The following is a 44,228-nucleotide window of genomic DNA, read 5'->3' as shown; positions in this document are numbered from 1 at the left end:
TCGAAGTTGGCAGTCTCCGAGGCCGCCGGGTTGCCTCCGGAAAATGAACGTACGCCGACATGTCGGGCCTTCAGGCTCCGGGAACGGCGACCCGGACGGCGATGAGCCTGGCCTCGCGCGCCGCCTTGCGCGCGGTCTCGTGGAAGTCGGGTGCCACGCAGGCGAAGAGGGTCCTGCCGTCCGAGCCGCCGAGCGCGCAGGCGAAGGGCTGGGTCCCGGGCCTGACCTCGTCGACGATCTCGCCGCCCTCGATCACCCGGACGAGCCGCCCGCCGGTGGCGTCGGCGATCCACAGCGCGCCCTCCGCGTCGAGGCAGCAGCCGTCGGGCGCGACGGAGATCTGCGCCAGGGCCTTCTCGATCTCCCTGTCGGCGGGCAGGGGGCCGAACTCCGCCCATGTCCGGCGGTCGGCGAGCCGCCCGTCCTTGGTCAGGTCGAAGGCCGTGACGCGGTTGCCGAAGGTCTCGTTGACCAGCAGCACTCCGTCCGCTGTGATCACGCTTCCGTTGGGGAACCACACCTCGGTGGCGACCTCGGTCACCGTGCCGTCGGGGTCGGCCCGGTGCAGGCTCGCCGGTTCCAGCGGCGCGCCCCCCATGAGGTCGAAGCCGAAGTTGCCCGCGTACGCCCTGCCGTCCGCGTCGACCACCATGTCGTTGAGATGGCCCGTGGCGTGCCCGCTCAGATCGGCGTGCGTGACGAGCGTTCCATCGGGCTCCCGCCGCAGGATCCTCCGGTCGCGCATGGACACGACCAGCAGCCGGCCGTCCGGCAGCCAGCCCAGCCCGGAGGGCTGCTGCGGCACGGTGGCCTCGACGCGCAGGTCGGAGCCGTCCTCGCGGGCGGAGACCACCTGGTGGGTGTAGAAGTCGGACAGCCAGATCCGTTCGTCGTGCCAGCGCGGCCCCTCCAGGAAGGAGAAGCCGTCGATCAACGTGGCCGCCGTGTCCGCCATGGTCGTCCTCCTCTGGACGTGCGGGTCGTCGGGTACGCGGGTCAGGCCATCAGGTCGGCCAGCTCGGACATCTCCGTCTCCGGATCCACCACCGGCTGGATGACGATCTCGTCGACGCCGGACTTCTCCATGGCGGCGATGCGTTCGCGCAGCTGCGGGCGGGTGTCGACCAGCGCGAGCCTGTCCACCAGCGACGGGACGATCAGGTCACGGTCCTCGGGCTCGATACGGCCCAGATAGTTGCGGTACAGCGTCGCGTGCCGGCCGGGATCGCCCGCCGTGGTGCCGCGCCGTTCCAGCAGCCGCCGCATGGCGTCCGCCTCCTCCGGCTCCAGCGACTCCGCGAACGAGGGGTTGTCGGCGGCGAAGGTCAGCAGCGCCATCGCGACATGGCCCATCTTGTCCTTGGCCAGGTCGCCGTAGCGGTCCTCGCCTTCGCGGAGCACGTGCAGCGAGGTCATGACGTACGAGTCGGCGTCCTCGGGATGCCCCGCCTCGCGTGCGGCCTGCCGGCGCGCGGCCTCGAACGCCTCCCAGGCGTCCTTGGCCAGCACGCCGAAGGAGATGATCCCGGCGCCCCTGCGCCCGGCGATCGCGGCGGCCTTCACCCCGAACGCCGCCACCACGAACTCCACCGGGTCGTCCGTGTTCACGTACGGGCCGACGTGCAGGAATGTGATCGTCCGTGAGCGCTCGCCCTCGGCGTACACGGTCTCGCGCCCGGCCGTGAGGTCCTGGAGCGAGGCGGTGAACGACTCCAGCTCCGCCATCCTCGTCGGCAGCATGCCCAGCGTCCGCCGTGCCGTGTTCCCTGTGCCGATCCCGCAGATCAGGCGGCCCGGGGCGATCGCGTTCAGGCTCGCCACGGCCGCCGCGGCGGCGGGTGCCGAGCGCAGCGCGGGCGAGGTGACCCCGATCCCCAGCTTGATGCGGCGGGTCGCCTTCGCGCACAGCGCCAGCGAGACGAACGGATCCCCGTTGACCATCGGCGTGTCATAGACCCAGAAGCTGCTGAAGCCGAGGTCCTCGGCCCGTACGGCGAGATCCTCGACTCCCGGCCTGGCGGTCACCACGATTCCGGCGCGCATGGCCCCTCCTCGGGGACGGATCAGCGCTGATTAAGCGCATAGTCACACCACCCCGAAGCTTCGTCAAGGCATACGAACACGACATGTCACCGCCCGGCTCGTCCCTCGACATCCGCGTCGGGGGCCGGTTTGCGTTCGCTGTCTAGATGGATGTCAAATTAGGGCATGCCCAAGCCACCGCTCGCGGATCCGGCCGCCACGGAGTGCTGCGCCCCGATCGGCGGCCCGAGACTCGGCGAGGACGAGGCCGCCGAACTGGCCACGGTGTTCAAGGCGCTGGCCGACCCCGTCCGGCTCAGGCTGCTGAACCTGATCGCCTCGGCGGACGGCGGCGAGGTGTGCGTGTGCGACCTGACCGGCCCGTTCGACCTGACCGCTCCCACGATCTCCCATCACCTCAAGGTCCTGCGCCGGGCCGGACTGATCGAGGGAGAGCGGCGCGGCACCTGGGTCTACTACCGTCCCGTCCCCGAGCGGCTGACCCGCCTCGCGGGCCTGTTCGCGCTGCCCGCCCTCACCCCCGCGCGGACCTGACGGCCCACTATTGAGATGAACGTCTAATTTGACATCCGTCCAGGCGTGGAGGGACACTCGGGGCAAGCTGATTAGATAGATGTCTAATCAAGGCAGGGAGGCCCCGATGTCCCGCGTCCAGCTCGCGCTCCGCGTGTCCGACCTGGAAGGCTCGATCGCCTTCTACTCCGCGCTGTTCGCCACCGAGCCCGCCAAGCTGCGGCCGGGCTACGCCAACTTCGCCATCGCCGAGCCGCCGCTGAAGCTCGTCCTGATCGAGGGCGAGGGGGACGAACCGACCCGCCTGGATCACCTGGGCGTCGAGGTCGAGACCTCCGGCCAGGTACGCGACGCCGCCGAGCGGCTCACCGGCGCCGGCCTGGACACCCTGAGCGAGAACGACACCGCATGCTGCTACGCCCTGCAGGACAAGGTCTGGGTCCGCGGCCCCGGCGACGAGCCGTGGGAGGTCTACACCGTCAAAGCCGACGCCGACACCCTCTCCAAGGAGGGTCCGGGCTGCTGCTGAGCGACCGCCACCAGGACCTTGCCCGCGGCGGTTCAATCGTTTATCGTCGATGAACGATGAAGCGAACGGAGACCGCCCGGCCGCTCGACCGGCCCACCGCCGCGGAGTACGCGTCCTGGTTCAAGGCCCTGGCAGACCCCACCCGCATCCAGATCGTGTCGCTGCTGGCCCGGCACGGGGCACCCATGACCGTGGGGCGGATCGTCGAGGCCGTGGAGGTGGGCCAGTCCACCGTGTCGGCCCATCTCAAACACCTGGCGGCGGTGCGGTTCGTGCTCGCCGAGCGGCAGGGCACCGCCACCCTCTACCGGATCAACGACGCCTGCGTCGACTGCTTCCCCAGTGCCGCCGACGTCGTCATGGGACGTCCCGTCCCGGCGGTCCCCGGCCCCTGCCAGGAGTGATGAGCCATGCCACAGCAGCCATCCCGCGAACAGATCATCGCCCGCTACTCCGACCTCGCCCGTACGGCGGCCACCGGCGGCCGGCCCAGCGACGGCGGCCCCGGCGCCGAGCCCGACGCCTGCTGCGGCGCCGCCGCCTACCCCGCGGGCGAACCGGTCCCCGAAGCGGCCCGGCGGGCCAGCCTCGGGTGCGGCAACCCGCTGGCCGTCGCCGAGATCGCGCCGGGCGAGACCGTGCTGGACCTCGGCTCGGGCGGCGGCCTGGACGTGATCCTGTCCGCCCGCCGGACCGGGCCCGCCGGACGCGTCTACGGCCTGGACGCCAGCACCGACATGATCGCCCTGGCCACCGCCAACGCCCGCCAGGCCGGCGCGGGCAACGTCGAGTTCCTGCACGGTCACCTGGAGGAGATCCCGCTGCCCGACAGGCACATCGACGTGGTCATCTCCAACTGCGTCATCAACCTGTCCACCGACAAGCCCGCCGCCCTCGCCGAGGCGTTCCGCGTGCTCCGTCCCGGCGGCCGCCTCGGGATCACCGATGTCATCGCCGCGGACGGCCTCAGCCCCGAGCGCCGCCGGGCCGCCGAGGAGGCCACCGGCTGCGCCGCCGGAACCGTCACGGCCGACGACTACCGCGACCAGCTCCTGGACGCCGGGTTCACCACCGCCACCGTCCAGGTCACGCACCCGCTCACCGGCGGCGCCCTGCACTCGGCGATCGTCAAGGCCACCAAGCCCGCCGCGCCGGACGGGGTGGAGATCCGCCCGATGCGCGCCACCGACGCCGCCCAGGTCCTGGCCATCTACCAGGAAGGACTCGACACCGGCCACGCCGGCTTCGAGGTCACCGCGCCCTCCTGGGAGGACTTCGACGCGGGCAAGCTCCCCCGCCACCGCCACGTCGCCGTCGACACCGCCACCGGAGACCTGCTCGGCTGGGTCGCCGTCTCGCCCGTCTCGTCCCGCCGCGTGTACCGAGGCGTGGTCGAGAACTCGGTCTACGTCGGTACCGCCGCACGCGGCCGAGGCGTCGGCGCCGCGCTGCTCACCGCCCTCATCGACTCCACCGAGACCGCCGGGATCTGGACGATCCAGAGCGGCGTCTTCCCGGAGAACACCGTCAGCCTCGCCCTCCACGAACGCGCGGGCTTCCGAGTCGTGGGCACACGCGAACGCATCGGCCGCCACCACGGCCGCTGGCGCGACGTCCTCTTCATCGAACGCCGCAGCCCCACCGCCGGAACCGACCACTGACGGAACGGGTCGTCCGCCGACACGGCTCCTCAGCCGATCTTGGTGTCGCGGGATGCCCAGTAGGGGTCGCGCAGTCGCCGCTTGAGCGTCTTGCCGGACGGGTTGCGAGGGATCTCCTCGATTCGGTCGAACCCTCGGGGGGTCTTGTAGTTGGCCAGGTGTTCCCGGCAGAAGTCGCGCAGTTGCTCGTCGGTGACGGTGCCGCCGGGAGACAGGACGATCGCGGCGTGCACGGCTTCGCCCCACTCGTCGGAAGGGATGCCGAACACGGCGGCGTCCGCCACCGCCGGGTGGGCGGTCAGGACGGCCTCGATCTCGGCCGGATAGATGTTCATCCCACCCGAGATGATCATGTCGGTGCGGCGGTCGCAGATGTAGTAGAAGCCCTCTTCGTCGCGGTAGGCGATGTCGCCGACCGTCAGCCAGTCGCCGTGGCTCGCGTCGCGGAACTTGCCCTCCGCCTTGTAGTACGCGTTGAACGTGGCGGCGCCGCGCACGTAGAGGTCGCCGGGCACGTGCGGTTCCTCGATGGGCCGCCCGTCGGTGTCGAACAGCGCGATCTCGACGCCGGGCGCCGCCCGTCCGCAACTGCCGGGCTTGCGCAGCTGGTCCTCGGGACGCAGGATCGTGTCGACGCCGAGCTCGGTGGAGCCGTACACCTCGAACAGCGAGCCCTCCCCGATCTTGTCGATATACCGGCGCTTGAGCTCGAAGGGCCAGGGCGCCGCGTTGGCGATCATGCGGCGCAGCGAGGACAGGTCCCTGGCCCGGATCGTCTCGTCGGGCAGGTCCAGCACCCGGCGGATCGGCGTCGGGGCGGAGAACGTGGTGGTCACCCGGTGCTCCTCGACCAGGTCCAGCCAGCGCTCGGGGGAGAAGTCGCGCATGACCACCACGGTCCCGCCCATGAGCTGGACGAGCCCCATGAAGCTCATCGGGCCGGAATGGTAAAGGGGACCGGTCGTAAGGTAGACGTCCCCGGGTTCGAAGCCGATCTCCGCGACCAGCCCGGCCACCAGCGCCGGGTCGGCCTCGCCCCGTACGACGCCCTTCGGCTTGCCGGTCGTTCCGGAGGTGTAGAACATCGAGGTCCCGGCGGCCGGATCGGCTCCGCGGACGACCGGCTCGGTCTCCGGGCTCGTGGCGGCCAGCGCGTCGAGCGAGGACGCCCACCCCGGGACGTCGCGGTCCGCGCCGCCCCAGGACAGCCAGGCACGCACGTTCTCGGCCTGGCGTGACGCCGCCTCCAACTGGGGCGCCTGCTCGGCGTCGAACACCACGAGGGCGGCGTCGGCGTTCTCGACGACATAGGCCGCCTCCTCCGGGCTGAGGCGGTAGTTCAGCGGCACCCCGACGGCGCCGCACTTGCGCAGGGCCGAGATCAACGCGACGACCTCGCCGCTGTTGCGGCCGCACCACACGACCTTGGTGCCCGCCCGGACGTCGTGGTCGGTCAGCACGTTGGCATACCGGTTGACCAGCGCGTTGAACGCGGCGTAGGTCAGCCGCCGCGCGCCCTCGATCAGCGCGGTCCTCGACGGAGCGGCGGCCGCCATCGCCGCCAGCGGGTCGTGCGCGGGTGCGGTCAAGGTGATCGACCTCCTGGTCGCGGGCGTCCCACGGTGCCCGCCGGCGGTGCGCCGTCCGACGAGCGCCTCGCGATCAAATAAACGACAACAAGCAAGCACTTACAAGCCGTCGTCCGGGAAAAACCCGCGCCGCACCGGTCACGCGGTCATCCGGTCACCGGCCGCCTACGCCTGGTGTTTCGGCATCCCGTACGGGTCGTGGGGGGTGTCGGCGTAGAACCACTGGTGGTCCCGGGCGTGGCGGCAGGCGGCTTCGATGTCGCCCGCCGCCATGACGTCGAGCAGTTCGCGATGCTCCTCGGCGACCCGTTCGAGTTTGGGTCGGATGACCATCAGGGCGATGGCCGTGCGCGCCTCTATCTGCAGCGCCTCCCATGAGCGGGTCAGCAGCGCGTTGCCGCCCGCCTGCACGACGTGCCGGTGGAAACGCGCGCTGGCCAGGCCGATGCCGTGGACGTCGTCGGCCTGGGCGCAGCGGTCCATCTCCTCGACCGCCTCCTCCAGGCGGTCGAAGGGCAGGGTCCCGGCCAGCATGGCGAGCCGCGTCGCGGTCTCCTCCAGCGCGGCCCGCACGATGTACGCCTCGCGGATCGTCTGCTCGGCGAACGGGAGGACCCGGCTGCCATGGCGGGGCCGGCTCTCGATGAGGCCGAGGCCCTCAAGCTGGCGCAGCGCCTCCCGCACCGGGGCCTGGCTCGTCCCGAACTCACGGGCGATCCTCGTCTCGATCAGCCGGTCGCCCGCGCCGAGCTCGCCGGAGACGATCCGCTGGAGCAGGCCGTCGCGGATCTGCCGGCTCAGCGTCGGCCGCGTCGAGCGCGGGGCGGCGGACGGGTTCGCCGTGGGGTCTGACAACACAACTCCTCGCGTAGGTCCACGGTGCGGGTCCACGGTCCTGAAGCGCCCTTGACGCTCTCGGATCATGCTATCTACGCTCAATTATCGATATCGATAATAGGAGCGGCCATGCTGACCTCCGTTCAGGTACCCGAGAGCGCCGAGGAGGCACGCGCGGCGCTCCAGGACGGGGCCGTACCGCTCGGCGGCGGCACCCATCTCATGGCGCGGGCGGCCGACCGGGCGGACGGCGACCTCCGGCTGGTGAGCCTGCGCAAGGCGGGACTGGGCGGCATCGACGTCGAGGGCGACACGGTGACGCTGGGCGCGGCCACCACGCTCGCCGAGATCGAGGACGACGATCGGCTGGGCCACCTGGCCGGTTGTGTCCGGTCGATCGCCTCGCCACCGGTCCGCGGCCTCGCCACGGTGGCCGGCAACCTGTTCGTACCGCAGCCGTACGGCGACCTGGCGGTGGCCCTCCTGGCGCTGGACGCGGAGCTGGACGTGCTCGGCGCCGACGGCGCGCGCAGCGAGTCGCTTGAGCGGGTCATCGAGGACGGTCTCCGGCCCGGTGACCTGGTGACCCGCGTACGGTTCACGGCCACGGACGCGTTCCGCTTCTACAAGGCGAGCCGGCGGCGCCTCAACTCGGCCTCGATCGTCACCGTGGCGGCCCGGATCGTGGTGAGGGACGGGCTGGTCGAGGACGTCCGTCTCGCGCTCGGTGGGGTGGCGCGCCGCGTGGTCCGGGCGGCCGGCGCCGAGCGCGTCCTGCGGGGCGCCCCGTTGAACGCCGAGGTCGTCGCGCGGGCGGCGGAGGCGGCCGCTATCGACCCGTTCGACGACGCCTATGCCTCCGCCTGGTACCGCGCCCGGGTCTTCCCCGTCCACCTGCGTCGTGCCCTGCTCGGGGCCTGAAAGGGGATCGCATGCCGTCCAGGATCGTCACGCTCAGGGTGAACGACGCCGAGCGGGAGCTGATCGCCAAGCCGTCGACGACGCTGCTGAGCGCGCTGCGCGAGTCGTTCGGGCTGATGGGGGCCAAGCGCGGGTGCGCGCAAGGGGGCTGCGGGGCCTGCACGGTGCTGCTGGACGGCAGGCCGGTGGTCTCGTGCCTGATCCCCGTGGTGACGGTCGAGGGCTCGACGGTGCGGACGGTCGAGGGCCTGGCCGACGGCGACCGGCTCACCGACGTGCAGGAGGCGTTCGTCGACCATTTCGCGACGCAGTGCGGGTTCTGCACCCCCGGAATGATCATGTCGGCGACCGCCCTGCTCGACCGGAACCCGAACCCGGCCCGTGAGGACGTCACCGAGGCGATCTGCGGCAACGTCTGCCGCTGCACCGGCTACGAGCCGATCGTGACCGCCGTCCTGGCGGCGGCCGAACGCCGCCGCGCCGCCGAAGGCGCCACCGAGCTCACGGAGGCCGAGGTCTGATGGCACGCTTCACGCCGATCGACACCGAGTACTTCAAGGGCGAGCGCACCGGTGGCGACTTCACCGTCATCGGCTCGCCCGTCCAGCGTTCGGACGCCCGCGCGCACGTCACCGGCCGTACGGCCTTCTTCGAGGACCTGACGGTGCCGGGGATGACCCATGTGAAGATCCACCGCTCCACGCGGCACCACGCCCTGATCGACCGCGTCGACGTCTCGGGCGCCCTTGAGGTCCCCGGGGTGCTCCGCGTGATCACCCATGAGGACGTGCCGGCCAACTGGTACACCGTGCTGCGGCTGATCGGCGTCGGGCCCGACGACGAGCCGGTGCTGGCCGAGGACCGGGTCCTCTACCGCGGGGAGCCGATCGTCGCGGTGGTCGCCGAGACCGAGGAGGCCGCCCGCGAGGGCGCCGCCCGGGTCGCGGTGGACTACACCGACCTGCCCGCCGTCCTGGACGTGGAGGAGGCGCTGGCCGACGGCGCCCCCATCATCAAGCAGTCCGGCACGAACCATTTCGTGTACGAGGGCCACCGCTGCCGCCGGATCCGCTTCGGCGACGTCGAGCGGGGCTTCGCGGAGGCGGACCGGATCATCGAGGGGCGCTACGCCTCGTCTCCGATCGAGCACGCGCCGGTCGAGCCGACCGGCTGTGTCGTGGTCCCGCAGGGCGACGGCCGGCTGCGGATCCACACCAACACCCAGGCCGCGTTCTTCACCCTCGACAACACCGCGCTCATCCTCGACGTCCCGCCCACCGACCTGCGCGTCGTCGGCGGGACGGTGGGGGGCGGGTTCGGCGGCAAGGTCGACGTCATCGTGGAGCCGCTGGCCTGCCTCGCCGCCATGCTGACCGGCCGGCCGGCCAAGTACGTCTACAGCCGCGCCGAGGAGATGCAGGTGTCGTCCACGCGCGCGGCCGAGCGCATCTACATCAAGGACGGCGTCATGGACGACGGCCGGATCGTGGCCCGCAAGATCACCCTGTATGTGGACGCGGGCGCGTACTCCCGGCACAGCCCGTACGGCACCACCAAGGCAGCGGCGCACATGCCCGGCCCGTACACGATCCCGAACGTCCACGTCGACGCCCACTGCGTGTACACGAACCGGACGCCGTCCAGCGCCATGCGCGGGTTCGGCGTCACGATCGGCGACTTCGCGCTGGAGTCGCACATGGACAAGGTCGCGCGGGAGCTGGGCATGGACCCGCTGCGGCTCCGGCTCAAGAACGCCTACCGCGACGGCGACATGAAGGCGCACCGCAAGGTCGCGTCCGGCGCGGCCCTGGTCGAGGTGATGCAGCGCGCGGCCGAGCTGGTGGGGCACGACCTGCCACCGGAGTACCGGGCGATGTCGTCGGCCGGGCGATCGGAGGTCTGAGCGATGGCACTGCGACGCGGACGCGGGTACGCGGCGGTGAACTACCCGACGGGGATGAACCTCGGCGGTGACCCGTCGCAGGCGCTCGTCCACGCGACCACGATGGGCGGGTTCGTCGTCACGCTGTCGTCGGTCGACCTCGGTCAGGGGCTGCGGACGGTCATCGCCCAATGCGCGGCCGAGACCCTCGGCATACCGATCGAGAACGTGATCATCGACACCGCCGACACCGACACGGGCCCGCACTGCATGGGGACGTTCGCCAGCCGCGGCACCCACCGGATCGGCAACGCCGTGATCATGGCGGCGCGCGAGGCCAGGGACGTCATGCTCCAGGTCGCCGGCGAGGAGCTGGAGGTCGACGCGGAGGACCTGGAGACCGACGGCACCGGGTTCATCCGTCTCAAGGGCTCGTCGGAGAAGAGGATCCACGTCAGCGAGGTGGCGCTGGCCGCCCATTTCCGGCAGGGCCGGACCATCTCCGGACGGGGCATCTTCCTCAAGGAGCCGAGCACCCCGGTGCCGGAGACCGGTGAGATGGACCCGGACTCCTGCCAGGCGCACGCGTGCACGGTGGCCGAGGTCGAGGTCGACGACGAGACCGGCGTCATCGAGGTGCTGCGGCTCTACAACACCTACGAGGTGGGCCGGGCGCTGAATCCCGCCCTGGCGACGCAGCAGGTCGAGGGCGGCGCCTGGATGGGCCTGTCGCACGCGCTGTTCGAGTCGACCGAGCCGTACTATCCGGACTCGCGCGAGCACGGCCCGATCGACTTCACCGAGTACCTGATGCCGGGTCCCGCCGATCTCCCGTCGCAGACGAGCGTGTTCCTGGAACGGCCCGCCGACAACGGGCCGTTCGGGGCCAAGGGGATCGGCGAGATGACGGCGAACGCGCCCATCCCCGCGATCGCCAACGCCGTGTACGACGCGGTCGGGGTGCGGCTGACGAGCATGCCGTTCACCCCCGAGAAGGTGCTGCGCGGACTCGACGCCCTGCGGGCCGGTCATGCCGGGTGACCCGGACACGCTGGACCGGCGGCTGACCGCCGAGGGCTACCTCGCCGACGAGGGCCTGCTCACCGCCGTCCACCTGGCCCGCGCGCTGGAGCTGCCGCTGCTCCTGGAGGGCGAGCCGGGGGTCGGCAAGACCGAGGTCGCCGGCGTCCTGGCGCGGGTCCTCGGCCGCGAGCTGATCCGGTTGCAGTGCTACGAGGGACTGGACGCCTCCCAGGCCCTGTACGAGTGGGACTATCCGAAGCAGTTGCTCCACCTGAGGGCGGCCGAGGTGGAGGGGCGCGGCGTCGGTGACCTGTACCGGGACGAGTTCCTGCTGGAACGCCCGTTGCTGCGGGCTTTGCGGGCGGAGTCCGGCGCGGTGCTGCTGATCGACGAGATCGACCGCTCCGACAGCGAGTTCGAGGCGTTCCTGCTGGAGTTCCTGAGCGACTTCCAGATCACCATCCCCGAGCTGGGCGCCATCGGCGCGGCGAGCGCGCCGCTGGTCATCCTCACCTCCAACCGGACCCGCGAGCTGCACGACGCGCTCAAACGCCGCTGCCTCTACCACTGGATCCCGTTCCCCGACGCGGAACGGGAACGCGCGATCATCCGCGCGCAGGCGCCCGGCCTGGACGAGCGGAGCGCGTCCCGCCTCGTCGCCGCCGTCCACCGCATCCGCGGGCTGGCCCTGCTGAAACGCCCCGGGATCGCCGAGTCGATCGCCTGGGCCCGCGGCGCGCAGGTCCTGGTCCGCGAGGGCTCGACCTGGCTGGAGGCGGCACGCCGGTCGGTGGGCCTGCTCGTCAAGCACGAGGAGGACCTGGCGCTGGTCGGCCGCCACGCCGCGGAGGTCTTCGGTGACTGACCGGGACCTGGCCGCGCGCATCGCCGATCACGTCCACGGTTTCCTCCGCGACCTGAACGAGCGGGGCATGCGGGTGCCGGTGCCGAAACAGCGAATCTTCCTCCAGGCGATCGAGGCGGTCGGGCCACGTGACACCGCGCGTCTCTACTGGATCGGGCAGGCCACCCTCACCACGTCCCGTGACGACCTGGAGGTGTACGTCCCCACGTTCGAGCGCTGGTTCGGCGAGGTGGCGGCGGCGCCCGTCCGTGAGCGGGAACCCACCGACGACGAGGTGCCCGCGCCGCGCGGGAAGGGACGGGACGGCTCCCTCACGGCGGCGCTCGGCGGTTCGGCGGGCCTGGCGGCCAGCCCCTCGGAACGCGAGGGACGCCCGGCCCTCGGCACCGCGAGCGAGGACGACCGGACGATCCTCGCGCTGCTGCGGCGCGAGCTGCCCGGCGCCGCGCCCACGATCCGGTCCCGGCGCCGGAGACCCGCGCGGCGGGGTCCGTGGATCGACATCGCCGCGATCTGCCGCGAGTCCCGGCGCGGCCACGGCGAGATCGTGACGCTGCGGCGGCGGAACCGTCCGTGGCGGCAGCGCCGGGTGCTGCTGCTCATCGACGTGTCCGGGTCGATGAAGCGGCACAGCGCGGACTACCTCCGCTTCGCCCATGTGGTGGTCCGCCGCCTCGACCGCGCCGAGGCGTTCACCTTCGGCACCCGGCTGACCCGCGTCACCGAGGCGCTGCGCGCACGGGACGTGGACGCGGCGGTCGGCTCGCTCGGCGGCATCGTCCTGGACGCCGAAGGGGGGACCCGGATCGGGGCGTCGCTCCAGGAGTTCCTCGGCAACGCCCGGTACGTCACGATGGCGCGCGACGCCCTGGTCATCGTGCTCTCCGACGGCCTGGAACGCGGCGACTGCCGTCCCATGGAGGCGGCCGCGCGGCGGCTGTCGCTGCTGAGCCACCGGCTGCTGTGGTGGTCGCCGCTGGCCTGCGACCCCGCGTACCGGCCGGTCACCCGCGGCATGTCCGCCGTGCTCGGCAGCGTGGACGCGCTCGCGGGCGTACGCGACCTGCGCACGGCGTACGAGCAGGTGCGAACCCTGGCCAAGAGGTGATGCAGAGGTGATGGAGAGGTGATGCGGCATGCCGCGCTACACGGGTGACATCGTCGACTCGCACCACCACGTCTGGAGGGCCGGGGACCTGCCGTGGCTGTCCGGCCCGATGGTGCCGCGGATCTTCGGGCCGTACGAGCCGATCAGGAGGGACTACCTGATCGGCGAGTACATCGCCGACGCCACGGCCTCCGGGATCGGCGAGTCGGTCTACGTGCAGACGAACTGGCCGCTCGACCGGGTCGTGGACGAGGTGCGGTGGCTCCGCGACGTCCATGAGGAGACGGGCTGGCCGATGGCCGTCATCGGGTCCGTCGACCTGTTCGACGCGAACGCCCCGGAGACCATGCGGCGGCAGGCCGCGCTCACACCGCTGCTCCGGGGCACCCGGCAGCAACTGCACTGGCACGAGCGCCCGGAGTTCCGCTTCGCCGACGCGCCCGACCGTATGAAGGACCCGGTCCTCCGCAAGAACATCGGCGCGCTCGCCGACCTCGGCTGGCTGTTCGAGCTCCAGGTCTTCCCCGAGCAGATGCCGGACGCGGCCAAGCTGGTCGCGGCCTTCCCCGGCGTCACCTTCGTCCTCGTCCACGCGGGCATGCTCATCGGCCACGAGTACCTCGGCCCATGGCGGGCCGGGCTCGACGCGCTGGCCGAGGCGCCCAACGTCGTCGTCAAGCTCACCGGGCAGGGCACCTTCGTCCACCGGGTCGATCCCGATCTCCTCTCCCTGGTCGCCGGTGAGGTGATCGACCGCTTCGGCGCCGACCGGGCCATGTTCGGCACCAACTTCCCCGTCGAGAAGATCTGGACCGCGATGCCGCCGCTCGTCGAGGCGTGGAAGGACGCGCTGGCCCACCTGCCGCCCGCCGACCAGCACGCCGTCTTCGCCGGCACCGCCCGGCGGGTGTACGGACTGCGCGCCTGAACGAGATCACCCGAAGCCCGCACCATCCAGCAACACGACAGAAGGAGAACCGCATGGCACTGTTCGTCCTGACCTACGGCTACAACGACACCCCGGCGCGGGCGGAGCGCCGCGACGACCACGTGGCGCACCTCAAGAAGCTCGAAGCGCAGGGCAGCCTCGCCGCCGCCGGCCCGTACGAGGACCTGACGGGCGGCATGATCATCCTGCGCGCCGAGGACGAGGCCGCCGCCCAGGCCCTCGTCGACCAGGACCCCTACACGCGGTTCGAGGTCACCAAGGACCGCATGCTGCGTGAGTGGCGCGTGACGGTCGGATCGCTCGACCCCGCCTGACCACCCGGGGCACGGTCTCCGCCCCCGGGGATCGGGAGCGCGCCCGCCAAAAAACCGTGGCGATTGATGCGGAGCTTGATTGCCGTTTCAACTAGGCATGTGGTCTGATCGGCCCACGGCGAGTTTGGAGGCGATTCATGAGCATCATGGGCACGCGGGTGGCGCGCGTCGAGGACCCGCGGCTGCTGACCGCCGGGGGCACCTATACCGACGACCTGCGCGAGCCGGAGCTGGCCGGGGCCGCGCACGTCACGTTCGTGCGCAGCCCGATGGCGCACGCGCGGATCACCGAGATCGACGTCTCCGCGGCGCTGGAGTCGCCCGGGGTCGTCGCGGTGCTGACCGGCGCCGATCTCGACGACCCCCCGGCGCCCACCCCGGAGGCCCCGACCCCCGAGCCCCTGCTGGCCACGGACACGGTGCGGTACGCGGGCGAACCGGTCGCGATGGTGATCACCGACGGCCGCGGCCAGGGGGAGGACGCCGCCGAACTGGTGAGCGTGGACTACGACCCGCTGCCGCCGGTCGTGGACTTCGACACCGCGCTGGCCGGAGAGACGCTGCTGTTCCCGGCCGCCGAGTCCAACGTGATCGCCGCCGGCGGGGCCGAGGAGGCCGACGCGGCCGCCTTCGACGGCTGCGACGTCGTGGTGGAGCAGTCGTTCGTCAACCAGCGGGTCGCCCCGGTGCCGCTGGAGACCCGCGCCGCCGCCTCCGTCTGGGCGGACGGCAAGCTCACCGTGTGGCTCAGCACCCAGAACGCGCAGATGTCGCGGGACGCCATCGCCGGCGCCGCCGGGCTCGACGCCTCCGCGGTACGGGTGATCACGCCCGATGTGGGCGGCGGGTTCGGCGCCAAGATCGGCGTCGACCGTGACTGCATCGCCGTGGCCTGGGCCGCCAAGAAGACCGGGCGGGCGCTGCGCTGGGTGGAGACGCGCAGCGAGAACATGGTCGGCATGACCCACGGCCGCGGCCAGCGCCATATCGTCAGGCTCGGCGGGGACCGGGACGGCCGGATCAAGGCGTACCGGCTCGACCTCGTCCAGGACGCCGGCGCCTACCCGCGTATGGCGCCGTTGCTGGCGACGTTCACCTCGATGATGGCCAGCGGCGTGTACGACATCCCGCACGTCGAGACCAGGTTCCAGGTCGCGCTGACCAACACGACGCCGATCTCCGCCTACCGCGGGGCGGGGCGCCCGGAGGCCACCGCGGCGATCGAGCGGGCGGTCGACCTGTTCGCCGCCGAGATCGGGATGGACCCGGCCGAGGTGCGGCGCCGCAACTTCATCCCGCCGGACAAGTTCCCCCACACCACGCCCGGCGGCGCCGAGTACGACAGCGGCGAGTACGCAGCGGCGCTGGACAAGGTGCTGGACGCGGTCGGCTACGACGAGCTGCGCGCCGAGCAGGCCCGGCGCCGGGAGAGCGGCGACCCGGTGCAGCTCGGCATCGGCCTGTCCGCGTACGTCGAGATCACCGGCGTGCTGGCGGAGGTGGGTGAGACGGGGCGCGTCGTGGTGAACCACGACGGCACGGTGACGGTCTTCACCGGCAGCTCGCCGCACGGGCAGGGGCACGCCACCGCCTGGGCGATGCTCGTCCAGGACGAGCTCGGCGTGCCCATGGACAAGGTCACGGTGCTGCACGGCGACACCGACGCGATCCCGGTGGCGGTCGGCACCTTCGGCTCCCGGTCGCTGCAGCTCGGCGGGACCGCCGTGTACCAGGCCGCGAAGGACGTCAAGGAGAAGGCCCGGGAACTGGCCGCCGACGAGCTGGAGGCCGACAAGGCCGACCTGGAGTTCGACGCGGACGGCGGGGTGTGGCGGGTCCGCGGCGTGCCGGACGTCGGGCTGGACTGGGCGCGGATCGCCGAGCTGGCCGGTCCCGACGGGCTGGCCGCCGACGCCCACTTCGCCCCCGGCAAGACCACGTTCCCGTTCGGCGCGCACGTCGCCGTCGTGGAGGTCGACACCGAGACCGGGAAGACCCGGCTGGTGCGGCACGTCACCGTCGACGACGCCGGGCCGGTGGTCAACCCGATCCTGGCCGAGGGGCAGCGGCACGGGGGCATCGCGCAGGGCGCCGCGCAGGCGCTCCTGGAAGAAGTGCGTTACGACGCGGACGGCAACCCCGTCACCAGCACGCTCATCGACTATCCCATCATCACCGCGGCGGAACTGCCCAGCTTCGAGCTGGTGCGGATGGAGACCCCCACGTCCCTCAACCCGCTGGGCGTGAAGGGCATCGGCGAGGCGGGCACGATCGGGGCCACACCGGCGATCCAGAACGCCGTCGTCGACGCCGTCGCACATCTCGGGGTACGCCACATCGACATGCCGACCACGCCGGAACGGGTGTGGACCGCGATCAACGAAGCGAGGGCCGGAAAGTGAAGGTGACCATCACGGTCAACGGCGAGCCGATCCAAGAGGACGTGGAGGACCGCACCCTGCTCGTCCACTTCCTGCGGGACGTCGCCGGCCGTACCGCCACCAACGTCGGCTGCGACACCACCTCGTGCGGTGCCTGCACCGTGCTGCTCGACGGAGAGTCGGTCAAGTCGTGCACCGTCCTCGCCGCCCAGGCGGACGGCGGCGCGGTCACCACCGCCGAAGGGCTGGCCGGCCCGGACGGCGAGCTGCATCCGGTGCAGCGGGCCTTCCACAACGAGCACGGCCTGCAATGCGGCTTCTGCACGCCCGGCATGATGATGGCCGCGGTCTCGCTGCTCAAGGAGAATCCGAACCCGTCCGAGGAGGAGGTGCGGGCCGGCCTGGAGGGCAACCTCTGCCGGTGCACCGGTTACCACAACATCGTCCGCGCGGTGCTCGCCGCGGCGGAGGAGGAGAAATGATCCCGGCGACCTTCACCTACCGGCGGGCCGAGTCGGTGGACCAGGCCATCGAGCTGGTCGCGGAGCACGGTGACGAGGCGAAGCTGCTGGCGGGCGGCCACTCCCTGCTGCCGCTCATGAAGCTGCGCCTCGCCGTGCCCGAGGTGCTCGTGGACATCGGCCGGATCCGCGACCTGTCCTATGTCCGGGACGGCGGCGACCACATCGCGATCGGCGCGCTCACCCGCCACGCCGAGCTCGAACGCTCCGAGCTGCTGTCCCGGGAGCTGCCGCTGCTCGCGTACAGCGCGGGCCAGGTCGGCGACCCGCAGGTACGTCACCGCGGCACCATCGGCGGGTCGCTGGCGCACGGCGACCCGGCGTCCGACCTGCCCGCCGTGGTGCTCGCGCTGGACGCCACGCTGGTGGCCCGGGGCCCGAACGGCACGCGCGAGTTCCCCGTGTCGGAGTTCTTCCAGGGCCTCTGGGAGACGGCGCTGGAGCCGGACGAGCTGCTCACCGAGATCCGGATCCCCAAGCCGGCGGCGTCCGGGTGGTCGTTCCAGAAGTTCACCAAGCGCGCCATCGACTGGGCGATCGTCGGCGTCGCCGTCCAGGGCGACGCGGTCGCGCTGATCAACATGGGCGCGACGCCGTTGCGGGCCACCGCGGTCGAGCAGGCGCTGGCCGCCGGGACGCCGGTGCCGGAGGCGGCGCGGCTGGCCGCCGAAGGCACCGAGGCGCCGGGCGACCTGAACGCCGGTCCCGCCTACCGCGAGCATCTGACCCGCGTCCTGGTCCGCCGGGCCCTGGAGGAGGCCCGCACCCGGTAGTCCGATCTCAGCCGCCCCGGCCGGGCCGCCCCTTTCGGGACGCGGCCCGGCCGGGGCGTCGTCGTCACCGGTGCCTGAGGTCGAGCACCAGGGCGCGGTGGTCGGACACCTCGGGCTCGGCCGGGATGTCGAATCGTTCGACGGCGGCGGGGTCGGAGACCAGCAGGTAGCCGGCGTGCCGGAGCGGTTTGGGGTAGCGGGAGGTCCGGGTGTCGGCCTCGCCGACCAGGTCGGTCAGCCCGAGGCCGGCGAGGATCTTGAAGGTTCTGCTGCCGGGGAGCAGGTTGAAGTCGCCGCACACCACGGTCACGTCGCCGTCCCGGCGCGCCTCCTCGACGAGCGCCGCCAGCCGTTCGGCCTGCGCGTCGCGGGCCGGGGTGTCGGCCTTGCCGCGCGGGTCGCGCAGGCCGTGGAGGTTGACGACGGTGACGAACCGCCGCGTCGCGGGGTCATGCACGCGCACCGCCAGCGCGACACGGGGCCGGCCGTCGGTGGGCCACTGGTCGCCGTGTTCGGTGTAGTCGCCGTGGACGAACCCCGATCGCACGCCGACCACGGTGAAGGTCTCGGCGACGAAGGTGGCCAGGCCGAAGTCCTGCCGGTGCTGGCGCCGCCGCTGGTCCTGGACGGGGCCGGCGTCGCTCGCGACGAAGAGCCCGTGGTGGTGCGGGAGGCGGGAGCGGACGTCGGCCAGGAGGTTCGCCCGCTGGGGCAGCGACCGGTCGGCGTCGTCGAAGCGCGTCCAGCCGCCGAGGGACGGGGTGTGGGTGACCTCTTGCAGGCACAGGATGTCGGCGCCGCACGTGTCCAGCCAAGGCCCGAGATCGTCGAACAGCGCGCCGCCCCAGGCGTTCAGGGAGATGATCCGCACGTGAACCAAATCTAGGGCCCGTGGGCGCGCGGCGGCACGGCCGGGTCTCTCACCGGCCGGCCGCCGCGCAGTTCAGGGTGCCTGGCTTCGTCAGCGGCAGTTGCCCCAGGTGTAGCGGCCGCCCGTCGCGTTCCTGCCGTTGGGCAGGCGCATGCTCGCGAAGTACTTGACGCACTTCTTGCCGGCGTAGAGCTTGACGGGCCCGGCGTAGTACTTGAAGCTGCCCCGGTCGGTGACGGTCGGACCGTGCCTGACCCCGAGCGTGGCGGACATCGGCGTCCTCCTCCCGACGAAGGCGGACTTGATCGCCACCACGCAGTTCTTCCTCGTCCTGTGGCTGTAGAGCAGGTAGACGTGGCCGTAGGTCCGGTAGCCGTAGGTGATCCTGCGGTGGGCCTTGCCGTGGATGCCGCCGCGGTCGGAAACGATGTGGTAACCGGGCCCGCACAGGCGCTGCGGGCTGTAGGGGTGGGCCCCCGCCTGCGCTGCCGGGACGGCGACGAGCGGCGCGACCGCCGCGGCGAGCGTACCGACGCCCAGGGTTATACGGCGAACTGAGGTGCGCATTTCTTTTCCTCCCGATTTCGGTTCGGCAGAACCTTCACAGCTAAGACCCGCGAGCGAATCGAAAGGTTGACAACCGAGATCGAGAATTCCTGGATAAACGACCGGGGCGCGCGTCCCGGCTCGTTTATTTCACCATTCTTCGGCAGTCACGCGGAAAGGCGGAAAATCGCCTCTTGGCGAGTTGCCGGTAGGCGTGGGCGACTTCTTGGAGAAAGGCGGTGTCGCTGGCCATATGGACGAACAGCAGCGTCATGGTCGCCAGGACCACGACCGGAAGGCGGGCGGCGCCCCGCGCGCGGCGGCCCCGCGGCGCGGGGCCGCCGCCAGCGCGAACCCGGCGGCTAGCAGTAGTGGAACTCGGTGCGGGTAATACCGGGCCGGTATTTGTGGTTGCGGCACGCGGCCGCCACACCGGTCGGCCCTCGGGCCGGGTCGATCATCGCGCTCCCGACCGCGGTCGCGTCAGGGTCCTGACCCGGGCCTCGCCGTCGATCCCGGTCCCGGCCCGGGGGGCGGCGGGCGCCGTGGAAGAGCGGCGGCCGGGCATCCACCAATTGGCCTTGCCGCACAGTTCCATCACCGCGGGAACGAGGATCATGCGGACGATGGTGGCGTCGATCAGCACGGCGACGGCCATCCCCAGTCCGACCTGCTTGACCGAGACGTCGTGGCCGAGCAGCGAGGTGGTGAAGACGGCGATCATGATGGCGGCCGCTGCGGTGATCACCTTGGCGGTGCGCGCCACCCCGTGGGCGACGGCCGTCCGGGTGTCGGCGGCGCGCTCGTACTCCTCGCGGACCCGGGAGATCAGGAAGACCTGGTAGTCCATGGACAGCCCGAACAGGACCGGGAACATCACCATCGGCACCCAGGCCGTGATCGGCATGTCGGTGGCGAACCCGAGGGCCGTGCCCAGCCAGCCCCACTGCACGACCGCGACGATCACACCGTAGGCGGCGCCGATCGACAGCAGGTTCATCACGGCCGCCTGGAGCGCGATCGTGACCGACCGCACCAGCGCGACCAGCAGCACCATGGACAGCCCGATGACGACCACGATCATCAGCGGCAGGCGCGAGCCGACCTCCTCGGCGAAGTCGATCGTGCCGGCGTTCGGGCCGCCGACGTGGACGCCCTCGCCGCCGGGCGCCTTGGGCAGCACGTCGTCGCGGAGCCGGTGCACCAGGTCGACGGTCGCCTCGTCCTGGTACCCGGTCTCGGGGAAGGCCATGAAGGTGGCGGCCCGCCCGTCCCGGCTGACCTGCGGAGGCGTCGTGTAGGCGATGCCCTCCGTACCGCTGACCGCTCGCACGAGGGGACGCAGATCGGCGTCCTTGGAATCAACCCGCGTGGCGAAGACCAGGGGCGCGCCGTATCCGGGACCGAAGCCCTCGCTGAGGATCGTGTACGAGGTGTAGCTGCTCCTGTCGTGAGGCTGGACACTGGCGTCGGGAAGGCTCAGCCGCATCGACAGCGTGGGCGCGGCCAGCAGCAGCAGACCCGCGCCCGCGAGCGACGCGGCGACCAGGGGATGGCGTTGCACCACGCCGGCCCAGCGCTCGGCGGGGGCACGGCGCTCGCGGGACGGCGCACCGGCCGCCTCGTACCGGCGGTCGCGGCGGCGGTCCGCGCGGGACGTGCGGCGCGGCAGGCGGAGCGAGCCGATCCTGTGGCCGGTGAACCCGAGGAACGCCGGCAGCAGGGTCACCGCGGCGACCATCGTCACCAGCACGGTCACGGACGCGGCGACGGCCACCCCGGTCATCAGCCGCTGTCCCATCACGACCAGGCCCAGCAGGGCGATCACGACGGTGGTGCCGGCGAACAGCACCGCGCGCCCGGCCGTGGCGATGGCGGCGGCCGTGGCGTCCTCGGGCCCGTCGCCGTCCCGCAGGCACTCCTTGTAGCGGGTCACGATGAACAGGGCGTAGTCGATGCCGACGCCGAGGCCGATCATCGCCGCGAAGACCGCGGTGAAGTCCGGCGCGGGGACCACATGCCCGACCAGTTTCATCAGGGCGATGCCGCCGAGGATCGCCAGCAGCGCGGTCACGATCGGCAGGCCCATCGCCACCAGGGACCCGAAGGCGATGAACAGGATCACCGCCGCCGCCAGGACGCCCACGCTCTCGGCCGGTCCCTGCGGGGGCGTCTCGGCCTTCTCCGCCTCGTCCCCGCCGAGCCCCAGTGTCACGCCGTCGCCCGAGGCGTCCTTCACCGTGGCCACCAGCGGCTCGACCTGGGACTTCTCCGGCTCCTTGACGGTCAGCGGAATGGTCGTGCGGGCGATCCTGCGGTCCGCCGTCACCAGGGTCCGGTCCTGGTACGGCGACACCACCGGTCCCGTGACGGGCGAGGCGGCCAGGTCGGCGACGACCTTCTCGATCCTCGGCCGGACGGCGGGGTCGTCGATCCCCCGTTCCGCCTTGATGGCGAGGGTCAGCGTGTCGCCCTGGTGCTCGGGGAAGTGCCGCTCGATCAGCTCCTGCGCCTTGGCGGATCCGGAGTCGCCCCCGGAGAAGTCGTTGTCGGAGGCGGCGCCGTAGCCGAAACCGGCGTACGCCAGCGCGATCACGCCGACGATCCAGGCCAGGACGACCGTCCGGCGGCGCCTGTAGCAGAACCTCGCCAGGCGCGCCAGGACCCCGTCCGCACGGGGATTCTTGGCTGTCATCGGATTCTCCTCAAGTCACATCGGTGACGCAGAGTGCGCTTCATGGCGGGATCGTCGCGCCGTTGGGGTGCCCGCGGCTTCTGACGGCGAACGGCGGCGAGTACGTAATCGGGCGTAGTGGGTTCAGGTCCCGCTACGCCTGCCGGTGGAGCGCTTTCGCGCTTTGAGGGGGAGCCCCGTTCGCGGGGCCGAACTGTACGATCGCGCCATGAAACGCCGCGCCGGATCGTTCTCTCCGCGAGTGGTGGCGCAGGACGTGGCGCTCGCGCTCTTCATCACCGTGATGCAGGTGCAGGGCACGGTCGCCCGCGTCGCCGCCGAGGGGGCACTGCGCCCGCTCAGCGACGTCGGTAACCTGGGGTTCGCGCTCCTGGTGGTGAGCGGTCTGGCCCTCGCCGTCCGCCGCCGGTGGCCGGTCGCGGTGTTCGTCACCGTCGCGCTCGCCAGCCTCGTCTACTACGGCTTCGACTTCCCCGACGGGCCGGGATGGCTCGCGGTCTTCTTCTCCCTCTACAGCCTCGCCGCCTACGGTGACGGGCGCCGGTCGCTGGCGATCGCCGGCGCGGGCATCGCGGTGCTGGCCGTCGGGTGGCTGGTGGCGGGTGCCGACGTCGAGCCGCGCGCCGCCATCGGCTGGGTGTTCTTCCGCATCGGCGCCGCGGTGATGAGCGCGGCCCTCGGCGAGTCCGTGCGGTCCCGGCGGGTCATCGCGGTGGAGGCGCAGAAACGCGCGGAGCTGGCCGAACGGACCCGCGAGGAGGAGGCGCGCGCCCGGGTCGACGCCGAACGGCTCCGGATCGCGCGCGAGGTCCACGACACCGTCGCGCACGCCATCGCGATCATCAACGTGCAGGCCGGGGTCACCGCTCACGTCCTCGACAAGCGGCCCGAACAGGCCCGCGACGCGCTCAGGACCATCGAGCAGACCAGTTCCCGGGCGCTGCGGGAGATGCGGGCGATCCTCGGGGTGCTGCGCGACGGCGACGACGACCGCGCGCCGCACCCGGGCCTGGAGCAGATCGGCGAGCTCGCCGCCAAGGCACGCGACGCCGGGCTGGACGTGACGCTCGAAGCGACCGCGCCCACGGCGCCGCTGCCCAGCGCGGTGGGCAGCGCCGCCTACCGCATCCTCCAGGAGTCGATCACCAACGTGATCCGCCACGCCGGCCCGACCCGGGTGAGGGTCGCGCTGAGACCGGGAACCGACGTCCTGGAGATCCGCGTGACCGACGAGGGCCGCGGTGCCGGGTCCGGCCATGCCCCGGACGCCCGGGAGGCCACGGCCGCCGGGCCCGGACGGGGAATCCTCGGCATGCGGGAGCGCTGCCGGCTGCTCGGCGGAGACCTCCACGCCAGCCCCACCCCGGACGGGGGCTTCGAGGTCACCGCGCGGCTTCCGCTGGTCCCGAACGGGTCGCACCCGTGAACGCCGGGTCCGCGACGCCGCCGGCCAATGGTCCGATCAAGGTCCTGGTGGCCGATGACGAGCGGCTCGTGCGCTCCGGCCTCAAGCTGCTGATCGACGTCGAGGACGACGTGACCGTCGTCGGTGAGGCGACCAACGGCGCCGAGGCCGTCGAGCGGGCCCGCGCCGTGCGTCCCGACGTCGTCCTCATGGACATCCGCATGCCGAGGCTGGACGGCATCCAGGCCACGGCCCGGATCACCGAGACGCGCGGGCTGGAGCGCGTGCGGATTCTCATCCTCACCACCTACGACACCGACGCCCACGTGTTCGACGCGCTCCAGGCCGGTGCGAGCGGCTTCCTCCTCAAGGACGCCGGCCCCGCCGAGCTGCTGCACGCCATCCGGGTGATCGCCGCGGGAGAGGCGCTGCTGGCGCCGCGCATCACCCGGCGCCTCATCGGCCAGTTCACCGCGCGGCGGACGGCGGCCCAGGCGGCGGAGGACCGGCTCGCCGTTCTCACCGAGCGCGAACGCGAAGTGCTCGGCCTGGTCGGGCGGGGCCTGAGCAACGACGAGATCGGCGCCGAGCTGCATCTCAGCCCGGCCACCGCGCGCACCCACGTCAGCCGCGCGATGGTCAAACTGGGCGCCCGTGACCGCGCGCAGCTCGTCGTCATCGCCTACCAGACGGGACTGGTCACCCCCGACTGTTGACCCGCGCCCGCCGGCCCGGGGTCATGGCGTCCCGTGGTCCGCCACGTCCAGGTCATGGGTGACCCAGTTCCAGACGCCGTCGGGACCGAGCGGGACCAGTCGTTCGCCGAGGAGGCGTGCCCAGTGCCGGTCGCCGCCGAGCTCGTCCCGCCAGGACCACAGCCGGCGGGTGGCCAGGTGCAGCGGATGCTCCCGCGTCACCCCGATCGCGCCGTGCAGTTGGTGCGCGCCGCGTGCGACCTCGGTGGCCGCCATGCTCGCGATGACGAACGCCGCGGCGGCACGGTCGACGTCCGTGCCGTCCCGGCTCGCCGCCACCGCCGCGTCCACCGCCGTGCGCGCCAGCGTCAGGTGCGAGTCCATCCGGGCGAGGATCCCCCCGACCGCCTGGAAGGCGATCAGCGGACGGCCGAACTGCTCCCGCACGGTGATGTGCGCGACGGTGTGGGCGATGGCGGTCTCCAGGGCGCCGACGATCGCCGCCGCCCGCAGCAGGACACCGGTCGCCGCCAGCCCGTGGACGTCGGGCACGGGGCCTGCGACGTCCTCGCCGCCGACAGGGACCTCCTCGAAACGCACCAGGTCGCGGGGCTCGCCCGCGAGGTTGGTCCCGGGTTCGCGCAGCACTCCCGGCGCCTCCGGGGCCAGGGCGATGAGGACGACGGCGCCGGTGGCGTCCCGCGCGGGCACGACCAGGCGCCGCGCGGCGCAGCCCCACGGCACGCGGGACACGGTGCCCGAGAGGGAGCCGCCGTCCAGCGTGGGGAACTCGCCGTGGGGCAGCGCGACGGTCGCGATGTCCTCCGTGAGGGGCCGCCCCGCCTGGGCGAGCAGCATCCGCGCCCAGGCCGTCTCCGCGAGGGGCACGGCCACCGTGTGCCGCCCGCACGCCTCGACCAGTACGGCCAGGTCGCCCAGCTCGCCGCCGGAGCCGCCGCGTTCCTCCGGCGTCCCCACACCGGGCCACCCCAGCTCGGTCACGGTGCTCCAGACCGGGGCCGGCACGGCGGGCTCGCCCGGCGGGTCGCCGCCGTGCCCGTCCAGGACGTCGTCGGCCACCGACCGCAGCCCCGAAGGATCACCGGGCCGTCCGGGTTCGGTGGCCGCGCGGGCGATGATGGTGCGCAGCACCTCGGTGGAGCCACCGCGGATGGTGAAACCGGGCGCGGCCAGCACCCCCTGCGCGAGGAGCCCGGCCTGGCCCGGCGCGGACGGGTCGGGCTCGACCTGGAGCACGGCCCGTGCCAGCTCGTTGACGTCGCCCTCGAACACGGTGCCGAGATCCTTGAGCATCGCGGCCTGCCGTATGGGCGCCTCACCCGCGTCCATGGCCACCACGATCCGCCACGCCAGGCGCCGCAGCGTCGCCAGGCGGGCCAGCGTCTCGCCGATGCGGGCGGCCACCTCGGGGGTGGGCCGGTCGGCCGCCGCCACGGTCGCGGCCAGCAGCGGGTAGGTGCTCAGCACCCGTTCCATGCCGCCGCGCTCGAACGCGAGCTGCTCGGTGACCTGCTTCCAGCCGTTGCCGGGAGTTCCGAGGACGTGGTCGTCCGGCACGAAGACCCCGTCGAAGGTCACCTCGTTGAAATGGTGGTCGCCGCGCAGGTCGTGGATGGGCCGCACCTCCACGCCGTCGGCGGCCAGGTCGACGATGAACTCGGTGAGCCCCTCGTGCTTGGATCCGCTGGAGTCGGTACGGGCGAGCACGTAGGCGTGGCTCGACCTGTGGGCGTGGCTGGTCCAGATCTTGCTGCCGCGCAGCCGCCAGCCTCCCTCGACAGGCTCGGCCACCGTCCGCACGGACGCCAGGTCGGAACCGGACTCGGTCTCGCTCATGCCCAGGCAGAACGTCACCTCGCCACGCGCGATCCGCGGCAGGTAGGCGCGCCGCAGCGCGGCCGAGCCGTGGCGGAGGATCGCGGGGCCGATCTGCCGGTCGCCGATCCAGTGCGCGGCCACCGGCGCGCCCGCGCGCAGCAGCTCCTCGGTCACCACCAGCCGTGACGCGTTGGACCTCCCGCCGCCGCCCAGCTCGGGGGGCCAGGTCATGCCGATCCAGCCGTTGGCCGCCAGCGCCTCGCTGAAGGCGGGGTCGTGCCCGCGCAGCCAGGCGTCGCACTGGGGCGTGAACCGTCCCCGCGCCAGCCACTCCTCGACCAGCGCCCGCACCCGGGCCCGCAGCGCCCCCAGATCCTCGCCGAAGGAAGGCGCCGTCACCGGGCCGCTACCGGACACTCGGACCCGGCGCTGGACGACGCTGTGGCTGGCTTCATCGTCGATTCCCTCCGGCGGAAGCGGGCCTGACCCGGGCGTCCCGGGCGGTGAACATGACATTCCTAGCAGATCGGATCTTTCCCGAAGACGCCGGAGCCTCATGATCGCCATCAGGTTCGTTCGGCTTCCGCGCCGCCGGGGGCCGTTGTGGCGCTAGGGTTCGGCTGTGGCACGACACCGTAGGGATCCTCAAGGCTTCCTGAGGATCATGATGGCGGCCGGCGCGATCGCCATCGCCGTCGCGCTGCTGGCCGTCGGCGGTTACGCGCTGTGGCGCGCCGTCGACACCGCCGCCGACCCGGTGAGCGCCGGCATCGCGCCCCAGAGCAGCGAGAGCCGGCCCGCCTCGCCGACGGCCGTGCCGGTGCTCGCCCTCGCGGTCACCGGGACGCGCACCCGCGTGTACGTCGCCAAGCCGGGCGACGGCGAGATCCTCGTCAGCCGGGTCATGGCACGAGGCGAGACCTTCGTCAGCGACGAGCGCCGGCTCGCCGTGGTGGTGGAGGACGGGAGCGCGGTGCGGATCCGGGTGAACGGCAAGGCCCGTCCGCCCGCGGAGCCCGGTGTGCGCGTGGCCTTCACCGTGGACGGCGACCGGACCGCGTCCGGCGCCTGAGGCCGCACCCGCGCTTTGCGGCTCAGCGGCTCAGGGCGCGCTGTCGAGGATCAGGAGGAGTTCGGCGGCCCGATGCCGGGTGATGGCGCCCTCGCGGGTCCGGGTCCTGACCTTCCCCTCCAGGCGGGCGACGCCGTACCTCACCTCGCGGAGGTCGTCGGGATCGACGCCGCGTCGCAGGTCCGCGATCACGTTGCCGAGGTCGCGGGCGACGTCGGGGCGGATCTCGCCGACGCTCAGCCCCTGATGGACCGAGGTCTCCAGGCGCCGCAGCAGGTCGGCGAACCGGCCGTCCGGCACCCTCGGCACGGTACGGGTGGGCCCGCGGTGCTCGGGCCGGGGCGACGGCCGGGACTCGCCGTCCGGTGCCGGGGAGACGGTCATCGCCGTGGGCCAGGACGACGGCGCCGGCGCGCCGGTGTCGTCCGGGCCCCTTTCCAGCGGGGCGAACGGGACGGACTCCCGGCCGGGTATGGCCCTGTCGATCGTGCCCTGGAGCGTCGCGGCGGCCACCGACGCGGCGACCAGGCCGCCGGCGAGCATGGCGTGCGCCCGCTGGGCCCTCACGGGGAGATCCTGGACAGCGAGGAGATCGGTTCGGCCGCGAGCGAGAAGACGTCGGCCGCCTCCTCCGGACCGCCGCGCTCGCCGAGCCGTTCGAGGAGCCGATGGCGTCCGTCGAGCCGCGTTCCCGGTTCCACTGCACCACCTCGTCCGCGTGCCGGTGGCCTGAGGGGCCTACCCCTGGTACGCGGTAGGTGACATCGAGGTTCGGTCGGACGTCACGGCGTTCGGCGCCTTGGGGGCGTCGCCGTAGGCTGGGGGCGTGGGTCCCGTTCTGACCTTGCTCGACGGCGTGCGCTGGCGGGGGGAGCGCGTGATCGGGGATCGCGCGCAGACCCTCCTGGCGGTACTCGCCCTGTACGGGCGGTCGGGCGCCGGCGATGAGCTTCTCGTGGAGGAGCTGTGGGGGGACGGGCCGCCCGCGAACCCGACCAAGGCGCTCCAGGTGGTGGTGTCGCGGACCCGCGCCGCGACCTCGCCCGGCGCCGTGGTGCGGACGGCGCGCGGGTACCGGCTGGGCCTGGCCGACGAGGACGTGGACGTGCTCCTCCTCGGCACCCTGGTGGAGCGGGCCCGTGACGCGCTGGGCGAGGGCGACGCCGCCCTCGCGCGCCGCCGGGCCGAGGAGGCGCTGGGCCTCGCGGCGAACGGCGTGGCGGCGTCCACCGGCCCGCTGGCCGATGTGAGGGCCCTCGCCGCCGGGCATCTGGCCGAGGCACGCCGCCTGCTGGGCATCGCGCTGTGCAGGAGCGGCGACCATGAGGGGGCGCTGCCCCTCTTAGAGGAGGCGGCGACGGCCCGGCCGCGCGACGAGGACCTTCTCGCCTGCCTGCTGCGCAGCGAGGCGGCGGCCCGCGGAACGGCCGCGGCGCTGGAACGCTACGCCCGGTACCGCGCGGAGCTGAGCGAACGCCTCGGCGCGGACCCGGGGCCCGAGCTGGCCCGCGTGCACGCCGAGCTCCTCGCCGCCGACCGGCCGGTACGGGAGGGACTCCGGTTCGACGACGCTCCGCTGCTCGGGCGCGACGACGACATCGGCGCCGTCCACGCCCTGCTCCAGGCGCACCGGGTGGTCTCGATCGTCGGTCCCGGGGGCCTCGGCAAGACGCGGCTTGCCCATGTCGTGGGCTGGAGGGCGCCGCAGCCGATCGTCCACTTCGTCGAGCTGGCCGGCGTCTCCTCCGCGGAGGGCGTGGTGGGCGAGGTCGGTTCGGCGCTCGGGGTGCGCGACCCGGTCAGCGGGCGCCACACGCTGACCCCCGAGCAGCGGGCCGACGTTCGCGCCCGCATCGCCCAGCGCCTCGGCCGGGCGCCGGCGCTGCTGATCCTGGACAACTGCGAGCATGTGATCGAGGCCGTCGCCGACCTGGTCGCCCTTCTCGTCAGGGCCACCCGCGACCTGCGCGTGCTCACCACGTCCCGCGCGCCCCTGGCCATCCCCGCCGAGCGCGTCTACCCGCTGGGCGTACTGGGCGTCGAGGACGCGGTCGAGCTGTTCCGGCAGCGGGCGACGGCGGCCCGCCCCGGCGCGAGGCTGGACGAGCGCGCGGTCACCGGCATCGTCACCCGGCTCGACGGGCTGCCCCTCGCGATCGAGCTGGCCGCCGCCAAGGTCCGGGCCATGTCGGTGGAGGAGATCGGGCGCCGCCTCACCGACCGGTTCGCCCTGCTGCGCGGCGGCGACCGCAGCGCGCCCGACCGCCACCAGACGCTGCTCGCGGTCATCGACTGGTCGTGGAACCTGCTGGAGGAGCCGGAACGGCGGGCCCTGCGCCGGCTGTCCCTGTTCGGCGACGGCTTCACCCTCGCCGCGGCCGAGCGGGTCCTGGGCCCCGGCGCCCTGCGCGCCGTGGACGCGCTGGTCGAGCAGTCGCTGCTGAACGTGCGGGAGACGGAGTACGGGCTGCGCTACCGGATGCTGGAGACGGTCAGGGAGTTCGGCCGGATGCGGCTGGCGGACTCCGGCGACGAGGCGGAGGCACGAAGAGCGCAGCGGGCGTGGGCGACGGACTACGCCATGGGCAACGCCGCGCTGATGTTCACGAGGGACCAGTTCGCCGTGGTGGACGCGCTGCGGGCGGAGGAGGGCAACCTCTCCGAGCTGCTCCGCCAGGCGCTCGGCGAGCCCGACCCGGAGACGGCGGTGCAGTTGCTGAACGGCGTCGGCGCCCTGTGGTCGGTGCGCGGCGACCACGCGCGGATCATCGCGCTCGGCGACGCGGTCGCGCGGGCGCTCACCGGCTGGTACCCGCCTCCGGAGCTGGAGGAGGCCACCCGGGGCGCGCTGCTGATCGTCCTGATGAACATGCTGGCCCTCACCGGTGACCGCTACGAGGAGCTGCGGGACCTGCTCCGCAGGCTGCCCCTCCACGACACGACCGACGGCCGCGTCGCCGCGTGGTCGAGGGTGCTGCCGGCGAGCGACCCGTCCGGCGGCGCGGGCGCGCGGCGGCGGCTTGAGGAGCTGCGCTCCAGTCCCGACCGTCACGTCGCGATGATCGCGGCGCAGCTGAGCACGTACGTCCTGGAGAACGCGGGCGACCTGGCGGGGGCGGTCGAGGCGGGCCGGCAGGCGCTGGCCCTGACGCGCGAGGAGGACGGGCCATGGTTCCCGGCCATCCTGCACGCCGGACTCGCGCAGACCACGATGCTGACCGGGGACCTCCGGCGGGCGGTCGGCCATGCGCGGGCCGCGCTCCCGGCCCTCGGCCGGATCGGCGCGGCGGACGACGAGCTACAGCTCCGCGCGGTGATGGTCCTCGCCGCGCTCGCGGAGAACGACCTGGAGGCGGCCGAGGCCGAGATCGGCGAGATCACCCGTATCCGCGATGACGAGGTGGTGCTCGGCGGGCTCGCGGCCGTCCGCATGTGCACCGCCGAGCTCGCCCTGGCGCGCGGCGAGACGGCCGCCGCCCTGGCCGAGTACCGCCTCGCCGTACGGCAGGCGCGTGATCTCCTCCTGCCGGGGGTGCCCAGGACCGGGATCGAGCCGTGGGCGGTCGCCGCGGAATCGCTCGCCCTGACGGCCCACGCCTACCACGCGGGCCCCGAGGACCTGCGGTACGGCGAGGAGCTGTTCGAGACACTGGCCACGACCCGTATCAACGACGTGCTGTCCGAGGCGAACACCTACCTCGACTACCCGGTGTGCGGTTCCATGCTGTTCGCGTTCGGGGCCTGGGGGCTGCTGCGCGAGGCCCTGGACCCGCGCGAGGCGATCAGGTGGCTGGTGCTCGCGGAGCGGTTCGGCTACAACCACGCCGCGCCCACGATGGCCTTCGGGCGGATCGAACCGTACGCCGAGCGGGCCGCGCCGGGCGCGGTCGAGGCCGTGCGGGCCGAGTTCGGCGACCGGCGCGGCGCGGACCTGCTCGGTGAGGCACGGCGTCTCGCCGCGGGGCTTCGTGGCCATGCCGCGCGGGCCGGCTCAGATGTGCCGTTTGTAGCCGAGCACCGACAGCGGTGCGAAGACCGCGATGACGGCCAGGCAGGCCAGCACCGTCCAGGCCACCTGTCCGCTGACGACCCCGTCGTTGGCGAGGTCGCGGGCGGCGGAGACCAGGTGTGAGACCGGGTTGACGCGAACGAACGCAGCCAGCCCGCCCGGCAGGGACTCGATCGGGACGAACGCGTTGGACAGGAAGGTCAGCGGGAAGAGGATCATCATCGAGATGCCCTGCACCGCCTGGACGCTGCGGGCGATCGTCCCGACCCAGGTGAACGCCCACGCCAGCGACCAGCCGCAGAAGACCGCGAGCAGGATCGCGCCGAGCACGCCGGGCGCTCCCCCGCCGGGCCGGTAGCCGATCGCCAGGCCCATGCCGAAGGTCAGCACCGCGGCGATCGTGTAGCGCACCAGGTCGGCCACCATCGGCCCGGCCAGCGGCGCGATCCGCGCGATCGGCAGCGACTTGAACCGGTCGAAGACGCCCTTCTCCATGTCCTCGCGCAGTTGCATCCCGTTGGCCATGCACGTGGTCAGCACGGTCTGGGAGAGGATGCCGGGGATCATCAGGGGCAGGTAGCTCTTGACGTCACCGGCGATGGCGCCGCCGAAGATGTAGGCGAACATGACGGTGAACCCGATCGGCTGCAGCGCCACGTCGACGAACTGCTCGGGGTTGCGGCGCATCTTCTTCAGGGCGCGCCAGGCCATCGTCAGGGTCTGGCTCAGGGTCTCGCCCACCCCGACGTGCCGCCGGGCGGACGCCACCCGGTCCGCCGCCCGCACGGGCTCGATCATGGTCGCGGTCATCGCCGTTCTCCCTTGCCGGTCTCGTCGTCCTCGTCGTCCTCGCCCGTCCCATGGCCGGTGAGGGCGAGGAACACCTCGTCGAGGCTGGGTTTGGCCACGCTCACCGAGGAGATCGGCACCCCGGCGGTGCGCAGCGCGATCAGCGCGTCGGCGGCCAGGTCGGCCTTCTCCAGCGCGACGTTCAGCCGGCCCCGCTCGGGGCTCAGGACCGGGTCGGACCCCAGGACGTCCCGCAGGACCGGCACGGCCTCGGCCACCTGGCCCGGCTCGGAGAGCACGAGCTGGAGGGTGGAGTTCCCGACGGTGGTCTTGAGCTCGTCCGGCGTCCCCTCGGCGACCTTGCGTCCGCGGTCGATGACGGCCACCCGGTCGGCGAGCTGGTCGGCCTCGTCGAGGTACTGCGTGGTCAGCAGCACCGTGCAGCCATCGGCGACCAGACCGCGGATGGTCTGCCACATCCGGCCGCGGGTGCGCGGGTCCAAACCGGTGGTCGGCTCGTCCAGAAAGATCAGTGGCGGAGTGGAGATCAGGCTGGCGGCCAGGTCCAGGCGCCGTCGCATGCCGCCGGAGAACTGCGCGATCGGCTTGTCCGCCGCCTCCTCCAGGCCGAACCGGGCGAGCAGGTCGGCGGCCAGCCGCCGGGCGCGCTTGGACGCGATCCCCCGCAGCCTGGCGAACAGCCACAGGTTCTCGCGCGCGGTCAGGTTCTCGTCGACCGAGGCGTACTGGCCGGTGACCCCGACGAGCTGCCGGATCACATGCGGGTTCGCGGCGACGTCCACACCGAAGATCTCGGCGCGCCCGGCGTCGATCCTCAGCAGCGTCGCCAGCATCCGCAACATGGTCGTCTTGCCGGCGCCGTTCGGTCCCAGAACCCCAAAGATCTCGCCGGGACGCACGGCGAGGTCGATGCCGTCGACGGCGCGGTGATGGCCGAACGCCTTCACCAGCCCCGTCGCCCGGACGGCCAGGCCCGCCCCGTTCTCGACCGGGGGATCGGCCGGGCGGCGCCCGGGTTCGTCGATCTCTGTGATGTGCATGGACACAACTGTCGGCGACGCCGGTTTCCCGGAACCTTCACCCCGGTTTCACGGCTCGCGCTCCCCATGCGGGGCCGGATCGGCGTGACGACTCGTCGGGCGGGTCCACGTACCCCCGGCCCAGCGTGTTGAGCGCGCCGAGGCACCGTCCCAAGACGTCACTGGCCGGCGCCGGTCGGGCCGTTCTGCTGGTCGGTGCCGCCGCCGGGGTCGCCGGTTCGGGGCGGCTCGGGGGTGGACGGCGCGGTCGGCTGCGACGACGGCTGCGGCGTCGGCGGGCCGGGCTGCGCGGGACCGTCCGTCGCGCCCGGCGTGGGCTCCCGTCCCGGCTCCGTCCCCTGGCCGCCGGTGGACGGCGTGCCGGTCGGTTCGCCGGTCTCTCCGGTCGTCCGCGGCGAGGGCGTCTCGGCGGGGGCGCCGTCCGTGCCGCCGCCGTCACCGAGGTTGCCCCAGGTCGTCCCGCGTCCGTCGTTCGCGCCGACCCATCCGGACGCGGGCCTGTCGGTGACCTTCTCCAGGATGGTGATGCCCGCCATCACCACCGCGAAGACGGCCACCGAGGACACCGCCAGCATGATCCAGCGCCGCCTCGCCCACGCCGCCGTGTCGTGGAACGCCCGCCTCCAGGCCGCGCGCCGGACGCCGCCGCGCCCCGCCTCGACGCCCAGCGCGTCCGCCACCGTCTCCGCCGGGGGAAGGTCCAGGCGCGTCGCGTTCGGATCGGCGTCGACGCGGGTCGCGTTCGGGTCGCCGCCCGGCAGCACCAAGGTACGGGTCGGGTCCAGGTTGGTCGCCGCGCCCGCCGCGCCGCGCGCCACCGTCTCGCCGTGCGCCGCGTCCTGCAACTGCACGCGTTCCTTGAACTGCTCCTTGCCCTGGTCCAGGTAGTGCTTGCCCAGTGCCGTCCCCGCCGTCGACACCACGCTCATGAAGGCGGCACCCACGATGGTGCCGTACACCCCGAGGAACGACGCTCCGACTGCGGCCGCCAGAGTGGCCAGCCCACTGGCGATGAGCTGGGTCGCGCTGAGATCCAGCGGCGTGCGCCGCATCCGTCCGCTACCCCCTTCTCCACCCGTCGCGATCGGAATCCGTAGACCGGAACTCCCGGAACGTCGTGGACTGTTCCCTCCGCCGTTGTGATGCTGACAACGCCCGCGGCACCGGTTGACACGGAAACAGGCCCTATGTGAAGGTCATGTCCCAATCAATCGATTGATGGACGGAGAAGGCGGGCGGAGTTGCGGAAGCAGGACGTGCAGCGGGCGGCCGTGCGGCTGTTCGCGCGGAAGGGGTTCGCCGCGACCGGGATCCGCGAGCTGGGCACGGCCGCGGGGATCAACTCGGCCACGCTCTACCACTACGCGGGCGGCGGCAAGGAAGAACTGCTGGTGACGATCATGCGCACCTGCCTGGACGAGCTGCTGCGCGCCGGGCGGGCGGCGGTCGCGTCGACCGACGACCCGGCCCGCCAGCTCGGCGCGCTCATCGCCTCGCATGTCGGGATCTCGGCGGTCAACCCGCTGACGGCGCAGGTGACCGACCAGGAGATGCGGTCGCTGTCGCCGGAGAACCGCCGCTCGCTGGTCGCGCTGCGGGACGACTACGAGTCGCTGTTCGGGGCCGTGCTCGAACGCGGCGTCCGGACGGGCGCGTTCCACGTCACCGACGTCCACCTCGCGCGGCTGGCGATCCTTGAGATGTGCAACGGGGTGGCGCACTGGTTCCGGCCCGACGGCCGGTCGAGCGTCGCGGACGTGCAGGCGCGGTTCGTCGAGTTCGGCTGCCGCGTGGCCGGCGCCGTCCCCGGCCATGAGCCGCGCGCCCTCCCGCCCCCGATCAGGCTCGACATCGAGCCCGCCGACACGGACCGGGAGGAGGCCACGGCGTGACGGTCATCGATGCCCGGGTGCGGCTCCCTCAGGACCTGCGCCCGGACGCGGAGTACTCGGCCCCGAGACGGCAGACCGAGCAGTACGACAGGGTGCTGAACCTGCGCGAGAAGATGAACGGCGGCACCCTGGAGGGGCTGCTGGCCTGCATGGAGGCCGAGGGCATCACCCGCGCCGTGATGCACGCCGAATCAGAGGGCGGCGAGGACGGCGACGCGCTGAACGAGGCGCTGGCCCGGGTCATCGCCGACCGTCCGTCGGTGTTCAGGGGCGTGGGCTGCCTGGACATCGCCGGCCGCCGTCCCGGTCAGATGGCGCTCCAGGCCGCCCGGATCGCGGACATGGGGATGCTCGGCGTCACCCTGCAACCGGCGTTCTTCGGCCTCGACATCGACGACCGCGTCCTGTACCCGATGTACGCGCGTGCCGAGGAACTCGGTCTGATCGCGTGCGTCCACACCGGGATCACCTACTCCCGCATGCATCCGCTGCGGCATGAGCGCCCGGAGATGCTCGACCAGGTGGCCTGCGACTTCCCCGACCTGACGATCGTCGCCTGTCATGCGGGATGGCCGTGGGCCACCGAGTTCGCCGCCGTCGCCCGCCGCCATCCGACCGTCCACCTCGAATTCGGGGCGCTGGCGCCGAAGTACGTGGCCAAACCGGGCACCGGCTGGGACGCGCTGTTCGGCATGATGCCCAACCTGCTGCGCGGGCAGATCCTCTACGGCAGCGACTGGCCGATGATGGAGCCGCGGCGGGCCCTGGCCGAGTGGCGCGCCTCCGGGCTGGACGAGGCGACGCTCGCGGCGCTGTTCCACGACAACGCGGCGGCCCTGTTCGGTTTCGACGCCCCAGCGGAACGATGACCGGGGCGGAGACGGCCACCACCCGGCCCGGCACCATCACCGCGATGCTCGCGGAGCGCGCCGAGGCCGATCCGGACGCGACATTCCTCCGTACCGCCGATGGCGGCCTCACCTACGCCGAAGCGCAGGCGAAGGCGGCCGCTCTGGCGGGGTCGCTGCGGCGCGCGGGTGCCGGGCCGGGCACGGCGGTCGCGCTGCTGATGCACAACAGCCTCGAACAGGTCATCGTGTGGTTCGCCCTCGCCCGGCTCGGCGCGGTGCATGTCCCCGTCAACACCGCGCTGGTCGGAGCCCGCCTCGTCCATGTCCTGAGGATCGCCGAGCCCGCGATCGTCGTCGTGGACGACGATGTGCAGGCGCCGCTCGCCGACGTCCTGGCCGAGCTGGAATCGGTCCGGACCCTCATCGTCCACCGCACGCCCGGCGGCGCCACCGCGTCCCGGCCCGCCGCCTCTCCTGCGGGACGCCTGGAACGCCTGGACTTGACGGACCTCATCGAGGGTGGCGATCACGCCCCCGCCCATCGCGGGGACGACCTCGACGACGCCACGATGCTGTTCACCTCGGGCACCACGGGCGTGTCGAAGGCGTGCGTGCTCTCCCACCGTTATCTCGCCCGGCAGGGGCAGATCCACGCGGCGCGGTTCGGTTTCCGCGCCGGCGACGTGCTGTACAGCCCTTTCCCGTTGTTCCACATCGACACGGCGACCCTGACCGTCGTCGCCGCCCTGTCGGCCGGCGCGACCGCGGCGCTCGGCCGCCGGTTCAGCGCGTCCCGTTTCTGGGACGAGGTCAGGGCCTTCGACGCCTCGGTGTTCAACTTCATGGGCGCGACGCTGAGCATCCTCTGGAAGCGCGATCCCACGCCCGCCGACCGCGACCACCGGGTGCGCCTGGCCTGGGGCGTGCCGATGCCCGAGTGGCGGGACGCGTGGGAGCGGCGCTTCGGGTTCCCGCTGTTCCAGGTCTACGGCCTCACCGACGCCGGTGTCCCGGTCTACGACCCGATCGACGGCACCCGGCGCACCGGTACCTGCGGCCGCGTCATCGACCCGTACGAGGTGAGGATCGCCCCGCTCGCGCCCGGCCCCGGCGATGAGCCGTCCCCGGGGCCCGGGGTCGGCGAGATCCTCGTGCGCGGGCGCGAACCGGGCCTCACCATGACCCGCTATCACGGCATGCCCGAGGCGACGGCCGAGACCATCGACGAGGACGGCTGGGTCCGCACCGGCGACCTGGGCTCCCTCGACCCGGACGGGTACCTCGCCTTCCACGGCCGCCGGTCCGACTCCATCCGCCGGCGCGGTGAGAACATCTCCGCCTACGAGGTCGAGCAGCTCGTCGAGTCGCATCCCGCCGTCCTGGAGAGCGCCGCGGTCGGCGTCCCCAGCGAGCTCACCGAAGAGGACGTGAAGGTCTGCGTCGTCCTCAAACCGGGGGCCGGGCTGACGCCCGACCGGCTGCACCGGTACTGCCGCGACAACGCCCCGGCCTTCATGGTCCCCCGCTACATCGAGTTCGTGGACGCCCTCCCGAAGACCCCGACCGAGAAGGTCGAGAAGTTCCGCCTCAAGCGCCAAGGCGTCACCCCCGCCACCTGGGACGCCGAACGCGCGGGTTGAACGGTGCCGTCCGGGTAGGCCGGGGATCATGCAGCGAGACAAGTGGCCGGCACCGGAGCGGGGGCTGGTCCTGACCCATTTCCTGACCGTCAGGGACGTGGCGCGCGCACGGGAGTTCTACGCCGGTGTTTTCGGCGGCGAGGTCGTTCTCGACGAGAACCCCTGCATCGTGAAGGTGGCCAACACCTGGATCATCATGAACCCGGGTGGCGGCCCCACCCCCGACAAGCCGGGGATCACGCTCAAGGCGCCGGAGCGAACGGACACCGTGTCGGCCTTCATGAACGTGCGGGTCGCCGACATCGCGGCCTTCTCCTCCGAGGCACGCGCCCAAGGCGCCGAGTTCCTCACCGAGCCCATCGACCGCAAGGCGGAGCTCCGGTGCTACATGCGTGATCCCGACGGCTATCTCATCGAGGTCGGGCAGGCCACCGGAATGCTCGAAGGGATCTTCGCGGACCGGTCCGGCACGAGCCAGTGAGACGACTCGCCGAGCGGCCCGCCGATCAGCTCCTCCATCGAGCGGGTGGGGCGGCCGGGCGTGTCCGCGAGGACGTGCCCGACGTCGGCCAGGACCAGCACCGCGTCGCCGCGGGCGAGCCGGATCGGCTCGCCCCCGTCGGGGACGAGCCAGCAGGCGCCGGACGTGACGACGTGGAAGCCGGCCAGGCGCCCCGGCGGGACGCGGACGCCCCACGGCGCGTGGAACCTGTTGAGCCCGTAGACGGCGGTGCCACGCCGCGTGGTCGCGACGACGTCGGCCACGATGTCCGCGACAGGGTCGCTCATGACACGACGGTACTCGGAGAGGACGGCTCCAGGGGCCGGCACAGCTCGGGTGTGCGGGCCTTCAGTTCCGTGAGGAAGGCGGTCGCGAGGCGGCTCCGGTGGCCGTCCTTCCTCCGCACGGCGACGACGGGCAGTTCGGCGTCGAGGCCGTCGACCTCGATCGTGCGCAGGCTGCCGATCCGCAGCTCCTCGCGGACGGCGCTGACCGGCATGAGCGCGACCCCGAGACCCGCCTCCACCAGCCGTTTCTGCGCGGTGAGGCTGTCGATCACGGTGATGGACGGGTCGGCGAGCCCGGCCGCCGCCAGGTGCCGCCGCAGCACCTGGCCGAACGAGTCGGGCTGGAGCCGTTCGGGCGGGAAGCCGAGCCAGCGCTCGTCCCGCAGCGGCCCCAGCCCCGGCAGGCGCCGCTCGGTGATCTCGTGCGAGGCGGGCACCACGACCAGGAGCCGCTCGGCGCCGAGCGGGACGGACTCCAGCGCGGGATCGGCGTCCGGGAAATAGCGCAGCCCCAGGTCGGCCTCGCCGCTCCGCACCAGGACGCTGACCTCGCGGCTGGTGGCCGTCCGCAGATCGACGGGGGCGTCCGGGAACCGCGCCTCGAAGGCGCGCAGCGCGTCGACGACATGCGAGTCGGCGAGGGTTCCGACGATGGCGACGCTCAGGGGCTTCGCCTCGCCCGCCACGTCCCGGACGGCCCGTTCACCGTCGCGGGCCGCGGCCAGCGCCGCCTGGGCATGCGGAAGGAACGCCCTCCCGGCGTCGGTGAGGGCCACTCGGCGGCCGGCGCGTTCGAACAGCGGCGCGCTCAGGGCGCGCTCCAGCTCGCGGATCCGGCGGCTGACCGCGGGCTGGGACCGCCGGAGCCGGGTGGACGCCTCGGTGAACCCGCCCACCTCGGCGATGCACACGAAGGTCTCGATCTCGTCCAGCGTCATGCGGATTCCTGATGAATTTCATCCGGATTATGCATTTGACTAATGATAGGCGCCCGGTGAGGCTGGGGCGATGACCGATCACGCCACCAAGGCGGCCCGCTTCCAGGCGCTGCACCGGCGCCCGGAGCCACTGCTGCTTCCGAATCCGTGGGACGCCGGGACGGCGCGCCTGCTCGCGCACCTCGGCTACGAGGCGCTTGCCACCACCAGCCTCGGCGTGGCCAACCTGCACGGCCGCCACCGCGCCGGCCGCCGGGAGATCCTGGACAACTGCCGCGCCATCGACGAGGCCACCCCGCTTCCGGTGAACGCCGACCTGGAGAACGGCTTCGCCGACGAGCCCGCCGAGGCCGCGACGATGATCGCCGAAGCCTGCGCGCACGGCGCCGTCGGCGCGTCCATCGAGGACGCGACCGGGGACCGGCGCACGCCGATCTACGACCTCGGCCTGGCCGTGGAGCGGGTGCGGGCCGCCGTGGAGGCCGCCCGCGCGCTGCCCGTCCCGTTCGTGCTGACCGCGCGGGCCGAGAACCTGCTGTACGGGATCGACGATCTGGACGACACCATCCGCCGCCTGCAAGCGTTCGAGGACGCCGGCGCCGACGTGCTGTACGCGCCCGGCCTGCGCACCCTGGAGCAGATGCGCGCGGTGGTCACCTCCGTGGGCAGGCCCGTCAACGTGGTCATGGGATTCGCCGACCCCTCGATCACGCTGGAGCAGTTGGCCGAGATCGGCGTGCGGCGGGTGAGCATCGGCGGCGCGCTGTCCAGGCTGGCCCTGCGCGCGTTCCTCGATGGCGCACGCGAGATGCGCGAGGGACGGTTCGGGTTCGTCACCGACGCCGCGCGGATGTCCGACCTGCTTCCGGCTTTCGGCCGGTAGCGGCCTTGCGCGCGAGGATGAGGCGGTAGCGCGGAGCGCCGTCCCGGCGCTGTCCCAAGTCCTTCAAGGGGACCGTGGACACGCTGAACCCGGCCGCCTTCAGGTCGTCGCGGACCGCGCGCAGCGGGGCGGTGCGGTAGTACATGACGAACGGCGGACGCCACACCGCGTTGCGGACCCGCATGGCCGCGTCGAACCCGAGCAGCGCCCAGTACCAGACCGAGGTGAAGGGCGGCGGCCCCCCGATCGGGAAGGCGAACAGCCCGCCGGGCCGCAGCGCGCGGTGCACGTTGGCGAACAGCGCGGGACGTTCGCCGGGCAGGAAGTGCCCGAGGGCTCCGAAGCTCACCGCGAGGTCGAAGTCGGCGGAGAAGGGCAGGCCGGCCCGGACGTCGGCGCGTACCAGGTCGGCGTCCGGGTGTGCCGTGCGCGCCCGCGCGAGCATGCCGGCGCTGAAGTCGACGCCGGTCATCCGTTCCGGGCACAGGCCCCGGAGGACCCGCAAGCCCGCGCCGGTGCCGCAGCACACGTCCAGTCCTGTACGGAACGGCCCGAACGGGCGCAGCGCGCCGGCGGTCGCGTCCAGGAGGGCGCTTGGAGTGCGGAAGGGCGTGTGGTCGAACTTGGGAGCCAGCAGATCGTAGCCGCGCTCGACCGAGGACAGCGCTTGGATCGCCAGTTCACGCAGGGACGGGCCTTGGGGCGAGAACACCGGCCAAGGGTACTCGCCGCCCGGTCTTCCGGCGGCGGTCCTGTTCTCGCTCAGCCGGTACGGCCGAAGGCGTCGATCGCCGCGACGTCCTCGGGGGTGAGGTCGAAGCCCTCCAGGTCGAAGTTGGCGGCGATGCGCTCGCGGCGCGAGGACCGGGGCAGGATCACGATGTCGTGCTCCAGGTGCCAGCGCAGGACGACCTGGGCGGTGGTGACGCCGTGCCGCTGAGCGATCTCGGTGAGGACGGGATGGCGCAGGTCGGTGTTCTTCAGGCCGCTGTAGCCCTCGACCACCACGCCCCGGCGGCGGTGCTCCTCCAGCAGGGCGGGATCGTGCTGCGCGGGGCTCCACGGGATCTGGTTGACCGCCGGCCGCCGTCCGGTGGCCTCGGTCAGCAGGTCGATCTGGGCCGGGCTGTGGTTGCTGACCCCGACGTTGCGGGCGAGCCCCTCGTCCTGTGCCGACAGCAGCTCCTCCCACGCTTGGACGAGTTCGTCCCGGCCGGGCGGCCAGTGCACGAGCCACAGGTCCACGTAGCCGGTGCCGAGCTGCCGGAGGCTCGACTCCAGGGCGCGGCGGGCGTGCCGCGCGTCGCTCGGGCGCAGCTTGGTGGTGATGAAGACCTGCTCCCGGTCCACACCACTGTCCTTGACGGCCCTCCCCACTTCGGACTCGTTCTTGTACAGCGTCGCGGTGTCCACATGCCGGTAACCGATGTCGAGCGCCGCGCGGACCGACTCGTACGCCGTCTTGGACCGCAACCGCCACGTCCCGAACCCGATCAGCGGCAAAGCGAGACCGTCACCGAGCTTCACACTCCGAGTCATGCCTGCATTCTGCCCGCTCGGGACTCCGACGGTCGGCTCAGCGACGCGCGTGATCGAGGAAGCCGTCGACGAGGGCGTGGGCGCGGCGTTCGGCCGCGGCGAGCATGCCCTTGGTGCGGTCGAGCAGCCCGTCCGCCACGACGCCCTGCTTCGCCCCGTACTCCAGCCACGTCTCCACGATCGGCAGGGTGACCTCCGGATGGAACTGGACGCCCAGGCTCCGCCCGATCGTGAACGCCTGCGAGCCGATGTCGTTCCAAGCGACCTCGACGGCGCCGGGCGGCACCGCCCAGCGGTCGGTGTGGTACTCGAACCACGGGCCGGGCGCGACCAGCGACGGCTCCTCGGTCTCGATCTCGCTCCAGCCCAGCTCGATGCGGGGGGCGCGTTCGACGCCGCCGCCCAGCGCGGTGGCCAGGGCCTGCCCGCCGAAGCACACGCCCAGCACCGGCGTCCCGGCCCGATGCGCCTCGCGCAGCAGCGCCAGCTCGCCGCCGATCCACGAGCCGATGGCCTCCTCGTCGTCCACCGACCAGGGCGCGCCCAGCGTGACGATCAGGTCCCATCCCGCGGCGCCGGGGAAGGCGCACTCGACGTCCGGCCGGTCGCGGCGCTCGGCGGGGACGACCGTCAGCCGGGTCAGGTCGAAGCCGCGTTGGACCAGCCGGTCCCCCACCGTCCCCGCCGGGCACATCGGATCATGCTCGATCACCAGCGCGCGCACGTGTCTCCCTCCCAGGCGAGCGTGACGGTCAACGGCATCCGTTTTATGCCGTTCACACCGTTTTGAGGGTACGCGGGCGACCCGCTACGCGGACGGACCGGAAAGGCCGGCCTCTACGGCGCCGACCGCCGTCACACCGCGTTCGGAATGGTCGCGGTCGGGCTCACACAACCTGGCCAGCTCATGGCGCCAGGCCACGCCCCGGTTGAACGCGGGGCCGAGGTCCGGCAGCTCCGCCAGGTCCTCGTCGGGAAGGTCGCGCAGTTCCCCGCCCGCCGACAGCACCTGAAGCGACAGCCGGGCGATCCGGTCGACGGACACGGCCCGCAGCACGGCCTCGGGGACGTCACCGCCATGGCTGGTCAGCCCGTGCCCGCGCAGCACCACGACCGGACGGTCGCCCATCGCGCCCACCATCTCCGCGGCCGGCCGCCGGTCGCGGACGAGGACGCCGCGCGGGTAGACCGGGACCCCGCCCGCCGCCAGCTTCGCGCCCGGGATGTCGAAGGCGCCGACGATCGGGCGGATCCGCGCCCCCGCCAGGTCGGCGGCGACCACGGCCTGCGGATGCGCGTGGACGACGGCACGGGCACCGGGACATGCCCGCAGCACCTCGGTGTGCAGTGGCAGCTCGTTCGGCGGGTCCCAGCCGTCCAGCTCGCCCGCCGCGCCGGGCTCGCCGTCCAGCGTGACCAGGCGGATGTCGCGTTCGGTCGTCCAGGCCAGGCCGCGTTCCTCGGGTCCCCTGCAGCGGATCAGCAGCCGCCGCTCGTCCACACGCAGGCTGATGTGGCCGAGAAAGCCGTCGGCGAGCCCGCGCGCGGCCAGCACCCGGCACGCGACGGCGATCTCCTGGCGCAGCGGCGCAAGGTCATCCATGGTCAACCTTTTACCCGATCCCCCCGTCGCTGTGCACGACCCCTCCGGTGACGCGTCAGCGCAGTTTGTCGGGGGTGCGGATGAAGTCGATCCGATGCAGGAGGCCGCCGGACACGGTGAAGGACACCACGGTGTCGATCCTGCCGTGGTCGTAGACGGCCACGCCGAGCGCCCCGTTGACGGCCATCGGGGTCAGGACGTGGCCGGGCTCCATCCGGTCCATGACGCCGAGCATGAACCGGGCGACCTGCTCGGCTCCGCGCACCGGGCGGCGGGCGGCGTTGGCCTTTCCGCCTCCGTCGCTGGTGAGGACGGCGGCGGGGTCGAGCATCGCGACGAGCGCCCGCAGGTCGCCGCCCGCCGCCGCGGCCAGGAACCGTTCCACGACCTGGCGGTGCTGGTCGCGGTCCACGTCGATGCGCGGCGCGCCTTGGCTGACGTGCCTGCGGGCGCGGGCGGCGAGCTGGCGTACCGCCGCCGGGGAGCGGCCGACGGTCGCGGCGACGTCCTCGAAGGTCATGCCGAACAGGTCGTGCAGCACCCAGGCGGTGCGTTCGGCCGGGGTGAGCGACTCCAGCACGACGAGCAGCGCGAAGCTGACGGACTCGTCCAGCGTGACCCGGTCGGCCGGGTCCTCCATGGGGCTGAGGACGGGCTCGGGGAGCCACGGGCCCGGGTAGGTCTCGCGGCGCACCCGCGCCGACCTCAGCACGTCCATGGCCTCCCGCGCGACGACCACGAGCGACCAGCCCTCGACGTCCTGGACGCGGCTCCGCCGGTCAGCCCGGACGAGCTTGAACCAGCAGTCCGAGACCACGTCCTCGGCCTCGGACATCGAGCCGAGGATCGCGTACGCCACCCGGACCAGGCGGGGGCGGGCCGCGGCGTAGTCCGCCGACAGCTCGCCCGCCCGGTCGCCGTCCATCAGGACACCGCCTTCCCCGTGGTCGCGAGGATGACACGGCAGACCTGGCCGGGATTGTCGCTCATCGGGACGTGACCGGCATCGGGCAGGTCGAGATGCCGGGTGTGCGGTGGAAGCTGGTCGGTGTGGCGGGACTGCCGGGGCAGCAGGATGCGGTCCGACTCCCCGAAGGCGAGCGTCACCGGCTCGATCAGTTCCCGCGCCGCCTGGTAGCGGACGGGCTTGCAGGCCCGCATCGTCGGCCGGAAGCCCGAGCTGCCCGCCATGACGGTGAGGT

At 72.7% G+C, this 44,228-nt stretch carries 44 protein-coding genes and 1 pseudogene (1 of these 45 cut by a window edge); 24 read left to right on the top strand and 21 right to left on the bottom strand.

Annotated features, from left to right (window positions below):
• Positions 1-70 precede the first annotated feature (70 nt).
• Both ACGWYJ_RS18870 and ACGWYJ_RS18865 read right to left on the bottom strand, forming a co-directional pair.
• Entirely contained in the window at positions 71-955 is an 885-nt protein-coding gene (locus tag ACGWYJ_RS18870; RefSeq protein ID WP_395107359.1) for an SMP-30/gluconolactonase/LRE family protein, read from the bottom strand.
• A gap of 41 nt (positions 956-996) precedes the next feature.
• Complete coding sequence (locus ACGWYJ_RS18865; protein WP_395107358.1) at positions 997-2,043, bottom strand: LLM class flavin-dependent oxidoreductase; 1,047 nt, start codon at positions 2,041-2,043, stop codon at positions 997-999.
• A 165-nt stretch (positions 2,044-2,208) separates the two neighbouring features.
• On the opposite strand from ACGWYJ_RS18865, the gene ACGWYJ_RS18860 reads away from it, so the two are divergent.
• The 4 genes from ACGWYJ_RS18860 (at position 2,209) to ACGWYJ_RS18845 (ending at position 4,746) form a co-directional block, all read left to right on the top strand.
• Positions 2,209-2,577 (top strand): metalloregulator ArsR/SmtB family transcription factor, encoded by a 369-nt coding sequence (locus tag ACGWYJ_RS18860; RefSeq protein WP_395107357.1) that lies wholly within the window; start codon positions 2,209-2,211, stop codon positions 2,575-2,577.
• 106 nt (positions 2,578-2,683) lie between these two features.
• A complete protein-coding gene (locus ACGWYJ_RS18855) occupies positions 2,684-3,085 on the top strand; it encodes an ArsI/CadI family heavy metal resistance metalloenzyme (protein ID WP_395107356.1) in 402 nt (133 codons plus the stop codon).
• 56 nt (positions 3,086-3,141) lie between these two features.
• Positions 3,142-3,489, top strand: a complete 348-nt coding sequence (locus tag ACGWYJ_RS18850; RefSeq protein WP_395107355.1) for an ArsR/SmtB family transcription factor — start codon at positions 3,142-3,144, stop codon at positions 3,487-3,489.
• 6 nt (positions 3,490-3,495) lie between these two features.
• The gene (locus ACGWYJ_RS18845; RefSeq protein ID WP_395107354.1) at positions 3,496-4,746 is read left to right on the top strand and encodes a GNAT family N-acetyltransferase; all 1,251 of its coding nucleotides are present in this window, start codon (positions 3,496-3,498) and stop codon (positions 4,744-4,746) included.
• 29 nt (positions 4,747-4,775) lie between these two features.
• Here the strand turns inward: ACGWYJ_RS18845 and ACGWYJ_RS18840 are convergent, their stop codons facing one another.
• Both ACGWYJ_RS18840 and ACGWYJ_RS18835 read right to left on the bottom strand, forming a co-directional pair.
• A complete protein-coding gene (locus ACGWYJ_RS18840; RefSeq protein WP_395107353.1) occupies positions 4,776-6,335 on the bottom strand; it encodes an AMP-binding protein in 1,560 nt (519 codons plus the stop codon).
• Between the two features lie 165 nt (positions 6,336-6,500).
• On the bottom strand, positions 6,501-7,190 hold the full coding sequence (locus tag ACGWYJ_RS18835) for a GntR family transcriptional regulator (RefSeq protein WP_395107352.1): 690 nt from the start codon (positions 7,188-7,190) through the stop codon (positions 6,501-6,503).
• 111 nt (positions 7,191-7,301) lie between these two features.
• Here ACGWYJ_RS18835 and ACGWYJ_RS18830 point away from each other — a divergent pair, with 111 nt between their 5' ends.
• The 11 genes from ACGWYJ_RS18830 (at position 7,302) to ACGWYJ_RS18780 (ending at position 17,909) form a co-directional block, all read left to right on the top strand.
• Positions 7,302-8,093, top strand: coding sequence for an FAD binding domain-containing protein (locus ACGWYJ_RS18830; RefSeq protein WP_395107351.1), 792 nt, complete (start codon positions 7,302-7,304; stop codon positions 8,091-8,093).
• 11 nt (positions 8,094-8,104) lie between these two features.
• A complete protein-coding gene (locus ACGWYJ_RS18825; protein WP_395107350.1) occupies positions 8,105-8,614 on the top strand; it encodes a (2Fe-2S)-binding protein in 510 nt (169 codons plus the stop codon).
• Entirely contained in the window at positions 8,614-9,996 is a 1,383-nt protein-coding gene (locus ACGWYJ_RS18820; protein ID WP_395107349.1) for a xanthine dehydrogenase family protein molybdopterin-binding subunit, read from the top strand. The genes ACGWYJ_RS18825 and ACGWYJ_RS18820 overlap by 1 nt, the downstream gene beginning before the upstream one ends.
• Positions 9,997-9,999: 3 nt before the next feature.
• On the top strand, positions 10,000-11,016 hold the full coding sequence (locus tag ACGWYJ_RS18815) for a xanthine dehydrogenase family protein molybdopterin-binding subunit (protein ID WP_395107348.1): 1,017 nt from the start codon (positions 10,000-10,002) through the stop codon (positions 11,014-11,016).
• Positions 11,006-11,863 (top strand): AAA family ATPase, encoded by an 858-nt coding sequence (locus ACGWYJ_RS18810; protein ID WP_395107347.1) that lies wholly within the window; start codon positions 11,006-11,008, stop codon positions 11,861-11,863. The genes ACGWYJ_RS18815 and ACGWYJ_RS18810 overlap by 11 nt, the downstream gene beginning before the upstream one ends.
• The gene (locus tag ACGWYJ_RS18805) at positions 11,856-12,971 is read left to right on the top strand and encodes a VWA domain-containing protein (protein WP_395107346.1); all 1,116 of its coding nucleotides are present in this window, start codon (positions 11,856-11,858) and stop codon (positions 12,969-12,971) included. The genes ACGWYJ_RS18810 and ACGWYJ_RS18805 overlap by 8 nt, the downstream gene beginning before the upstream one ends.
• A gap of 28 nt (positions 12,972-12,999) precedes the next feature.
• Positions 13,000-13,899 carry an amidohydrolase family protein gene (locus ACGWYJ_RS18800; protein WP_395107345.1) on the top strand — a complete coding sequence of 300 codons (900 nt, stop codon included), beginning with the start codon at positions 13,000-13,002 and terminating at the stop codon, positions 13,897-13,899.
• 53 nt (positions 13,900-13,952) lie between these two features.
• Positions 13,953-14,234, top strand: coding sequence for a YciI family protein (locus ACGWYJ_RS18795; RefSeq protein ID WP_395107344.1), 282 nt, complete (start codon positions 13,953-13,955; stop codon positions 14,232-14,234).
• A gap of 137 nt (positions 14,235-14,371) precedes the next feature.
• Positions 14,372-16,636 carry a xanthine dehydrogenase family protein molybdopterin-binding subunit gene (locus tag ACGWYJ_RS18790; protein ID WP_395107342.1) on the top strand — a complete coding sequence of 755 codons (2,265 nt, stop codon included), beginning with the start codon at positions 14,372-14,374 and terminating at the stop codon, positions 16,634-16,636.
• Complete coding sequence (locus tag ACGWYJ_RS18785) at positions 16,633-17,097, top strand: (2Fe-2S)-binding protein (protein ID WP_395107341.1); 465 nt, start codon at positions 16,633-16,635, stop codon at positions 17,095-17,097. The genes ACGWYJ_RS18790 and ACGWYJ_RS18785 overlap by 4 nt, the downstream gene beginning before the upstream one ends.
• Complete coding sequence (locus ACGWYJ_RS18780) at positions 17,094-17,909, top strand: FAD binding domain-containing protein (protein WP_395107340.1); 816 nt, start codon at positions 17,094-17,096, stop codon at positions 17,907-17,909. Before ACGWYJ_RS18785 ends, ACGWYJ_RS18780 begins: the two co-directional genes overlap by 4 nt.
• 64 nt (positions 17,910-17,973) lie before the next feature.
• On the opposite strand, the gene ACGWYJ_RS18775 is transcribed toward ACGWYJ_RS18780, so the two are convergent.
• The 3 genes from ACGWYJ_RS18775 to ACGWYJ_RS18765 all read right to left on the bottom strand — a co-directional run bounded on the left by ACGWYJ_RS18775 (position 17,974) and on the right by ACGWYJ_RS18765 (position 22,021).
• The gene (locus ACGWYJ_RS18775) at positions 17,974-18,780 is read right to left on the bottom strand and encodes an endonuclease/exonuclease/phosphatase family protein (RefSeq protein WP_395107339.1); all 807 of its coding nucleotides are present in this window, start codon (positions 18,778-18,780) and stop codon (positions 17,974-17,976) included.
• Positions 18,781-18,870: 90 nt separating this feature from the next.
• Positions 18,871-19,347, bottom strand: a complete 477-nt coding sequence (locus ACGWYJ_RS18770) for a hypothetical protein (RefSeq protein WP_395107337.1) — start codon at positions 19,345-19,347, stop codon at positions 18,871-18,873.
• A gap of 436 nt (positions 19,348-19,783) precedes the next feature.
• Positions 19,784-22,021 carry an MMPL family transporter gene (locus tag ACGWYJ_RS18765; protein WP_395107336.1) on the bottom strand — a complete coding sequence of 746 codons (2,238 nt, stop codon included), beginning with the start codon at positions 22,019-22,021 and terminating at the stop codon, positions 19,784-19,786.
• Positions 22,022-22,229: 208 nt separating this feature from the next.
• On the opposite strand from ACGWYJ_RS18765, the gene ACGWYJ_RS18760 reads away from it, so the two are divergent.
• Together ACGWYJ_RS18760 and ACGWYJ_RS18755 are read left to right on the top strand one after the other, a co-directional pair.
• On the top strand, positions 22,230-23,447 hold the full coding sequence (locus tag ACGWYJ_RS18760) for a sensor histidine kinase (protein ID WP_395107335.1): 1,218 nt from the start codon (positions 22,230-22,232) through the stop codon (positions 23,445-23,447).
• Between the two features lie 47 nt (positions 23,448-23,494).
• Positions 23,495-24,142 carry a response regulator gene (locus ACGWYJ_RS18755; protein ID WP_395107334.1) on the top strand — a complete coding sequence of 216 codons (648 nt, stop codon included), beginning with the start codon at positions 23,495-23,497 and terminating at the stop codon, positions 24,140-24,142.
• A 21-nt stretch (positions 24,143-24,163) separates the two neighbouring features.
• On the opposite strand, the gene ACGWYJ_RS18750 is transcribed toward ACGWYJ_RS18755, so the two are convergent.
• On the bottom strand, positions 24,164-26,359 hold the full coding sequence (locus tag ACGWYJ_RS18750; RefSeq protein WP_395107333.1) for an acyl-CoA dehydrogenase family protein: 2,196 nt from the start codon (positions 26,357-26,359) through the stop codon (positions 24,164-24,166).
• Positions 26,360-26,624: 265 nt separating this feature from the next.
• Between ACGWYJ_RS18750 and ACGWYJ_RS18745 the strand changes: the two genes are divergently transcribed.
• Entirely contained in the window at positions 26,625-27,032 is a 408-nt protein-coding gene (locus tag ACGWYJ_RS18745; RefSeq protein WP_395107332.1) for a hypothetical protein, read from the top strand.
• Positions 27,033-27,062: 30 nt separating this feature from the next.
• Here the strand turns inward: ACGWYJ_RS18745 and ACGWYJ_RS18740 are convergent, their stop codons facing one another.
• Positions 27,063-27,599 carry a hypothetical protein gene (locus ACGWYJ_RS18740; RefSeq protein WP_395107331.1) on the bottom strand — a complete coding sequence of 179 codons (537 nt, stop codon included), beginning with the start codon at positions 27,597-27,599 and terminating at the stop codon, positions 27,063-27,065.
• Positions 27,596-27,733 carry a hypothetical protein gene (locus ACGWYJ_RS18735; protein ID WP_395107329.1) on the bottom strand — a complete coding sequence of 46 codons (138 nt, stop codon included), beginning with the start codon at positions 27,731-27,733 and terminating at the stop codon, positions 27,596-27,598. Before ACGWYJ_RS18735 ends, ACGWYJ_RS18740 begins: the two co-directional genes overlap by 4 nt.
• 125 nt (positions 27,734-27,858) lie before the next feature.
• On the opposite strand from ACGWYJ_RS18735, the pseudogene ACGWYJ_RS18730 reads away from it, so the two are divergent.
• A pseudogene (locus ACGWYJ_RS18730) lies at positions 27,859-29,322 on the top strand (ATP-binding protein); the annotation flags it as partial.
• A 1,701-nt stretch (positions 29,323-31,023) separates the two neighbouring features.
• Here the strand turns inward: ACGWYJ_RS18730 and ACGWYJ_RS18725 are convergent.
• From ACGWYJ_RS18725 to ACGWYJ_RS18715, 3 genes are all read right to left on the bottom strand, one after another.
• Positions 31,024-31,851 carry an ABC transporter permease gene (locus tag ACGWYJ_RS18725; protein WP_395107327.1) on the bottom strand — a complete coding sequence of 276 codons (828 nt, stop codon included), beginning with the start codon at positions 31,849-31,851 and terminating at the stop codon, positions 31,024-31,026.
• A complete protein-coding gene (locus tag ACGWYJ_RS18720) occupies positions 31,848-32,891 on the bottom strand; it encodes an ATP-binding cassette domain-containing protein (RefSeq protein ID WP_395107326.1) in 1,044 nt (347 codons plus the stop codon). Before ACGWYJ_RS18720 ends, ACGWYJ_RS18725 begins: the two co-directional genes overlap by 4 nt.
• Positions 32,892-33,049: 158 nt before the next feature.
• A complete protein-coding gene (locus tag ACGWYJ_RS18715; protein ID WP_395107325.1) occupies positions 33,050-33,943 on the bottom strand; it encodes a hypothetical protein in 894 nt (297 codons plus the stop codon).
• A gap of 189 nt (positions 33,944-34,132) precedes the next feature.
• Here ACGWYJ_RS18715 and ACGWYJ_RS18710 point away from each other — a divergent pair, with 189 nt between their 5' ends.
• Genes ACGWYJ_RS18710 through ACGWYJ_RS18695 form a run of 4 tightly spaced genes read left to right on the top strand, consistent with a single transcriptional unit; the run spans position 34,133 to position 37,755 of the window.
• Entirely contained in the window at positions 34,133-34,783 is a 651-nt protein-coding gene (locus tag ACGWYJ_RS18710; protein ID WP_395107324.1) for a TetR/AcrR family transcriptional regulator, read from the top strand.
• The gene (locus ACGWYJ_RS18705; protein WP_395107323.1) at positions 34,780-35,652 is read left to right on the top strand and encodes an amidohydrolase family protein; all 873 of its coding nucleotides are present in this window, start codon (positions 34,780-34,782) and stop codon (positions 35,650-35,652) included. The genes ACGWYJ_RS18710 and ACGWYJ_RS18705 overlap by 4 nt, the downstream gene beginning before the upstream one ends.
• The gene (locus ACGWYJ_RS18700; protein ID WP_395107322.1) at positions 35,649-37,274 is read left to right on the top strand and encodes an AMP-binding protein; all 1,626 of its coding nucleotides are present in this window, start codon (positions 35,649-35,651) and stop codon (positions 37,272-37,274) included. Before ACGWYJ_RS18705 ends, ACGWYJ_RS18700 begins: the two co-directional genes overlap by 4 nt.
• A gap of 28 nt (positions 37,275-37,302) precedes the next feature.
• Positions 37,303-37,755 carry a VOC family protein gene (locus ACGWYJ_RS18695; protein WP_395107320.1) on the top strand — a complete coding sequence of 151 codons (453 nt, stop codon included), beginning with the start codon at positions 37,303-37,305 and terminating at the stop codon, positions 37,753-37,755.
• On the opposite strand, the gene ACGWYJ_RS18690 is transcribed toward ACGWYJ_RS18695, so the two are convergent.
• Together ACGWYJ_RS18690 and ACGWYJ_RS18685 are read right to left on the bottom strand one after the other, a co-directional pair.
• Entirely contained in the window at positions 37,680-38,063 is a 384-nt protein-coding gene (locus tag ACGWYJ_RS18690; protein ID WP_395107319.1) for a cupin domain-containing protein, read from the bottom strand. The two genes, ACGWYJ_RS18695 and ACGWYJ_RS18690, sit on opposite strands and share 76 nt — an antisense overlap.
• A complete protein-coding gene (locus tag ACGWYJ_RS18685) occupies positions 38,060-39,001 on the bottom strand; it encodes a LysR family transcriptional regulator (protein ID WP_395107318.1) in 942 nt (313 codons plus the stop codon). The genes ACGWYJ_RS18690 and ACGWYJ_RS18685 overlap by 4 nt, the downstream gene beginning before the upstream one ends.
• 70 nt (positions 39,002-39,071) lie before the next feature.
• Here ACGWYJ_RS18685 and ACGWYJ_RS18680 point away from each other — a divergent pair, with 70 nt between their 5' ends.
• Positions 39,072-39,884 (top strand): isocitrate lyase/phosphoenolpyruvate mutase family protein, encoded by an 813-nt coding sequence (locus tag ACGWYJ_RS18680; RefSeq protein ID WP_395107317.1) that lies wholly within the window; start codon positions 39,072-39,074, stop codon positions 39,882-39,884.
• Here ACGWYJ_RS18680 and ACGWYJ_RS18675 read toward each other — a convergent pair.
• From ACGWYJ_RS18675 to ACGWYJ_RS18650, 6 genes are all read right to left on the bottom strand, one after another.
• Entirely contained in the window at positions 39,835-40,596 is a 762-nt protein-coding gene (locus ACGWYJ_RS18675) for a class I SAM-dependent DNA methyltransferase (protein ID WP_395107315.1), read from the bottom strand. The two genes, ACGWYJ_RS18680 and ACGWYJ_RS18675, sit on opposite strands and share 50 nt — an antisense overlap.
• A gap of 50 nt (positions 40,597-40,646) precedes the next feature.
• Positions 40,647-41,423 carry an aldo/keto reductase gene (locus ACGWYJ_RS18670; protein ID WP_395107314.1) on the bottom strand — a complete coding sequence of 259 codons (777 nt, stop codon included), beginning with the start codon at positions 41,421-41,423 and terminating at the stop codon, positions 40,647-40,649.
• A 37-nt stretch (positions 41,424-41,460) separates the two neighbouring features.
• Positions 41,461-42,147, bottom strand: coding sequence for a type 1 glutamine amidotransferase (locus ACGWYJ_RS18665; RefSeq protein WP_395107312.1), 687 nt, complete (start codon positions 42,145-42,147; stop codon positions 41,461-41,463).
• 84 nt (positions 42,148-42,231) lie between these two features.
• A complete protein-coding gene (locus tag ACGWYJ_RS18660; protein ID WP_395107311.1) occupies positions 42,232-43,026 on the bottom strand; it encodes a class II aldolase/adducin family protein in 795 nt (264 codons plus the stop codon).
• A 55-nt stretch (positions 43,027-43,081) separates the two neighbouring features.
• On the bottom strand, positions 43,082-43,951 hold the full coding sequence (gene sigJ, locus ACGWYJ_RS18655; RefSeq protein WP_395107310.1) for an RNA polymerase sigma factor SigJ: 870 nt from the start codon (positions 43,949-43,951) through the stop codon (positions 43,082-43,084).
• Positions 43,951-44,228, bottom strand: the 3' portion of a protein-coding gene (locus ACGWYJ_RS18650; RefSeq protein WP_395107309.1) for an alpha/beta fold hydrolase. Its footprint extends 565 nt past the window's final position; 278 of the gene's 843 nt are visible here — the last part of the coding sequence; its start codon lies beyond the right edge, outside the window — the gene reads right to left on this strand; its stop codon occupies positions 43,951-43,953. Before ACGWYJ_RS18650 ends, sigJ begins: the two co-directional genes overlap by 1 nt.

The sequence above is a fragment of the Actinomadura sp. SCN-SB genome, from assembly GCF_043906805.1.
Lineage (GTDB): Bacteria > Actinomycetota > Actinomycetes > Streptosporangiales > Streptosporangiaceae > Spirillospora.
This window is presented reverse-complemented; position numbering and strand designations above follow the sequence as displayed.

Excerpts from the sequence above, each read along its gene's own strand:
- ACGWYJ_RS18870 (WP_395107359.1), bottom strand. The coding sequence starts at position 955 with ATGGCGGACACGGCGGCCACGTTGATCGACGGCTTCTCCTTCCTGGAG.
- ACGWYJ_RS18865 (WP_395107358.1), bottom strand. The coding sequence starts at position 2,043 with ATGCGCGCCGGAATCGTGGTGACCGCCAGGCCGGGAGTCGAGGATCTC.
- ACGWYJ_RS18860 (WP_395107357.1), top strand. The coding sequence starts at position 2,209 with ATGCCCAAGCCACCGCTCGCGGATCCGGCCGCCACGGAGTGCTGCGCC.
- ACGWYJ_RS18855 (WP_395107356.1), top strand. The coding sequence starts at position 2,684 with ATGTCCCGCGTCCAGCTCGCGCTCCGCGTGTCCGACCTGGAAGGCTCG.
- ACGWYJ_RS18850 (WP_395107355.1), top strand. The coding sequence starts at position 3,142 with ATGAAGCGAACGGAGACCGCCCGGCCGCTCGACCGGCCCACCGCCGCG.
- ACGWYJ_RS18845 (WP_395107354.1), top strand. The coding sequence starts at position 3,496 with ATGCCACAGCAGCCATCCCGCGAACAGATCATCGCCCGCTACTCCGAC.
- ACGWYJ_RS18830 (WP_395107351.1), top strand. The coding sequence starts at position 7,302 with ATGCTGACCTCCGTTCAGGTACCCGAGAGCGCCGAGGAGGCACGCGCG.
- ACGWYJ_RS18825 (WP_395107350.1), top strand. The coding sequence starts at position 8,105 with ATGCCGTCCAGGATCGTCACGCTCAGGGTGAACGACGCCGAGCGGGAG.
- ACGWYJ_RS18820 (WP_395107349.1), top strand. The coding sequence starts at position 8,614 with ATGGCACGCTTCACGCCGATCGACACCGAGTACTTCAAGGGCGAGCGC.
- ACGWYJ_RS18815 (WP_395107348.1), top strand. The coding sequence starts at position 10,000 with ATGGCACTGCGACGCGGACGCGGGTACGCGGCGGTGAACTACCCGACG.
- ACGWYJ_RS18810 (WP_395107347.1), top strand. The coding sequence starts at position 11,006 with ATGCCGGGTGACCCGGACACGCTGGACCGGCGGCTGACCGCCGAGGGC.
- ACGWYJ_RS18800 (WP_395107345.1), top strand. The coding sequence starts at position 13,000 with ATGCCGCGCTACACGGGTGACATCGTCGACTCGCACCACCACGTCTGG.
- ACGWYJ_RS18795 (WP_395107344.1), top strand. The coding sequence starts at position 13,953 with ATGGCACTGTTCGTCCTGACCTACGGCTACAACGACACCCCGGCGCGG.
- ACGWYJ_RS18790 (WP_395107342.1), top strand. The coding sequence starts at position 14,372 with ATGAGCATCATGGGCACGCGGGTGGCGCGCGTCGAGGACCCGCGGCTG.
- ACGWYJ_RS18780 (WP_395107340.1), top strand. The coding sequence starts at position 17,094 with ATGATCCCGGCGACCTTCACCTACCGGCGGGCCGAGTCGGTGGACCAG.
- ACGWYJ_RS18770 (WP_395107337.1), bottom strand. The coding sequence starts at position 19,347 with ATGCGCACCTCAGTTCGCCGTATAACCCTGGGCGTCGGTACGCTCGCC.
- ACGWYJ_RS18765 (WP_395107336.1), bottom strand. The coding sequence starts at position 22,021 with ATGACAGCCAAGAATCCCCGTGCGGACGGGGTCCTGGCGCGCCTGGCG.
- ACGWYJ_RS18760 (WP_395107335.1), top strand. The coding sequence starts at position 22,230 with ATGAAACGCCGCGCCGGATCGTTCTCTCCGCGAGTGGTGGCGCAGGAC.
- ACGWYJ_RS18745 (WP_395107332.1), top strand. The coding sequence starts at position 26,625 with ATGATGGCGGCCGGCGCGATCGCCATCGCCGTCGCGCTGCTGGCCGTC.
- ACGWYJ_RS18725 (WP_395107327.1), bottom strand. The coding sequence starts at position 31,851 with ATGACCGCGACCATGATCGAGCCCGTGCGGGCGGCGGACCGGGTGGCG.
- ACGWYJ_RS18720 (WP_395107326.1), bottom strand. The coding sequence starts at position 32,891 with ATGCACATCACAGAGATCGACGAACCCGGGCGCCGCCCGGCCGATCCC.
- ACGWYJ_RS18715 (WP_395107325.1), bottom strand. The coding sequence starts at position 33,943 with ATGCGGCGCACGCCGCTGGATCTCAGCGCGACCCAGCTCATCGCCAGT.
- ACGWYJ_RS18700 (WP_395107322.1), top strand. The coding sequence starts at position 35,649 with ATGACCGGGGCGGAGACGGCCACCACCCGGCCCGGCACCATCACCGCG.
- ACGWYJ_RS18695 (WP_395107320.1), top strand. The coding sequence starts at position 37,303 with ATGCAGCGAGACAAGTGGCCGGCACCGGAGCGGGGGCTGGTCCTGACC.
- ACGWYJ_RS18690 (WP_395107319.1), bottom strand. The coding sequence starts at position 38,063 with ATGAGCGACCCTGTCGCGGACATCGTGGCCGACGTCGTCGCGACCACG.
- ACGWYJ_RS18685 (WP_395107318.1), bottom strand. The coding sequence starts at position 39,001 with ATGACGCTGGACGAGATCGAGACCTTCGTGTGCATCGCCGAGGTGGGC.
- ACGWYJ_RS18680 (WP_395107317.1), top strand. The coding sequence starts at position 39,072 with ATGACCGATCACGCCACCAAGGCGGCCCGCTTCCAGGCGCTGCACCGG.
- ACGWYJ_RS18670 (WP_395107314.1), bottom strand. The coding sequence starts at position 41,423 with ATGACTCGGAGTGTGAAGCTCGGTGACGGTCTCGCTTTGCCGCTGATC.
- ACGWYJ_RS18660 (WP_395107311.1), bottom strand. The coding sequence starts at position 43,026 with ATGGATGACCTTGCGCCGCTGCGCCAGGAGATCGCCGTCGCGTGCCGG.
- sigJ (WP_395107310.1), bottom strand. The coding sequence starts at position 43,951 with ATGGACGGCGACCGGGCGGGCGAGCTGTCGGCGGACTACGCCGCGGCC.